Below are 57,671 nucleotides of genomic sequence, written 5' to 3'. Positions count from 1 at the left end.
CCCTTGTACAACGAATTACGCGTTAAATCTATCGTCTGAACTCAGTAAAGAAAGGATTGTTCAGCTTTTCATCCCGCACAGTGGTTTCGATACCGTGCCCGGGGTAGACTACAGTTTCATCCGGCAGTGTGAAAATGGCCTTATTCACAGAGGTTACCAGAATCTGATGGTCGCCGCCAGGGAAGTCGGTCCTTCCTACCGAGCGGTGGAACAGCAGGTCGCCGACAAAGACAGCTCCCCCTGCGGAAAAATAAAAGGAAAAGCTGCCGGGGGTGTGGCCGGGGGTTTCCAGTACGGTGCACTCCAGCCCGATGAAGGTGTGGGCTCCGGCATCAATGGGGTCAAAGGTGAACTCATCCACTTTCGGAAAGCCGAACATGCCTCCGCGGCCAAGTTCGGTCTGCATCAGGTATCCATCTTTGCCGTTTGCCATCACTTTTGCACCTGTGGCAGCAGCAAGGGCGGCAACACCGTACAGGTGGTCAAAGTGCAGGTGCGTCAGCAGAATATGCGTCAATGCAAGCTTGTTCTGTGATAAAAAATTCAGTAATTCCTTGGGGTCCCCGCCGGGATCAACAGCCAGCGCCTGCCCTTCATGCCATGCCAGATGGCAGTTTGTTTCAAGCGGGCCGATAGAAAACGTACGAATATTCATTATGTTCTCGTATTATTCGGGTTGCGGTGCAGGTTCTTCCAGCAGCAGTTCGGCAAGCGGCCTGCGTGAAGACGAGCCCTGCTGGTCGGGGTGACCGATGGCAATGGCTGCTTCAAATGATAATTTTGCAGTATCAAGATGTAGCTTGGGCAGCAGAGTTTCTGCGTGGTTGATTATTTCACCCAGCCATACCGCGCCAAGATTCTGTGCATGAGCTGCCAGCAGCATGTTCTGAATGGCGGCACCTGCACCCTGATGGTCTTTGACTTCGTTATACATGGTTTCGCGATCCAGAAAAACCATGATGACCACCTTTGCCGCGCGCACGATGTGCGCATACTTGGTATGAGCCGCCAGTATTTCGCAGCGCGGGTCGTCCGCGCGTACAACAAGAAAACGGCAAGGCTGGTTGTTCAAACCGCTAGGAGCCCAGCGACCTGCTTCCAGTATGGCCAGTACCTGATCGTCTGTGACTGTCTGGTCTGTGTAGCGGCGAATGCTGCGCCGTTGGCGTATGGCCTGCAAAACAGGGTTTTCGGTATGCATACGGTAACTATCTCCGTTAGTTGCGGGTATGGTACGGTTGTACACTATACCAAGCCTGCCGGTCTTTCAAGACGCGTCTCTCTTCCCAAATCTGCGCTGTCGATGTATAGACACTGCCCATGAAACCCCATAAGCCATTTCATGAAGAATCACGCATTCGTCTGACCCGTCGGGATCTTATCCGATACGAGAACCTGCTTCGCGACTCCCTATCACGGGTTATCCCATTCAAGTCTTACAGCCTTTTTTTTCCGCGTACACCGCTACGGCCCGAAGCCGTATGGGAATCGCAGGATAAAAAATTGCTGGTACCGCTCATTCTGCACGGCGAACTGCTGGGGGTATTTGTAGCCCGCGGCATCGGCGGCAGGCCCGCCAAGACGCTTCTGGCCTCTTACCCTGCTGTGGCAACGTTGTGCCTTGAAAATTTGTTGCTGTATAAAATGAGCATTACCGACCCTTCAACAGGACTTTCGTCGCTGCCGCATATGCTCAGCGTCGCGTCGCGCGAGGTCGGGCTTATTCGCGAATGCTTCCGTCTGGGGGCAGACAGCAGGTGCGATGTTTCCACTCTGGGGCATCGGGCCTGTATGGGGCTTGTCGTGCTGCGGTTTAGTTCCATGCCTGCTGTTGTGCGTGATTGCGGCTATCTGTTTGCGGAGCAGCTGTGTGCGCTTCTGGCTGACGAACTGCAGACAGTTGTGCCGGAGCAGGCCTTTGCCGCCCGTACCGGTGATAATGAAATGGCAGTATTTTTGCCTACGGCAACGCCTCGCGTATGCCGCAAGGTTGCAGGAGAAGCTGTGCGCAAGCTGCGGGCTGTAAGCCTGCAACACGAACTGCGCGACGAAGATATCAGCGTGACCGTTGCGGCGGGGTATGCCAACTATCCGCAGGATATGAACGGTGCCCAGTTTGAGCGCCCCGAAGCGGAGCAGGCCCGTCTGCTGTTGCGAAAGGCGCGTACGGCGGCCTCCATTGCGGTGGAAAAAGTCACCGGCTCTGTGCAGTATGTTATGGGGTTTGGCCGCATTCTTGCCGAAGGCGGCAAGGTGCAGGAAGTGCTGCCCATGAACCGTGCCGTGATTAGCCTTGGCGCAGCCATGGATGCCCGTGAAGGGCAGCGGTTTTCCATCTGGAGTCCGGTGCAGCATTCCGGTGCCGGTCAGAACCGTGCCGATGCTTCAGCCGCCAGAGGCAGCGGAGAAAAGCCTTCCGCACCGTCCGTCGACCCGTGCGTTCCGCCGTTGCCCACAGGCACAAACGCTGAACGTACGCTGATGTACAAGGGTGAACTGGTTTTGATGGAAGTGCGCGAGAATACCTCGCTTGCTGAGATCATGCATCTGGGTGATCCCGCATGGGGTATTGAAGCCGGCGATACATTGACACTGTTACCGGAAGACAAAGGCGTTTCCGCTTCTGATGCTGCTAAGGACTCACAGGGCGTCGGAGGCGCAGACCCGTTGACGGGCCTGTTGCGGCATAGAGATTTTCTGTCCCGCTGGACACGTGACCGTGACAACTGCAGCAACTACACGTTAGCCCTGATGCGTCTGACCGGAGAATCACGCCTGCATGAAGGTCGTTCGGCCCATGCGGAGCAGCTGATGGCTCAGGCTGCGGAAGCATGCCGCGACCATCTTTCTGAAGTGCTGCCCAAAGGAGAGAGCGTAGCCTCTTTCGGCGGGCGTTATGGTTTGAACAGCCTTATTCATTTTCATCCTGATGTGCCGGTGGAAGATGTGTACGAGTGCTATGTGGGCCTGTGCGAGCACCTGGAGCGTAAGCTGCATATTGAAGCTGCCGTAGGCATTGCCCGTCATCCGTTTTTGAATTTCAGAAAGCCGGACAGTCTGGAAAACTCATTAAAGGCGCTTGAATATGCCATGCTTATGGAAAAGCCCAGAGTCGGAGTTATTGATACCTGGGCGCTGAACATCAGCGCAGACAAGCTGTTCAGTCAGGGTGATACCTTTGCCGCCATTGACGAATACAAGCTGGCCTTGCTTGCGGATGAAACAAACACTATGGCGTGGAACTCGCTGGGCGTATGTATGGCCGGTCTGGGGAAACATTCCGAGGCGCGCAGGCTGTTCGGTGAAGCTCTCGGGCACGACAAACGCGATGTGATGACGCTGTATAACCTTGGTCACGTCTGCCAGAATATGGGCGATTTTGAAGACGCCAGACAATATTACCGCAAGTGCCTTAAGTACGAAAAAGAGCACGTATTTGCCTTGCTGCGACTCGGACAGCTGGCAGAGATGGAAAAGAAATTCGGTCCTGCACGCCAGTATTACAACAGAGCAGCAAAGTTGGACGGGGCTCAGGCGCTGACATGGCGTTATCTTGCACGGCTTTGTATGCGGCAGGGGCGTCCGGATGAGGCGCGGGAGCACTTGCATCAGGCACTTATCTATAACCCTCAGGACGCGATGTCGTTGCAGTTGCTTGCCAGATTATATCTGGACGGCGGGGACGATCCGGAAGTGGCGGCAGTGCTGGCGCGGCAGGCGGTGGCCCTGCGGCCGGAACTGAAAGTCGGCTGGCTTGATCTTGCCCGTGCGCTGGAAGCCACAGGGCGGCAGCGCGAAGCATCTGAAGCGTTGAGCAGAGCAGCGGAACTGTAGGACGGATTTATGGCATACGAGTTGAAAGACCGGCTGGTAGTGGGGCTTGCGTCCAGCGCTTTATTTGATCTGGATGAGTCTGACGCCGTGTTCCGGCAGCAGGGCGAAACAGCCTACCGTCAGTACCAGCGCGATAAGCAGAATATTCCTTTGAAGCAGGGGGTGGCCTTTCCGTTTATCAAGCGGCTTCTTTCTCTTAACGAACTGAGTCCCGAAGATCCGCCCGTGGAAGTGGTGCTGCTGTCGCGTAACGATCCGGACACGGGGATGCGCGTGATGGAATCCATTGCACATTACGGGCTGGGCATTACCCGTGCAGTCTTTCTGCAGGGCAAGCCGCCGCATATGTACATTCCGGCGCTGGAAATCAGCCTGTTCCTTTCCGCCAATGAAAGTGATGTGCGCGAAGCAATGGCTGCCGGACATCCTGCAGGGCAGGTTCTGGAATCGTCATTCAACGATGATGAAACAGATAGCGAACTGCGCATCGCATTCGACTTTGACGGGGTGCTTGCCGACGATGAAGCGGAGACGGTGTTCAAGCAGAATGACCTTGCCGGTTTTTTTGCTCATGAAACCAAACAGGCCAAAATCCCGCTGAAGCGTGGTCCGCTGGCGGACTTTCTGGGCAAGCTTTCTCTTATTCAGCAGCGTGAACGTGCGATGCAGCAGGAACAGGCAGACTACAAGCCGAAGTTGCGCATTGCGATTGCCACCGCCCGTAATGCACCGGCGCACGAGCGGGTTATCAACACCATGCGCAGCTGGGACATTATGGTGAATGAAGCCTTTTTTCTGGGCGGCATAGAAAAGCGCAGAGTGCTTGAAGTGCTGCGGCCGCACATATTTTTTGATGATCAGAAAGCGCACCTTGAACACGCCTCAAAGGTGTTGCCTGCCGTCCATATTCCCTTTGGCGTGGCAAACGGACACGCGGGGACCGGTGCAACCTCCAGCACGCCGGAGCAGAGCTTAGACGAAAAGAGCAAAAGGGCTGGGCAGACCTCAGATGATAATACGCCTTCTTTACCGGATGCCGCATCAGCATAATGCAGGAATATGTTGACGAGTCTGCCTGTTCCATATTTGTAACGTCTGCCTTTTCAGTCTATTGGGGATTGCCAGAAAAATGCGCAGACGCTATCAGGGGAGAATGAGTACACAATCTCCTTCTGATAAATCTGCACATGGCAAACGTATACCAAGTGAAGCCATAGGTACTCTGCCCGACGGTGACGCATCATCCGTTGGCGGGGCTGGCGCATCTGAAGGTACAACTGTGGTGTGCCCTGATGGCACCAGTGCGGCAAATCAGGCGGATTGCACCCCTGCCATGCGTGCTTCTGCAGCACAGCCTGCATCCGCGGGCGAGCCTGAGTCTCTGGATATAAAAGCGTTGTTGCGCGTTATGGCCGGAGCTGTGATGATCAGCTTTTCTGCTGTGTTTGTGAATGTTCTGGATACCTCACCTTCTGCTTCTGCATTTTACAGGGTTTTCTTCGGGGGCATTGCACTGTTGGCTGTTGCCCTGTGGCGAAAGGAAAAGCTCACCACGGCACCTGTGGTTCTGGCAACCATCTTCGGAGCCGGTGTGTTTTTTATGCTTGATCTTGAATGCTGGCACCGCAGTATTCTGTATATCGGCCCTGGTCTGGCGACTATTCTGGGTAATTTCCAAGTGTTCTTCATGGCCTTTGTAGGGGCGGTATTCTTCCGCGAGGCTCTTTCATTGCGGCTTGTGGTTGCTTTGCCACTGGCAATATTCGGGCTGTGGCTGCTTGTGGGGGTGGACATCAATGACCTTGATGAAACCATCGTCATGGGCGTGGTATTCGGTCTGCTGACGGCTGTGTGGTATACCGGCTACATCTTGCTGTTGCGGCGTTCGCAGCGCATGGCAAGCAAAATGCCCGTTATGATGAACATGGCGCTTGTTTCACTTTGTACGGCTGTTGCCTGCGGCGCAAGCTTGCTGCTGCAAGGGCTGCCTTTTGCTATACCGGATGCGACCAATGCCTCGTATCTCATCGGCTACGGTGTGCTTTGTCAGGGAGTGGGGTGGCTGCTGCTTTCCTCCGGCCTGCCTATGCTGCCTGCCGCGGTTGCCGGACTTGTCATGCTTACCCAGCCGACTCTTTCCTTTGTGTGGGATGTTCTTTTCTTCGGTCGTCCCACCGGCCCGCTGGGACTTCTGGGGGCCGCTATGGCCATTACCGCCATCTGGATGGGCCTTTCCGGCCAGAGTGCCGCCCAGCGTAAACGGGCACTGAAATTGGCTGGCAAGAGCTAGGAGAGTTGAGCTGACGCTCAACGGATGAGGATTCTTTCTATATTGTTTTAGTAAAGCCCTGCTTCATATATCGCGGTTTTTTTATCTTTAGTCAGGAAATGGTTGTGACGTTTATTATGGTGCCTGTCAGGCAATGAGCCATCTAACCTGCCGCAATCCATCCTTCACTTCTCATTGTTTCTGATACCAGTTCCGGCATTCCGAAATTCTTTTGCCTTGCTGCGCCAGCGGCTTGAATTGCGCAGAGCAGGGCGTCCAGCATGTCGCCTTTGGTGTCTTCCAGCACTACCTCTTTTTGTTGTGCTTCTATCTGCAGAGTGAACCCGTAACGGCTTTGGCAATAGTCAGGTAGCGTGTGAATAAGTGCGGCGCGGGCCTGCTTTCTTTCCTGCTGCTGTTCTTTGCTGCCGTCTTTATAGCGGGGTGGATTGCCCAGAATGTCACGGGCAATAAGGGCGGGGTAGACCTCCAGCGCAACGCGGCAGTCTCCATTTTCATGCAGCAGCGGTATGCGGACTGCACTTTCGGTGAGCAAGGGGACTACAGCGTGGAACATGCGTCCCACTGGTACGTAATTGAGCCGCAAAGGGCTTTGGGCGTCTGTCAGGTTATCGGTCAGGCGCAGGGGCAGCTTTTGACCTTTGGGCCTTGTGTTCATAAACGCATAGACAGTCTGCCGGAAGGCTTCTTTATCTAGTAAGGCAAGGCGGCTAACGTAATGGTGCCATGAAGGAAGAGGCCGGAAGGCTGTTGTACGCTCTGCATCTGGCTGGGCTGCCGATGCAGTATTCATGCAGAGTACTGCCTTGGCCTGTGTCGCTTTCGTGTTTTTTTGGTACGCGAAAGCAGAAGGCTGCTGTATGCCTGCATGTGCAGACATGCGTACATAGCCGGAAGCAGCCCCAACAGTGCTGCAACCGCAGCTCTGTCCGTAATTGTCTTGGGGGCCAGCGTGGGCGTTATCTTTGTGTGCCGGGCTTACTTCAGGCTGGTCGTTTTGCCTTGTTTCTGCAAGCTTGTTCTGCGGCTCCTCAGTTTCCTGCCACCAGCGCAGAAAGTCTGCAGGCAGGCCGAAAGGCATGTCAAAGCCTGCTACCCACGGGCCTTCATGCGCAAGGAGGTGTTCAAGGCTTACTGGCGTTGTTTCGGATAATTCTGCCGCCTGCGGGTGTGATGCGCTCTCCCTTGTGCAGTCCGGCAAGCCGCGCAACGCTGTAACAGCATAAAGCTGCTTAATGCGCAGCGTATCATTATTCAGCACCCCCACTGCACAAGCAAGCGGCTTTCGCTTGTCCGGTGCTGAAGTAACATCAATGCCCAGCACCGCAAGCGGGCCGTGGCTGGCTGCAAAAGAATCTGGATGCGTACAAGTGGGGCAAGAAGGGCTACAACGCATGGTGGTTCCGTATAAAAAAGCCGCACGCTGCATAAGCGTACGGCTTTTTGTTAATTATCTGGGGCAGTCTGCCGCGAGTGCACGGTGTGGTCGTAAAATACCAGTTCCGGCATGCGTTCCAGCTCTCCGGCTTCCACCAGTTTCTGGTAAAAAGTGCGCAATCCTTGCTGCGCTTCTTCTCCCAAGGTGAAAACCAGCCCGCGGAAGTATTCGACAAGGTCTTCGCGGTTCAGGTAGCCGCGCTCTTCGCCTATGTCGAGAATTGTCTCCATATGTGCTGCGCTCCAGTCCCGGGCGCGTTGCAGCATGGTGGCCGGATCGGTGCTGAAGCGACCTCTGGCTACGGAATCACGGCTTACTACCCATACGCCGAAGATGAACGGCAATCCCGTCCATTCGCGCCATGCTTCGCCCATATCCACTCTGTACGGGTACATGGGATGGTTGCGCAGGCGTAGGGCTTCATCGCCGATGGCAAGCAGCGCTTCCGGCGGGTTTTCCGAGGCAATCTGCTCCGAAGCGGAACCGGTGCGGTATTCCACGTTCAGGCCGTAGCGGTATCGCAGCAACAGGCGCAACAACGCCGCAGAGGTGTGCGACTGCGAGGTAGTCAGGATGGTCTGACCTTCCAGTTCTTCCACAGGACGTTGCGAAAGCAGCAGTACACTCATAACCGGTCCGCAACTGCCGATGGCAAGGTCGGGCGCCAGATAATACTGGTCGGCGTTTCGGGCGTACTCAATGGATGAAGTGGAAGCCACATCCAGATTACCCGCTGCCATCAGGCGATTCAGTTCGGCAGGGGGGCCATAAACCAGTTCGTACTCATGGCTGATCTGTCCGGCTTCAAGCGGATAATAAATGGGCAGAACGTTCAAGTACGATATGCGTCCGAGGCGTACCCGCTTTTCTGCTTCGGCGGCGCTCACGCTTTTTTCTCCATGTCTACATACGTGTAATCCATGGTGCGCTGGCGCGGCACAAAACCGGCGGCGCGGATGACGTTGTGGATTTCTTCGCGCGACATCCGGAAGCTTACTCCGGCTGCGGCAACCACGTTTTCTTCAATCATCAGCGAGCCGAAGTCGTTGGCCCCGTAATGCAGTGCAAGCTGTGCCACCTGCGGGCCCATGGTCACCCACGAAGCCTGAACATTGTCAAAGTTGTCCAGCACAATGCGCGACATGGCCAGCATGCGCAGATACGCGGGTGAAGGTTCGGTATCGCGCTGGATGTTGGTGTTGCCGGGCTGGAATGTCCACGGGATGAATGCGGTGAAGCCGCCGGTGCGGTCCTGTACTTCGCGCAGGGCAAAAAGATGCTCAAGGCGGTGACGGGGTTCTTCTTCGTGCCCGAACATCATGGTGGCTGTAGTGCGCAGGCCCTGATAATGAGCTTCTTCCATTACAGCCAGCCAGCGCGAGGCGCTGCATTTGTTGGGTGCAACCCTGGTGCGTACTTCGTCTACCAGAATTTCGGCTCCGCCACCGGGGATGGAGTGCAGTCCCGCAGCGCGAAGGCGTTCAATGGTTTCACCTATGGTGATACCTTCCAGCTCGGAGAAAAAGACTATCTCCGGCGGTGAGAACGCATGGATATGGATTGCGGGGTACGTTTCCGAAATCCAGCGGACCATATCTTCATAAAACGACAACGGCAGGTCGGGATGGTGCCCGCCCTGAAGCAGAATCTGCGTGCCGCCAAGCTCTATGGTTTCTTCAATTTTTCTGGCCAGTTCTTCACGGGTAAGCACGTAGCCGCCTTCCTGATCGGGCGCTACAAAAAATGCGCAGAACCGACATGCGCAGGAGCAGATGTTCGAATAGTTGATGTTGCGGTCGGCAACGTATGTAACCACGGCGGTGGGGTGCTTTTCCATGCGTACGGCATGTGCCAGTTGACCCAGCGTGAACAGGTTGGCTTTTTCGTACAGGGTTGCGGCTTCCGCCTCGTTGATGCGCTTGCCGTCCAGTACCTTGGCGCAGATGTCGAGCACCTCGCGCGGTTCTTCAAAAGGAGTCAGGGTTGCGCTCATCGGGTGGCCTCCACGGGGTTGAAATGCGTATCACGCTGCACCGGAGTAAAGCCGGAGGCTTCGATCATATGCCGCAGCTGTGCGATGGTCAGCCCCTGACCGGAAGATGCGCCCGCCTGCTGGCCGATGCGTTCTTCCACGATGGTGCCGTCCAGATCGTCTGCACCGAAGTACAGCGCAGCCTGAGCCATTTTGATGCCCATCATCACCCAGTAAGCTTTGATATGCGGAATATTGTCCAGCATCAGGCGGCTGATGGCCATTGTGCGTAGTCTGTCCATGCCCACATGTTCGCCTTTACGGTCTTCAGGCAGCTTCAGCAGGCTGTTTTCGGTAAGAAAAGGCAGCGGGATAAAACAGTTGAACCCGCCGGACGTATCCTGCTGGGTGCGCAGTCTGTCCAGATGGTCCAGTCTGTCGTCGATGGATTCGATGTGTCCGAAGAGCATGGTGCAGTTCGTGTTAATGCCAACACTGTGGGCTTCGCCCGCAACGCGCAGCCACTCTTCTGCGGAAGATTTGCGTGCACATATGCGTTCGCGCACAGGAGCGGCAAAAATTTCTGCGCCGCCGCCCGGCATGGATTCCAGCCCTGCTGCTTTCAGGCGGGTCAGCGTTTGCTGTGTGCTGATGCCTGCAAGTTTGGCAAAGTGGGCAATCTCCACAGCGGTAAAGGCTTTGACCACAATTTCCGGGCGCTGAGCCTTTATCCGGCGGATGACGTCTTCAAACCATTCCAGCGGCAGGTCGGGATGGCAGCCACCCACGATGTGGACTTCTGTAAAGGGGGTGCCTTTGTCGTCCAGAACGCGGCCGACGATATCTTCGGGCGTCATGACATAAGCGCCGTCCTGACCGCGTTCACGCTGGAACGCACAGAACAGGCATCCGTTGACGCATACGTTCGTGTAATTGACTTGCCTGTTAAGGACATAATAGGTTCTGTCTCCGTGCAGGCGCGTGCGGACGTGATGGGCAAGAGCGCCCACCGCATTTATATCGGGACAGGCGTACAGCAGTTCGCCGTCCTCAAGTGACAGGCGTTCGCCTGCCATAACTTTTTCAAATATGTCGCCAAGCCCGAGCATGGCGTATCTGTCGGCATTCAGCATGGTTTCCTCCGTCATTGCGGCCGGTGCACGGGATGACTTCATCCGCATGGCCGCAGGGCGGTGAGTATCGGTCTGCAAAGGCGCGGTGTCAACCATTGGCTGAGCTTTACGAAATATGCATAGGTAGTACATACTGCGACGGCTATTTTATCGGAGATATACATGCAACAATACAGCATGGGCATTTCGCCCTGTCCCAACGATACCTTTATTTTTGGCGCCCTCGTGCAGAAGCTTATCCCGCTGCCGCACGAATACTGTGTAAAACTGGCTGATGTGGAAGAACTGAACGCCCACGCCGCACAGGCAACGCTGGACATCACCAAGCTTTCCATCGCAGCCATGCCGCTGGTTCTGGAAAACTACATTCTGCTGCGGGCCGGCGGAGCGCTGGGGCGCGGTTGCGGCCCTGTGCTGGTGGCGCGCAAGGATGTGCCGCTGGAGTCTCTGGCAGAAAGTACCATTGCCATTCCCGGGCGCATGACTACAGCGAATCTGTTGCTGTCGTTGCACGGTATGCATAACGGTCCGAGACCGGAAATGGTTTTTGACGAAGTTATGCCGGCTGTTGCCGGCGGTAAGGTGGACGCAGGTGTTGTGATACACGAAGGGCGTTTTACGTATGAGGCGCACGGGCTGGTGAAGCTGCTGGACCTTGGCGCATGGTGGGAAAGCTCCACCGGAATGCCGTTGCCTTTGGGCGGAATTGCGGTAAAGCGCAGCCTCGGGCCGGAAGTGGCGTTGCAGGTGGAAAAAGCCATCCGGCAAAGCCTTGAGTTTGCGTGGAAGCACCCTGAAGTGCTTCGTGAGTATATCCGCAACCATGCGCAGGAAATGGATGATGCTGTCATCGACAGTCATATAGCCACCTTTGTAAACGATTATTCCATGTCGCTGGGTGCCGAAGGCATGGAAGCTATCCGTACGCTTATAACCAAAGGTGCTGAAGTTGCCGGTCTTACGCTGCCGGATGCTCCTATGTTTATAGAAGGCTAGCGGGATGTTATAAAAACAGAAAAGCCGCCGTTCCCCCCACGGGCACGGCGGCTTTTTATATGTAGCCTGAGTGAAGGCCGTGTCAGCTTACAATCTGTCCGTCATGCATGGTGACAGTGCGCGATGCAGCCGCCGCATATTCGGGGTTGTGAGTAACCATGACTACGGTCAGGCCGTCTTTATGCAGGTCGCTAATAAGGTTGATGATGGAATCGCCCGTGGCAGCGTCCAGACTTCCGGTGGGTTCATCTGCAAACAGCACGCTTGCTTTGCGTGCAAGTGCACGGGCAATGGCCACACGTTGTTGTTCGCCACCGGAAAGGGCGCCCGGCAGTTTATGTTCCTTACCTGCCAGCCCTACACGTTCAAGTGCGGCAAGGGCGTTTGCTCTGTCCTGCCCGTTGACCGGTGTAATGCCGTGCATGCTGGGCAGCAGCACGTTTTCCAGCGCAGTCATATAGGGCATAAGGTGGTGAAACTGGAATATGATGGCAAACTCGCTTTGCCGCAGGCGGTTGAGGTCGCGTTCTCTGGCATGGTCGATAATGTTGCCGTTAAAGCGCACAATGCCGGAGTCTGCACGGGTAAGCGAAGACAGCACGCTGAGCAGGGTTGTTTTGCCGGAACCGGAACGCCCCACCACTGATACGAATTCGCCTTCTTCCACCGTAAGAGAGACATTCCGCAGCACTTGCGCTGCCGCGCCGCCGGTATCGTAGGATTTTATGATGTTGATTGCTTCAAGCATAAGGTACCTCTGTCCATGCGGGCTACAGCGCCACCAGCACGCTGGCGGGTTCAATGCGTGATGCCTTCCACGCGGGGAAAAGAGCAGAAACAACGCTGACGCAGACAATCATCAGGCAGGTGATAAGCATGGCCACGGGGCTGAATGCAGGCAGTGCGCCATCTGCCATTTCCAGCAGGCGCACTATTTCCAGAGACAGTATATGCCCTGCCATATAACCGATAAGTCCCGCCACAAGCCCGATGCCTGTTGCTTCTGCACAGAAGATGGCAAACACTCGACCGCGCGAGAATCCTACAGACCGCAGAATTCCGATTTCTTTTTTACGCTCGTTAACAGCGGACAGCATGGATACCGCAACCATGGCACACGCTGTAAGCAGTATGACAACGCTTACGGTAAGGATGAGCCGCTGTACAAAGTGAACGGAAAACATGCGCTGCTCTACGATATTGCGCAGAGCTTTGACTTCTGTTTCCGGCAAGGCTGTAGCCAGCTGGTGGACAATATCCTCGATGGGGCAGCCTGCGCACAGGGCTGCGATTTCCATAAAGCTGGCCTTGCCTTGCAGGCCGAAGGCGTTTTGCAGCGTGGTTATGTCTGCCAGCAGCACATTGTCATCGTCTGTGCCTGTTTCGCGCAGTATGCCGGAAACAGTCACATGTTCGTTGCCCAACGGAATACGTGATCCCGGAACAAGATGGAGCTTTGCTGCCAGAGCGCTTCCGGCAAGCACTTTGCCGGACTGTGTGTTGTCGGACTGTACTTTTCCGGTCTGTACCGGAGCCTTAGGTTGTGCGGCCATTGCCTGACCGGAACCCATGGCATCAGGGGGGGCAGCAGGAAGCATTGCCCACTCACCGGTTGCCAGAACCCAGTAGCTTTTGAGTGCGGTCTCCTGTGCCCAGTTTACCCCTATCACCCCGATGTTGAGCATACCCGATACAGGCGGCGGGGTGGTGGTTTGCGGGATGCTGTGCATAGCAGGGACACTCTGCATTCCGGCGTGATTACCTTTATGCCCTTCATGCTCTTGCGCCTGCATCTGCGCTATTTGCTGTGCGGCCGTTGCCGCGCCCTCTGCCGATTCTTTTGATGAAGTATCCGCAGGGCGGGTTATGGCGGCTGCATCTACATGAGCCATGGCGACAAGCTTTGGGGCTGTCAGGCTGATGTTGGGGCGCAAGGCGATACCGTCGATTGAGGCAAGCGCAGAATCAAGATTGATGTATTCTTTTTCCATAAGCATATTGCCCATGGAAAAGCCCCCGTAGGTGATAGACAGCGTCTCCTGCTTCGGGGTGATAAGAATATTGGCACCAAAACTGGTCAGCTTGCGCTCCAGATTATCCCCCACCACGCGTGAAACCTGCTGCAAAGCTACAATGGACACAACTCCCAGCGTGAATACTGCAAGCAGCAGCAAGGTGCGAGGCCACTTTTTGCGGCTATACCGCCACGGAATGGTAAAAATATTCATAGGCTAGAAGAAGCGTGCGCCCTGAAGCACGTCATAAGCACGGATAACAAGTACGTCGCCCTGAACTTCGCGTTTGAGCGGGGCAGGGTTGCAGCCTCCGGAAACCACATTGATGCGCGAACTATGGAATTTCTGGCCGCAGTTAACGCACTTCATCCATTCGCCTTCCTGCTCATAGCCTTTGCGTTCTCTGAAGCAGACATCACAGGCGTCAAACGCGGCACGTAATGTGCCGTCATCGCTTTTCAGGATAAAAAAACGGATTTCACGGCCTTTGCTTTCCATACTGAAAAAATGGGCATCTCCGTCACTTACGTCAGAAACTGGAATGCTGATAATGTTATCTTTTGGTGTGACGTCAGTATATTTGCCAAAGCCGAAGAATGCCTTGGCGGTAAGAGGGACAATGGAAACCAGCACAAGAGCTGCGATGGTAGTAATAACTCTTCTCATGGGATTCCTCCGTCTTTCAATAATTCGGATTAATTTGGTACGAATTTATTTCATACTTTGCAAGCATGAAATAAAGAGCATGATGTCAGTGTGTTGTGAGGGTGAAAAGTCAGGCTGTAATCTCAGACTGTCAGCGCACCATTAAAATACGCTGTACCACGCCACTTGTTGCACGTAAAACGGCAGGCATGGTACATGTCAGACAATTTCTGGTATGCGCGCAGACGCTACCCGTGTCTGCGCCAGCAAATAAAGGAGGCTGCAACATGGAAGAATACAGTGGCGAAGTTACTCTTGGCGGTGAAGAGTATGCTTTTAATCCGGATACAGAACTGGCTCTGATTCCGTGTGAAAACTGCGGGCATGAGAATGAAGTTTCCGTGTTTGAAGAAGAAGGAACGTATTCTTCTGCCGGATTCGCCTGTGAAAACTGTGGTCATTGGAATGAAAGTAAATAGCTGCAACCTGCTCAGGCTGCCGTCCGTTTGCATTACACGGGCGGATTGAATTCTGTACTCAGCATTGTCAGGAAGTTCTGACAAAAATAAAACAAGCCGCACTGCTCGTTACCGGAGCGATGGGACTTATTCTGTTAAAGGCTTTTGCTGGAATGTTGCACTTTGGGTCCGGGCAGGTCCGTTGATTACGGCAGACGTTACCTTATGGATGTCTACAGTGAAAGTTCCTGCGATTATGTGCCTTGGCCGTTCTGTACATCGTTGGCAATAGGCGATGATGACCACCCTGTGATTTTTTGTACTATCGCAGGGGAATAGGCCGCAATCGGTGCTGCTCCGGCTAAAAGAATATGCCTGATTTTACTTATCGCTGCGTGTGTGCATGTTTGCTGCTCCGTCCGGTTGCGGAAAGAATTTCATCAATTTCCAGCGGCGTTCCTTTTTCAGGGCAGCGGACAAGATGTACGGCCTTGGAAGGGCATAGCTGCTCGCATATCCCGCATCCCATGCAACTGCTTTTACTGACAGCAGCGGAACCTTGCTGCACATGGATGGCGCGGAATTGACATTTCTTTTCGCATAGTCCGCAACCGGTGCATGCGTCTGTGTTTACCTGCGCCAGATAGCCAGACGGCGCAAGCATGGGGATTCCGTTGAAGTGGGCGCGCATGGCTCCGCAGCAACATGCACAGCAGTTGCAGATGGCGTAGTATCTGCCAAGCAGGGCTTCTTTAAAGAAAGCATGGGATACGTGACCGCGCCTGTTTTCCTGTCTGACTACTTCTATGGCTTGTTCGGGCGTGATGCGCCGTGCTTTGTCGGCATGATGTTCGAGTATAAAGCTGCTGAACGGTTCGCCCACTATCAGGCATACATCAACAGGAGTGCAGGGTGACTCTTCAGCCATGCGGCAGGGACATTGCAACAGGGCTATGTGCTCGGGGTGCTGCAGAATAATTGCCCGCGCCATGGAGTAAGGAATGACCGTTTCCAGATCCGGCACTTCAATACGTCTGCCTACGCTGAGGAGCTTTCGGGTCGATTCAGGGCGCATGGCTTTGCCGTGGTACGTATCAGCAAAGCCGCCGGAGCCGCGCTGAGGCGAATCTTCGCGCCACAGGCCCAGTTTGTTGGCAATATGCGAAAGAGGCTCTGTCAGCCATCTGGATAACGGGTGTGTACCTTTGCCCACTGAAATATAAAAATACGGCCAGCGCAGATAAATGTAGCCGTGCAGAAATTCTGCAAAAGACTGTCCGCTCCGGCGTGATTCACGCCAGAAAGCTCTGGTGGATGGCGAAATGAAGTATTCGAAAACGCGGCGCAGCATGGTGCTTTCTCACAGCTTTTGCTCGTTTCCGGCTATCTTGCGTGGTGTGGCAGAGGTGCACGGTACCCCTCCGCAATTCAGCCATAGGCTGTGTGAACACAGCGTCTTTCTTTTGTGTCGTTGATTCAGTTACGCTTCATGGTCTGAGAGAGCAGGCATGACCGGACAGAAATCAGGCAAAAGGGGGGACCATTCAAACCCGTTCAGGAAAGGCTCCGGCTGACAAAAAATATTCAGCACGTTCCGTTTTTCGCAGTGCGTTATGCTTTTGCTTTTCGCCACCCGTGCGTGAATGATGCGTCATACAGCTTTGATTGCGGCTGGTCGTGCGCAGCCTCTGATTCAGACTGTGTATTACTATGCATGGAATTGCCGGGCAGGACAAGAAAGACCGTCTGTCTTTGCAGTTTTTCATTCCGTACGGTGTCGGTAAGTGTGCCAAGCGTGCATTCAATGATGCGCTGCTGAGGCCAGCCCACGCGGTAGGCTGCAATGATGCGGGTATCATCGCCCAGACCGCCGGCACGAAGTTCTTCGGTGATGGTTTCGGGCAGAGAAGCGGAAAGGTAGATTGCCATGGCGGCACCGCGCTTTGCCATATTGCGCAGTTTTTCCGCCTCGGGCACAGGGGTGCGACCTTCAACGCGGGTAATGATGAACGACTGGGTGATTTCCGGCAGCGTCAGCGAAACATTGGCCGCAGCTGCGGCGGCAAAGGCAGAAGTAACACCGGGAACAACCGCGTAGCGCACGTTTTCAAGATCAAGCAACGCCATTTGCTCACGTATGGCACCATAAAGCGACGGGTCGCCGGTATGCACCCGTGCAACCATGCCGCCGGCCCGTACCGTTTGCATCATCAGATTGTGGGTTTCCTGCAGATTAAGCGGGGCGCTGTCGGCAACCTGTGCACCGTCACGGGCGCATGCGATGACCTCGGGCGGAACAAGAGAGCCTGCATAAAGGACAAGGTCAGCCTGAGAAATAAGTCGCTGTCCTTTGACTGTAATCAGTTCCGGATCGCCCGGACCTGCGCCGATAAACCATACCTTAGGCTCGTCAGAATGTGAGGCCGCGTTATTCGCCATAATATGTACCAATGAAAAGGCCCCGTATGCGCCTTGAGGTTCCGTCTTTCCAGACGGTGGTTAATCCGTTGCAGAATCGGGCGGCAAGCTCTGTCTGTTTTTTGCCTGGCCCGAAAAGTATCAGCGGAACAACTTGTTCAATCCACATCAGATTGACCAGTCTGCCGCTTGTGCCGTGGCGGCGCGCCAGCTCTTTTGCCATCAGCGTATCCATGGGCATGATGTCTATGCCGTCGGCCAGAAGCGCCATGTAACATTCTGTAAAGTCAGAAAATATAGTCAGGCTGTGTATAAGCCCCTGTTCCAGTGCTCTGTCCAGCATCGGACCGTAGCTGTGGCCGTTTACAATACCCATACGCACATGGGCAAGTGATTCTATGGTGCCGTCAAACTGCCACGGCGGCATGTCATGCGTGAATATGGCAACGGTTTCACTGGTGGTCACGGGGGTGTCACAAAATGTGCCTCGCGCCGCACGCAAAGGGGTGCGGTACAGGGGAAAGGCTGCATCAATTTCGCCGTTTTGCAGAAGCCGCAACACGTCGCTTTGGGGGACTTTGCGCAGAATAACGCGCATGTCTGCTTTGTAGGCGGCCATTTTCACTATATCCACGGCAAAGCCTTCCGGACTGCCGTCACGGGCTTCTGTGTACGGAGGATACGGCGGAACCGCCACTACAAAAGGCGTGCTGTCGTGGGAAGGCGCGGGCAGGATTTTAACGGGGTGCTCCGGCGCTTTGGGCACTGCCCCTGCTGCCAGCAAAGTTTCAGGCGCACCAAAACCCACCATAGTGCAGAGCATCAGAAAAAAGCAAAAGCAGATACAATAGCCGGACCGTACCCAACTGCCGGTCTTCGGCATTGCTGGCAGCAGGCTGTTGCGGGGGGGCTGGTCGGGCAAAAACAGCATGAGCACGTTACTCCGGCCGCTGTGCGGCGAGTATGAATACCGGATTATGGGCATCAAAACGTAAATCGCCCGCAAGGGGAACAGCCGCAGATGCCTGTACATGTGTAATTTCGCATGTCCAGCCCATTTCTGCAAAAAGTTCCCGCGCACGGTTGAGTGATCCCAGTAACACACAATGGGTTACAATGCGTCCGCCCGGTTTTAGTCTGGCACATGCTTCGCGCAGAACTTTATCACCGTTGCCCAGCCCGCCGCCGATGAAAACGCGGTCAGGGTCCGGCAGATCAGTAAGGCAGGCGGGCATGGTGCCGTGCATAACCTCAACCTGCAGCGCTCCGAATCGCCGTCTGTTGGTGCGGATATGTTCCACCCGCGATGCCTTGCGCTCTACGCACCAGACAACACCTTCTCCGGCAAGGCATGATGCTTCAATTCCCACAGCCCCGCTGCCTGCGCCCAGATCCCACACCGTCATTCCGTGCGAGATACGCAACGCCGCAAGACCGGCTGCACGCACAGGCCATTTGGTAATCAGTTTTCCTTCCGTCGCCAGTTCTTCATCCGGAATGCCGGGTGCCAGAATACGCTCAGGCCCGCCTCTACGCTCTATAAGCACAGTATTCAGGCTCGAGAAGCTGCGCTGGACAGCTTCTTTCAGGGTATACCGGTCAAAGTGTTCATTCGACTGGCCCATGTTTTCAAACACCCATACAAAGAACCAGTCTGCGCCCCTGTCCAGAAGCCACTGGGCAATGCTGGAGGGAATGCTTTTACCGTCTGTAAGCACGCATACCCACGGGCTTTGCAGCAAAGCCTGCATAAGCGGGCGCATATCGTCGCGACCATGCAGCGAGACTACCTTGACTCCCTGCCACGGTACTTTTGCGCGGGCAGCCGCTGCCTGCAACGATGTAATATTGGGCAGTATGTGTACGCCTTCCGGCCCGAATTCATCCACCAATGTAGCCCCGATGCCGTAAAAAAGCGGGTCGCCGTCTGCAAGAACAACAACAGACCGGCCTTTAGCTTCGTACTGGCCGATGCGCTCAAATATGTCGCCAAGCGGTGCGGTAATAAGAACTTTTTCTGCGGGGTGATCGTCAAAGAGAGCAAGCTGACGCTTGCCGCCAACCAGTACCTGTGCACTTTCAACAACGTCGTTATGATCTTCCGGCAACGAATCAGCATCTACGCCAAGGCCAACCACTTCAATGGTCATTGTCGCCTCCTGCTTTTATGGCAACGGGGTGTTCAAATTGACGATACACCAAGCCGGCAACCTGGGCTAGTCATCTGCAACGGCAAGATGACGTCCGTCAAAATCAAAAAGATGCACGGTCAGACGCGGCCTGTATCCTGTATGTTTTCGTGCAGCAACAAGAGCTTTGCGGGTCAGGTGATCCAGTACCGGTTGCAGATTTTTTTCCTGCTCCATCAATTCCAACGCATGGCGGGCAGTATTTGCTGTGGCAATTTTATCTGCTGTTCCGGCAGATAATCCTGCATGGCTGCATTCCTGTGCAAGCAAAGTGAAGTCAATTTCTGCAGAGTGAGCATGGGTGTAATGGTGTCCCTCTCCCAGCTTGACCAGTTTGCCGAAAAAACACCCCCACACAATATGCGAAAAGCTGCGCTGTGTTGCCGCCTGCAAGGAAAAGCGGGCGAAGTCTGCCACCTGAACAAAAGCTGTTTCAGATGCTTCGGGGTAGAACTCCATAAGCATGCGCTCGCTGCGGCGTCCGGTAGATAAGAAAATTGTTTCGGCCCCGCATGAGGCTGCAACGTCCATCCCTTGGGTGATGGTCGCCTTCCATGCTCCGTGGCTATATGGCTTCACAGTGCCTCTGGTTCCCAGAATGGAAATGCCGCCCAGAATGCCCAGTCGCGGATTGAACGTGCGTCGGGCGCGTTCTTTTCCTTCCGGCACTGTGATGATGACATCAACTGCACCGCTGAAGCCGTATCCGGCGCATACTTCAAGAATGGCTGCGGCAATCTGCTTTCGTGGCTCCGGGTTGATGGCGGGCTCGCCGACGGCAACAGGAAGGCCCGGCAAGGATACAACTCCTACGCCGTGACCGCCGTGCAGCGTTATCCGCAGGCGTGATGCATGGTGTGAAAAAATGTTTTGCGTATTCTGCCGCCCGTTTTCCTCCAATGTAACTGAATGCTCTGACTGCACTCGCGCCTGGTGCGTCTGGTCAGGGTTTCTTTGTAATGCGGAATTATCGGGCAGACAGGGTGTGCTTGTCTGTTTATCCAGCACTGCACCCAGTGACAGAAGCATTTCACGCGGAATGACGACAGGTTGGGCTTGGAAGGTGGGGCCATCAGTCGAATCTGATAAGGGTTGCTGATGCCGGGCATGATCTGCGGAAAAATTACGGGACGCTGTACTCTGTGCTGCTTCCAGATTGGCAGACATGCCATCGGCGGACTTTTTATCAGGTTCTGTTCTGGCAGGCTCTGCAAGACGCATAAAGGTGGCAAGATCGGCTTGAACCGGAGCGGAAGCCGAAGCCGAAGCGGAAGTGGAAGAGGAGGAGCCTTCTACCTCTGTCTGTCTTTGCTTGTCTGCCTTGCAGGTGCTGACGGAATCATCTGCCGTCTGCTTTGGGTCAGAGCTGAGGCATACATGAATCTCAATGATGCAGCCGTGCGTGGCATCTGGATCGTCGCCGCCGTCTTTTATCACCTGAACGATGCAGTAATCGGTAGATTGTAGTGTGCCGCAGGATATCGGCACGTTAAGCCTGCGAAGCTGGTAGGTGTTGTTACTGTCGAATGGTGGCAGCCCGATAGACACAGATGCGGGGCACGATGCTTTGCCAAGCAGCATGTGCAAGGCAGCAGCAGCCGCGGCGGCACAGGACGAGCCGGTTGTGAAGCCTTCGCGTAATTTTTTCGTTTTCGCCATGGGGTGGATATACCCTGAAACTTCTGGCTGTCCAACCTGTTGTGGTGAGATATGCACCCCCCGCAGGTATGTGGCTGGTGTTTTAGGTTTTGATATCAGAACTATCTATGCATATTGAAGTTATCTATTTTTACTATCAATTTTATTTTGCAAAAAGGTAAAGCTATAGTGTGCGGCATTAGTGGAAAAAGGATGTGATATCAATGATAGTGCGTGTGATTTCATCTATATGGACATACCGCGTCGTGCGTATAGCTTTGGCGGGACTGTTTGTTGTGGTGGGCAGCATGAAGCTGACGGATATGCAGGCTTTTGCGCGCGTTATCGAAGAGTATCGCATTCTGCCCCACGGGTTTGCCCCGTGGGTGGCATTGCTGTTGCCCATTGCCGAAATTATCGCAGGGGTGCTGCTGTTTTTTGATAAACGCGGCGGGCTGACCGCGGTTACCGGCATGATCATTATGTTTTTGATTGTGCTTGGGTATGCCATGGCGGCAGGACTGACCATAGGCGACTGCGGCTGCTTTGAACCCGGCGAGTTACCGGAAGGTACGGAAGATGGCTCAGCACTGCGGGATGCATTTATACGCGATCTGGTCATGCTGGCGGGAGCTGCCCATCTGTATTGGTGGCGTTTTCGTGTAGCGCAAAAGGTTTACCTGTAACACTGCTCTATGTCTGACAAATCATTACGCCTGATCTTGAGGAGGATTCGGAAAATGAAAAGAATTTTTGCTCTGCTTGTATCGCTGACTGCTGTACTGGCGCTGTCCGGCTGCAACCTGCCCTTTATGTCTTCGGGCGGTGAGGGAGATCTGGAAGCCAAATCTGTAAAGCTGGTGAACGAAGTTGTGCGCGGTGATTACAAAGTAGTTACCACTGCTGAACTGAAAAAGTGGATGGACGAAGGCAAGGACATGCTTATCGTTGATACCATGCCTTATGAGGCATCCTACAAAAAGAATCACATCCCCGGTGCCCAGCAGTTCCTGTTCCCCATTCCGGATATGAACGAATGGGACATGAAGGAAACCGGCGACAAGAGTCAGGCCGACTTTGAAGCAATGCTCGGCGCCGATAAAGATCGCCTGCTTGTTTTCTACTGCGGCTTTGTAAAGTGCACCCGTTCGCATAACGGCGCTGTATGGGCTCGCAAGCTGGGCTATACCAATGTTTACCGCCATCCCGGAGGCATCCGCGCGTGGATTGAAGCCGAATACCCCGTGGGTACGGTAAAATAGTATCCAAGCTCCTAGGGATATACCGCATACAGGCCGCCCCGCACGATAGGTTTCGTGCGGGGCGGCCCTGTTTTCGGGATGTGCGGAAGTGTCTGCTCCATCTTGCTGTTACGGTAGGGGACCCGAATGTGCCAGGCATTGCGGTTCAATCTGCACAGCATTGAGAGTGCATATGTGCTGGGGATAAAATTATATTGTTGTGTAATACAGGGTTGTTATGTGTGTGGAGTGATGGAGGAACGACACAGTTACTGATATTTGCCGCGTAAGTGGCGTTGTAACTATACGGAGTGTTGTCATTTGCTTATGCAGTGAGCAGGTACTGTATGAATTTTCTAAGCAGATTACAGGCAATGTTGTGATTGTGTGTTGAAGGAATGAACGTCTGCTTCAGTGATTTGCCAATGGAAGTGGTGCCATTAAAATTTTAGGGGCTGTACCAGGCAACTAGCCAATATGTTGTAAGATTTTTTTTGCGATCTGAAGGATAGGTGAAAGCCCAGCCATAACTCCGACTCCTTGTCTGTGAAGATGAAATGTACGATACTAGTGAGCTAAGTGTTTATTTTTATGCAAAACAATGACCACACTACACTCGGAATGGCAAGACTTGTACCTGCATTACTGGCTGTACATGTTAATGTTTTTGGGTTGATAACCTGATAGCGGGTAGGTGTTTGCGATTGATGAGCCGCAAATAGACAATAAACAAAGGCGCAGCCCCACATGCTGCGCCTTTCATATGGCGGAAGTAACGTTGTATCCGGCTTTGCCGGTCTGTGGCGTTAATTTACGGTTTTTTTGATACCATAATGTCCAGCACCACTCTGTCTGCTTCCTGCATACCATCACAGCCTAGACGGGCAAGGTTGGCGATGCATTGCTCTATGTCGTCTTCCACAATGCCTTCGCGACGGTCGATGCCGATGCCTTCCATGGCCAACATGGCGGACTGAACTCCGGCTCCTACGGCAGAAGCCACCTTCATGGCGCAACCGGTTTTTGCACCGTCGCAGATCATTCCTGCCACGTTGCCCACCATGTTGCGTATGGTGCGGTCTATCTGTTCCAGTCCGCCGCCCATCAGCAGTACAATGCCGCAACCGGCAGCGGCGGCGGCCACAGTAGCGCCGCACAAAGCAGAAAGTCTGCCAAGGCGATGCTTCATATGGATGGAAGTGAGGTGGCTCATGATCAGGGCACGGGCAAGTTCTTCTTCTGAAGATTCCAGGCGCTTTGCAAAAGCGACTACGGGCATGGTGCAGGTGATGCCCTGATTGCCGCTGCCTGAGTTACTCATGGCAGGCAACGCAACACCGGCCATGCGCGCGTCAGAAGCTGCAGCCGTCAGTTTAACGGCAAGCGTGGAAACATCGTCAGACATCAGGTGTTTGCGGATGTTTTCATCAATGGTACGGCCTACCTTCAGCCCGTATTCCTTTGCCAGTCCTTCCATGGCGATGGCTTCATTCAGCCTTGCCGATTCCAGAATAAAGGAGATGGAGTCAAAGCTGGCCTGTGTTGCGAACTCGTGAATAGCCGCCATTGTCAGGGGCCATTTTTCGTCCAAGCCGCCTTGCGGCATTTCGTCCACAGGGCGGGAGAACGCCACTTCGCCGTCTTTTTCCAGCAGCACGATGTTGGAGTGGTCATGTACCAGCACGCTGCGGGCCGTGTGTCCGCCTGCGGTCACAATGACTTCGGCGTATAACAGCGGCGAGTCTTTTGCTACCGAAACCTCAACGCTGCCATCTGCCACCATGCGGTGACCGGCTTCTGCCTGTTCGGGCGTCAGCTGTGAAAGCACTTCAAGGCCGAGTTCCGGCTTACCGCCGATGGCACCAACTGCAGCCGCAATGTTCATGCCGGTAGTGCCTGTTCCGGGTACGCCTACTCCCATGCCGTTTTTCAGCAGGTTTCCGCTTACCTTCACATCAATGTGCTCCGGCTGTTGTCCCAGCGCAGTCGCTGCGTGGGCAGCGGCCAGCGCCACGGCAATAGGTTCTGTGCAACCAAGTGCTGGAACCACTTCTTTATGCAGCAGATCAATGAACTGTGACCATTCCGGTTTAAGCATATATTCACCCGTTGTATGGTGTTTTCATGGTTTGCTTTACAGCAAAAAGTTATCTGTATGGTGACGCCTGCCGGGGGGCTTATCAGACGCTATGTGTGCCACAGCCGGGTGGAAGAGAGTGCGCTCTTCCACCCGGTATATCAGCAGCGTTGATTCGAATACCGGCAGCTTGGCGTCAGCGTTAAACCTTTTGGCCTGAAAGCTCGCCGTTTTTATTAAAGATGCCCTCAAGCATCAGGGCGATTGCGCCGTCTCCGGTAACGTTACATGCGGTGCCAAAGCTGTCCTGCAGGGCAAAAATAGCCAGCAGCAGCGCAACGCCTGCAGGGTCAAAGCCGAGCACACCGACAACGATACCCAGTGAGGCCATTACCGTACCGCCGGGCACGCCGGGCGCGCCGATGGCAAATACGCCGAACAGAACAATAAAGAGGAACATGGAGCCGAGTGCAGGCATATGACCATACAGCATCAGCGAAATGGTCATGGCAAAGAAAGTCTCTGTAAGCACTGAACCGCACAGGTGAATTGTTGCCCCCAGAGGTACCGCAAACTCCACGGTATCTTTGGAAAGAACCTTGGAGCGGGAGGCGCATTCAAGAGCCACAGGCAGTGTTGCCGCACTGGACATGGTTCCCACGGCGGTAAGGTACGCAGGGGGGTAATGACGCAGCACTTCGATGGGGTTACGGCGCGAAACAATGCCTGCGATGGTGTACAGCACGGCCAGCCAGATAAAGTGACCGGCAAGCACCAGCACGATAACCTTAAGGAACACAGGCAACTGGCGAGTCAGGCTGCCTTCGTATGCAAGTCCGGCAAAGGTGGTGGCAATAAAAAAGGGCAAAATGGGAATCACCACGCGGCTTACAACCTGCATCATGATTTTTTCCATTTCGCCCAGCAATTTGTTCATCACTTCGGCCCGTGTCCATAGCGTGGCGATGCCCAGCATGATGGCGGTAACCAGTGCTGTCATAACAGACATTACCGCAGGAATGTTCAACTGGAATAGAACTTCCGGCAGCTCCTTCAGTCCTTCCAGAGAAGTTGGAACGGACAGATGCGGGATAATGGCATATCCGGCAAGGCATGCCATAGTGGCTGCGCCCACCGATGACATGTAGGCAATGCCGACACCGGTCATCAGCATGCGGCTGGCGTTTTCTCCCAGTCGTGTGATGGCAGGAGCAATAAAAGCAATAATAACAAGCGGTACAGTGTAAAAAATCAGCTGGCCCAGCACATGCTTAATGGACATTACCACCTGCATGACATTTTCCGTTGCCATAAAGCCCACGGCCGCGCCGATGGCAATGCCAGCCAGCAGCTTGATGATCAGGCCGAATTCACTCTTCTTCTTGGTCATTGTAAACTCCTCCGATTGGTAAGGAGAGAATGCTGCCCCTTCAACAACATCCTCTCCGGACAGTCCGGCTTCCCCGTTATCGGCGCGCCACTACTTCGATTTCCACTCCTGCACCCAGCGGCAAGGCTGCAACCTGTACGCAGCTACGGGCGGGAAACGGTTCTGCAAAGTATGTGGCATACACTTCGTTCACTTTGGGGAAATCAGCCATATCAGCCAGAAATACGGTTGTTTTAACGACTTGCTGCATGGTGCAGCCTGCAGCAGCCAGTACGGCTTTGACATTTTCCAGAGCGAACTTTGCCTGTTCGGAAATGTCTTCAGGCATAACCTTGGTTACAGGGTCGATAGGCAGCTGGCCGGAAGTGAAAACAAGTTCTCCGGCTTCCATGCCCTGCGAATAAGGGCCGATTGCCCCCGGTGCTTTGTCTGTGGCGATAGGTTTGTTCACTTCCCGATCTCCTTGTGTTGATTTTTGCAGCGGCTGTTTCCGCTTCCGTCACAGAGCGAAACTGCTTTTGCAAAAAAATTATTATAAAACATGTTGTGATCCTGAAGTGATGGCACGTCATTAAGCACAACTTTGCGACTGTTGAGATTTTTTTATTGTGATAAAAAATTATTGTCAATGCGAAATCTGCTCGCATTTTAAAAAAATACTCCCGAAAAACGGGAGCACTTGGATGATGTTACCCTGCAACGCGCTGCAAGTATCTGTATATAGTGGCTTCGGATGCGGCCAGATGGCGTGCTACAACTGCAACAGCACCTTTCAGCAGGAAGACGCCTTTGTCATTCAGCGTGCGTACTATGGCCATTTTTTCTTCCGGCGTCATGCGCTCCGGCGGAATATCAGCGCCGTTGACCACCTGTAATATTATGTTGGCGGTCAGGTCTTCTAAAGACTCGGCAAACGTTTCCAGTGTATGCGAGTCGTCAGGCACAGGGCGGGGTTTTTCCATGTGCCCGCGCTGGATAAAGCGTTCAATAAGGTCGCGGGCTTCCAGCAGGCTGCTGTTATCCATGTTCAGGCAGAGCATGCCGGCCAGTGTGCCGTCGTCTTCAGTGATAAAGTAGGTTGCAGAATAAAGAGGGCGACCGTCTCGGGCCTGTGTTTTGTAACCTATGACAAACTTATCACGCCTCCATGTGCCGTCCTTGATAAGCTGCAATGTCATGTCTGTAATGGGGGAACCCACACGGCGACCGCTGATATGGTTGTTGGCAATGGCTACAACCGAACTGTCGGGGTGGGATGTATCGTGCAGAACAACTTCACAGTCCTGCCCCAGAAAGGTTCCCAGAAAGTCCACAAGCGGTAAAAATCGCTCAATGGCGGTCGGTCGTTTTTCGTCAGGCACTCTGAATCCTTTTTTTGTTACATGGTGATAAAAAATTATTACTGGGCGAAAAGTATTGCTCGCTGAGAATTCTGTCAAGGCAGGTCTTTCTAATCGTTTTTTCTGCTTATAAAAGCTGGCGATTGGGACAGAATCTGGTTGAGCTCGCGCCTGTTTGTGGAGTCAGGGGGGAAGAATAGAAATGAAAAAAGGGGCCGCAGCCCCTTGCAATACGCCATTGCAGACTAAGATCAGTCGCGCATGGCTTCTTCAATTTCGGTGACGGTTTTGGGGATGGGCTTTCCAAGCACGCGGGGGCCTTCTGCCGTAACAAGTACGTCGTCTTCAATGCGTATGCCACCGAATCCGATCCAGTCGCTGACAGCGCTGTAATTGATGAAATCTGCACAACGGGCTTCACTCTGCCAACTTTTGATAAGGTCAGGGATAAAATAGAGGCCGGGTTCTACGGTCAGGACAAAGCCTTCACGCAGAGTGCGCGCCAGACGCAGCCCGCGAAGCCCGAACTGGCCGGAGCGTTCAAGTTCATCAGCATAGCCGACATTATCTTCGCCCAGACTCTCCATGTCGTGTACATCCAGACCCATCATATGCCCGAGGCCGTGGGGGTAGAACAGAGCGTGCGCGCCAGCTGCCACGGCATCTTGTGTGTTGCCGCGCATCAGCCCCGCGTCTTTCAGCCCGTCCACAATCGTTGCTGCGGCAGCAAGATGTGCATCAACAAAACGCCTTCCGGCTGCGGCCTGAGCTATGCCGGTCAGCTGCGCAGCAAGAACAGTCTCGTACAGCGCTTTTTGTCTGCCGGAAAATGTACCGGATACAGGCAAGGTGCGGGTTATGTCTGATGCATAGCGTTTTGCTGATTCCGCTCCGGAGTCTATAAGGAGCAGATCGCCCGCCTGCATTATGTTGTCATGATTGTGATTGTGCAGGGTTTCGCCGTGTACGCTGAGTATGGTGGGAAACGAATGTGCTCCCGAACCGGCGGACGCGGCTATGCCACGCAACATGCCGTACAAGGTCCGCTCGGATATTCCCGGACGGGCAGTGCGAAGCGCTGCTGAGTACATGGCATGGCTGATATCAAGGGCCGATTCTATCTCTGTCACTTCTTCCGCTGTTTTTATGCTGCGTACTTCAACCACTGCCCGTATCAGCGTTTGCGAAACATGATGGTTACTGTCAGCAGAAGCGAAGCCGGTAACGCGCGCTAACATCTCACGGGTTTCTGCGCGATACGCAGGCAGGTGATGAATAGTTCTGCCACTGCTTACGGCTTTGTTTGCGTAGGTCTTGAGGGCTGCGATATCTCCGCCCCATGCTGCGCCTACGCGTTCTGCACGCTCGACCATGGAGGGCACAGGGCCGGACCAGATTATGTCATCCATGGAGGCATCGCGTCCCCACAGTTTAGCCTCGCCGGAGTCAATGTCGATGGTAGCGGCAATGTTGGGGGTGTCGTGCCCGAAAAAATAAAGAAAAGAGCTGTCCTGTCTGAAATCGTAGCAGTTGTGGGGATAATTGACGGGAGACTCTGTATGTCCGGGCAGCAGTATTATGCCCGAAGCAGCACGTCCCATTATGTCTGTTAGGGCAGCACGGCGCTGGGTGTAGGTCGGTATATCAAAAAGCGTGCGAAAAGGCATAACAACTCCTTGTACGGTGATCGGTACGCTGTTGTGGTGTCAGACGCTATCCGAAGCGGGAGAGCTTGAAAAGAGCTGACAATTGTAAATTGTTTTTTGGAATGGGAACGTCGAAAAAAATGGGATTGAGATAATATGTTAACAATTCAGACTAAAATGGTCTGAATTAGGAGTTTGAGATACGCTTTGTAGGTTTTGATATTGAGATAGTGATTGTTTATTAAGGTGTTATGTGCGTGTTTGGTTGCTGTTGTGCTACTATTGACAGCCGATAGCGTTACAGCTAAAGCGGCTGAAACAGATTATCAAATTCATTTTCAAAAAATGAGGAGCGACAATGAAAAAAGTACTGACTCTGGGGATAATGACTTTATTATTTGCAGCTTGGAACTCAGCTGCCTTTGCCTCTGAAGTAGTGGTTTACTCTGCGCATAAAGAGCATTTGATCAAGCCCTTGTTTGATGCGTATACGGCGGAAACAGGGGTAAAAGTGAAATATATCACGGCAAAAGCCGGTGCCTTGCTTGAGCGTATCAAGGCCGAAGGTGACCGGACTTCCGCGGATATGTTCATGACCGTGGACGCCGGTAATCTGTGGCATGCAGCCAATGAGGGCGTTTTGCAGCCTGTTTCTTCAGAAGTGCTGGAAAAAAAACATTCCCGCCCACTTGCATGATCCGCAGAATCTGTGGGTTGGCCTATCTGTGCGCGCCCGTACGATTGTTTACCATAAAGACCGCGTGAAACCGGAAGAGCTAAGTTCGTATGCGGATCTGGCAGAGCCGCAGTGGAAGGGACGTCTTGTGCTTCGCACCTCCAAAAAAGTGTACAACCAGTCTCTTGTGGCTTCTTTGATTGCAGAGCGCGGTGAAACAGAGGCCGAACGAATTGTAAAAGGCTGGGTAGACAACCTTGCTGTTGCTCCCTTCTCCAGCGACACCAAGACGCTGGAGGCTATGGTTGCCGGTGTGGGCGACGGTGCAGTGGTAAACACGTATTACTTTGGCAGGTTGCTGAAGGATAATCCCGAGTTGCCGCTTGCCATTTTCTGGCCTGACCAGAGCGGAGCCGGTGTTCATATAAACGTTTCCGGAGCCGGTGTGACAAAGTATGCCAAAAACAAAACCGAGGCAGTGAAGCTGCTTGAGTGGCTTTCTTCGGAAAAAGCACAAGGCCAGTTTGCAGCACTCAATATGGAATATCCGGCTAATCAGGCAATTGCGGCCGACTCTGTTGTTGCCGCCTGGGGCGATTTTAAAGGGAATTCTATGAACGTGGCAAAGTATGGTGAATATCAGGCTGATGCAATCAAGCTGATGGATCGTGCAGGCTACAAATAGTATGGCCCGGGCTTTGTTTATTCATCGGGCGAAAGAAGGGGCGGCCTTCTTTCGCCTTGTTGCACGATTCGGCGACTCTGGCTGGTATGGCGGGGCGTTGGTGCTGGCTGCCTTTGCAGCTACCCCGTTGCTGGTTTTACTGGCACGGCTGTTTATGCCGGAGCATGGTGTCTGGCAGCATCTGGCAGAAAATGTGCTGGGCGATCTTGTGCTCAATACGGTGTTGTTGTTGGGCTGTATTATTCCGCAGACACTTGTTCTGGGTGTGGGGTTAGGCTGGCTTACAGGTGCCTGTGAATTTCCCGGAAGGCGTTTTTTTGCGTGGGCTCTTGTGCTGCCTTTTGCTGTCCCCCCGTATGTTTTTGCGTTTGTCTATCTGGGAATGTTTGATTTTGGCGGGCCGGTGCAGACTGCTTTGCGTGCAGCGTTCCCTGCTGTTGGCTTCATTGATATCCGTAACGTTTCCGGGGTGTCTTTTATCCTTTCCCTTGCATTCTACCCGTATGTATACCTGATGAGCCGTAGTGCTTTTATGACGCAGGGGCGCACGGCGCTGGAAGTTGCCAGAACTCTGGGACAGTCTCCGGCAAGGGCGTTTTTTACAGTGGCGTTGCCGATGGCACGCCCTTTTATTGCAGCAGGCCTGTTGCTGGTATGTATGGAGACACTGGCAGATTTCGGCGCGGTGTCTATCTTTAACTACGATACATTTACCACTGCGATTTATAAGGCCTGGTTCGGCATGTTCTCTCTGTCGGGTGCTGCGCAGCTTTCCTCGGTGCTGGTGGTGTTTGTGCTTTGTCTGATTGTCTCAGAGCAGTTTTTGCGCCGCCGTATGCGTTTTTCCGAGGCAGGCAGAACAAACAGAAGTGAACGGCTGGTTTTACAGGGGGGCTGGAAGTGGGCGGCTTTTAGTGCGTCGTTGCTCGTATTTATTGTTTCGTTTGCACTGCCTTGCCTGCAGCTCGCTGTCTGGGGGGCGCAAGCCCTCGGGGACGGGGTGCTGCGCTATGTAGAGTACGCGTTCAATACGTTGCTGTTGGGAATAGGGGGAACGGTTATTGTTGTCGCAGCAGCTTTGCTGCTGGCTTTTGCACGCAAAAGCCACGGCGGGCTGTTTATAAATTTTTCTGCAAGAATTGCGACTCTCGGCTATGCGTTGCCGGGAACTGTTCTGGCTGTAGGTATTTTTATCCCCGCTGCATGGCTGGATAGTCAGTTGCTGAATGTAGCTGAACGCCTGACGGGGCTTTCATTTTCTCCTTTTGTACAAGGCTCCGTAGGGTTGCTGGTCGGCGCCTATTGTATCCGCTTTCTGGCAGCGGGTTATGGCTCTGTGGATAGTGCGATGCAGCGGATAACTCCATCCATCGGTGATGCGGCGCGCTCTCTTGGCGTAACCGGCTTTTCCATGTTGGGGCGGGTGTATCTGCCCATGCTCAAAAAAGGCATGATCACTGCGGCCATTTTGGTTCTGGTCGATATTATGAAGGAAATGCCGATTACTCTGATGATGCGGCCTTTCGGCTGGGATACGCTGGCGGTCAAACTGTATGAATATACAGCAGAGGCAGAATGGCAGCTTGCGGCCATTCCTGCTGTGGCGCTGATAGCCGCGGGAGTTGTACCGGTACTGTTACTTACAAAACAGATGGAGGAGGCTTGATGCCCTGTAATCCGCTATTACAACTTGAACATGTTAATAAATATTACGATTGCCTTCATGTGATAAAGGATGTGTCTTTTACTCTGGAACAGGGTGAAATCGGCTGCCTTCTTGGACCCAGCGGATGCGGAAAGACTACTCTTTTGCGGACGATTGCAGGTTTTGAGCGGATTGCATCAGGCAGAATAAGTATTGTCGGTGTCGAAGTCGCCGGAAGCGGCTTTTTACCGCCTGAAAGGCGGGGTATAGGGATGGTGTTTCAGGACTATGCACTGTTTCCGCACCTTACAGTGGCGCAAAATGTTGCCATTGGTCTGCGAGGTCTGTCCCGGCAGGAACAGCGGCAGAGAGTGAAGTCGCTATTGGAAACTGTGGGGCTGGGTTCCGAGCATGGCCGTTATCCGCATGAACTGTCCGGCGGTCAACAGCAGCGGGTTGCGCTCGCCCGGGCACTGGCGCCGGAACCTGCCTTGTTGCTTATGGACGAGCCTTTTTCAAACCTTGATGTAGCGTTGCGTGAAAAATTATCAGCAGAGATCAGAGATATCCTTAAGGAACGCTCTATGACCGCGTTGATGGTGACACACAACCAGAACGAAGCGTTTGCCATGGCGGACAAAGTCGGGGTGCTGGCGTGCGGAACCATGCGACAGTGGGGTTCGCCGCTCGCAGTGTATCAGCACCCTGCAGATGCCGTGGTTGCTTCTTTTATCGGTGAAGGAACGTTGTTATGCGGGGCTATGAGTGCTGATGGTACGGTGAGTTGCGCATTAGGAACTGTTGCTGCCGGAAATTGCTCTGTCAGTAGTTCCGGAGAGCAAGTGGTTGCGCTTATACGTCCAGAAAATATTACTTGCAGTGATACCTCTGGAACGCACGTGCGCGCGGTCAGTCGAACTTTTCGCGGACATAATAGCTTGTACACGTTGCAGGTTGAAAGCGGGGAGGAAATTCAGGCGCTTTTTTCCAGCACGATGAATTTGCAGACTGGGCAGAGAATTTCAATATGCCTGAATGAAAACAATCTTTCCGTTTTTCCTGTGTGTAATGACTGATTGCGAGCGGCTCGCGATAGCTATTTAAACTGCTTACGTGGTTTTTTGGCAACTACTGCCTATATATCATAAGGAAGGTCCGTTTTTACACGCGTAGGGACGGACCTTTTTTATAGCCGGAGGAAGGTTATGGGTAATGTGTAACCTGACACTCTGTAATGTGTGTGTGGGCTTATTTGATAAAAAGCAGTGTGTGGGTGGATAGCTGTACATTTTGTATATTTGAAATGATTATGAACTGTTATTGGAATGTACTGCTTGGGGAGTGTCGAATGTGATAATTGTAAGATGTGACTTAGTACATTCTGCGGCATCAGGTTTGCATGTCTTTTATAGTGTGCTCGCATATAGAGTCTGGCGTGTAGTTATAATTTGTGGCGCTGTGTATATGTGCAATATGATAGTGTTGCATAGCGTAAAACGCATGTGGTTTTACTGTATATGTGGTGCCAACCACGTTGCGGGAGGGGCTTTTTATGGTAAGTCTGCATCGGAAAAAACATAAGCACAGCAAGTTGCACGCGAGGAGCGCTTCAAAAATGCTGCTTAAGCTGTGTATGGCGTCCTGCTGGATCCTTTTGGGATGGTCAGTAGCCTATGCTTTTGCCGGCAGCCTTGCTGCGATTTTGCCTTACGGCTTGGCTGTGACTGCTTCCGGCGCCGCCTACGCCGGTTGGCTTGCGTATAAGTATTCCTCCGAGAAAAAAGAAATTGCCCAGCAGCTTACCGATGTGCTGTATGAAGAATCCAGATTGATGGAGCGCCTGAGAAAAGCCGAAGAAGATCGGGCACGCCAACAGGAAATAATGAAAGCGGCTGCAGCGGTAGATGCAGCTACCGGTCTTCCTAACGAGCAGTTATACAAGTTGTTGCTGGATAAAGCGTGGGCACACTGTCGTAGAGGCAATAAGCCCATAGCACTGGTAAGCGTACGCGTAGATATGTTTGAAGAGCTAGTGGAAACAAAAGGACATGAACGCGCTGCAGAGTGCTTGGCAAAGGTGGGGCAGGTTTTGAATTACAGCTGCCGCAGACCGATGGATGTGTGTGCACATCTGGGCGGGGCCAGTTTTTCCATTGTGTTGCCTGATACGGATATGAAAGGAGCGCAGGTAGTGGCCACCAATGTTCGCGGCGAGCTGGCAAAGAGCGGAATTCTGAACCCCCGATCAATTGTAGGGATTTATGTAACTCTTTCTATGGGGCTTGCCACTGCACATCCGCTTACCGATTCGTTAAGGCTGCATCTTGAAAATGTTGCAGCCGAGAATCTGGAGCAAGCTTTAAAGCAAGGCGGATCAGGCTGTTATCCACCGTTAGAAGACTGATATGTATCAAGGGCAGGTACGAAAAGCAGGAAGCTGAAGCTCCTGCTTTTTTTATTGTGCGACAGGACTTACAACGATTGTCTGGCAAGTCTGTTTTTCACTTTGTCTTTGTACATATTCCTGTCAGCCGTCTTCATCAGCTCGTTTACTGTTGTTCCGTCGTCAGGATAGTGTGCAACGCCGATACTGCAGAACACAATAAAGGTATCTTGCTGCAAGTTCATGGGGTGGGCCAGCTCTTCATGGATTTTAGTAACAATTTGCTGCGTTGTGATTCCGGGAGAAACGGCTGGCAGCAGTGCAAGAAATTCGTCACCGCCGAAGCGGGCGACTGTGTCTGATTTGCGCACTGTATTTTGAAGTCGTTGCGCAACTTCACGCAGCAGGTCGTCGCCGACTATATGCCCGAAGTTGTCATTAACTTGCTTGAAGTTATCAAGGTCTATAAAAAGCAGCGCAAACCTGCTCCCTTCCCGTCGGCAACGACGCATTTCCAGTGACACGCGTTCTGCAAACAGTTGTCTGTTAGGTAATTGCGTTAACGCATCATAAAAGGCCTGTTGTTCCAAGGCCGCTTCTGTTGGTTTGAGGTCTGTCTCACGCAATGTCAGTGCGTAACCGATTGCTTTGTTGCCTTCTGCAAGAGTCGTCAATGTGCAATTTATATGTGTTACGTCAGAATCAGGTAGCGGTAGAGTAAACGAACAGGGTACTTGAGGCGGGCAACGGCCCAGCGCATCCTGCACGGAACGGAAGAAGTCGATACTGAGCGCCAGAACGTGCAGCTCTTTACCTACAGGGTCGACAGGGGAGAACGCATGAAGGAGGTCACGGGCCGGACGACTGCAGAAAATAATGCCCCGCTCTGGTGATATACCAATGATTCCTGTGCGCAGATGTGTTGCAAGATAGCTTTCCATTTGAGCAAGGCGCTGTGCGTGAGTGCGGATTTCCTCAGTCAGCATAGCCCGCTGCGAGTCCATCAGGTGGCGCATTGAGCGTGCCTCACGAAGGCGTAACGCATGTTCAAGCTGCCTTTTATCAAAAAGCCCTGCCGGTCCTCCATTTTCATCTACAGTAAGAATAAACGCGCTGTTGCGGTGTTGTAGTGCTTCAAGAGCGCTGGCTACGCTTGTTTCCAAAGCGAGCACCTGCGCCCCCGGCAGGCTGAGCATGGAAAGGGGGGTAGTCCACGGATCATCCGTACTTTCAATTAAAGCTGCTACGTCTGTACGGTCAACTACAGCCGGTGCTGCATGCTCTCTCATGATCAGTAAGAGATTATTTTTACTTTTTGCCAATATTCTCATGGCATTAAGAAGTGGTCCCTCTTCAGAAAGCGTCTCATAAGACAAAGTGAGTATTGCTGAAATGTCAGCAAGTTGTAGGGGGGGCTGGTCAAGACAATGAGACAATTGCCGCCGGTGAAACGTTCCTTTTAATGTGCCATCTTGTGCTATGACAATGAGATAGGGGGCGCTACTGCCGTTAAGCGTCTGCCTTATGGTTTCTTCCGAGGCATCTTCGCTTACCTGCAGAAAGTCATCTGAACATACTTTGGAGGACGGAAGGGACAGAAAGTCTTTTTTTGATCCGGCACTGACAAGCAAATCAAGCGGGCGCAGGACGCAATGAGGTTTACCGTATTTTGTAATGACGATGACCTCTGCACCCTGACGAAAATATTCCAGTGCTTCTATGCATTGTGCATCATGGGCCAGACTGGGAACAGGCTCGAATGATTTCGCTTCCTGACTGACAAGGCATGAAGTGCTAATCATTTCCATCCCCCCATCTGGCATGAAAATGGCAGTATTATCTATTAGAAGTCCTTTGCAGACACTGTTATCGGGCCACATTAGAGAAAGTGCAAAACTTAAACCAATCGTGGGGGTGAGTCATGAGGAGAATTTGTCTTGATTTACCTGACGAACTGGTGGGGGCGGTGCAAAAAGCGGCCGGCAGGCAAGGGCTAAGCCCGCCTGCCTGGATGGCGCGGACCATACAACATGCTGTTGATGCCGAAAGTAATCAGACAATGGAAGACCGCAGAAGATTTCCGCGAATTGCTGTCGGCGTAAGGGGCCGCATGCGGTTGTATGACGGCGAAACCACTGCCCATGCTGCAGTGGAAGATGTATCGCTGGGTGGTGTGCTATTAAGTGTGAAACCCGACCTTGGCAGGAATGACGGAGGGGGCGCATCATTGAAAGAAGGTGATGTGTTTGATCTGGTGTTCTCTTTGCCGGGTAATAATAGGCCGGTATTGTTGCACTGCAGGGTCCTAAGGCATACTGCGGGCGTGCATCAGCATATCGGCGCACAATTGGTGGCCGCGGAATGGGACAGTATGGCTGGCCTGCATACTTTTGTGGAGAATACAATAGCCGCAACTGCTGGAACGGTGTAACATTGATGTAAGCTTTTTCGACGCGATATTGTTTTATTTTTGGCAAGGAGCGGCCTGTGTACACCAATCTTGTATTCAAGGGCGGCGGCGTGAAAGGAGTGGCCTACGCCGGTGCGCTGAAAGTTTTGGAGCGCCACGGACTGCTCTTGCCTGTCAGGCGGGTTGCCGGTGCTTCATCAGGTGCTATGGCAGCTGCTTTTCTTGCCTTGGGTGCTTCGCCTGCTGATATGGCGGAAATTGTGCTGCGAACGCCTTTTAAGCGCTTTATGGATACTTCCGGATGGATTGGTGGAGATATAAGGCGACTACTGACAGAGTACGGCTGGTTTAAAGGAGATGTGCTGGGCCGCTGGGTCCGGTCAAATGTACAGGTACTTACCGGCAATGCGCAACTGACCTTTGGCGAACTGCGTGAACGTGCTATCGCACAGCCGGAAAAATATCGCGACCTGACTGTAGTTGGTGCCAACCTGACTTTGCAATCGCCGGAACTGTTCGATGCAGATTCCACTCCTGAACTGCCTGTGTGGGAAGCTGTACGCATCTCAATGGGCATTCCTCTTTTTTTCAAAGCCATGCGCGGAAGCCGCGGCGACCTTCTGGTCGACGGAAGCGTGACATGGAACTACCCCATAAGTCTGTTTGATCAGAGAAAATTTATGAATGGCTCAAAGCCGCCTGAAGGGGCAGAGTCTCCCGGCTTTATGATGGGGGGAGGCGTTCCGGGCGAAGTATTTAATCCTTCGACGCTTGGTTTTATGGTGGAAACCCGCGACAATGAAGAAGCGAGGATGCAACATCCTGCTGGCAATATTGAAGGATTCGGGGCCTACCTGCGTTCTATCATCGGGTTTATGACGGATGTTTCATGCAGTTCGTTCCTTTCTGAAGCAGATTGGAAGCGGACCGTATTTATTGAAGCATTAGGGGTCCGGACTACAGATTTTTCAATCAGTAAAGATATGGTAGCCCGCCTGATAGATAGCGGTGAGAAAGGGGCGGAGCTCTATTTTGAAAAAATACTACGGCAGAAGTAGATTGTGCATTTTTTCCTGTCATTGTTATAATAGTAAGTAAACAAGCTCTGTTAGAGTGTTCATGAGTCCCTATTGCTTGTGTCAGGCTCCCTTCCCACAACGCGCAGCTTGCCTAATCCCGCCAGAGTCTGGTAATATCAGACTGTCTGTAAATGCGGGATTGCCCTCATTGACTTACTGGGGATGCGCTGTATTTTCAGCACCATATTATTTGTAGTTTATTGTATGCGGGACTGCTTTCCCGCAAGCCGAGATACAGGCCAACCTGCCATAAGCAGGGCGGAAAGCCACGGGTCTACTCACAGATAGCCGGGCTGCCTCGGTTCATGCCGATGCCGTTTTCTGAGGGGGATGTGATGGCGAACGTCATGATTGTCGACAGGCAGCCGGAATTTATAAAAGTTCTGGAAACAGAACTTGCACCGGACGGGCACCAGCTTGCTGTTGCAGGGTCTGTTGCTGAATGTCTGGATAAGTGCCGCCTGAGCCCCATTGATCTGGTAATACTGGAAGATAGCTTTGCTTCCGAGGTACACCACAGCGTGGCCTCTTTCAAGCGGCTGGCTTCTTCTCCGGAAGTGGTGGTTGTCACCGATAAAGGGGACCCTCTGCTGGGTGAACTTGCATTGCTGGAAGGCGCCCTCAACTACATGGAAAAACATTCCGCGCCTCGTGCCATCCGTACTCTTCTGGGGCGTATGGGATATGTGCGCGAAGCTTCCGGTGCAGGTCGCGCGGCTCCTTACCGTTTCGGTATTGTGGGCAATTCTTCCAAAATCCTCTCTTGTTTTAATCTGATAATGCGCTCCCGCGCTTCCGATGTCAGTGTGTTGCTGGAAGGTGAAACAGGCACCGGAAAAGAACTTTTTGCCAAAGCTATCCATAAACTCAGCCCGCGTGTGGACGGGCAGCTTGTTACCGTTGATTGTGCTTCTTTGCCGGAAACGCTGGTAGAGAGTCTTTTGTTCGGTTACTCGCGCGGAGCGTTTACCGGTGCAGACGGTAACAGGGTCGGTCTGGTAAAACATGCCGATGGCGGAACGTTGTTTCTGGATGAAGTAGGCGAGCTGCCTCTTTCTGTGCAAAAAAAGTTTCTGAGAGTGTTACAGGAGCGCAGGTTCCGCCCCGTAGGTGGCGGAAAAGAAATTTCCAGTGATTTCAGATTAGTTGCAGCGACAAACCGCAACTTGCAGCAAATGGTTGAACAAGGATTGTTCCGTAGCGATTTGTTGTACAGGTTACGTACGCTTAAAATTACCTTGCCCCCTTTGCGGGACCGCGGTGAAGACGTTTTACATATTGCGAAGCATGTTGTGAAAGAGCAATGCCGTAAGTCGGGATTGCCTGATAAACGCCTGTCCACAGAGTTTCTGGATAAGCTCAAAGCGTATGACTGGCCGGGAAATGTACGCGAGCTGGTAAACATGGTTGAGAGCGCTTTTGCCATGTCGTCAGAGGAAGAGGTTATCTATACAGAACATCTGCCTCCTCAGCTTCATGCACGTCTCGTGCGGTCGTATTACAGCAACAACGACAGACCTCACTGTCCCGCATCGTCGCATGGTGCTATTCCGGTGATGAGAGAAAATACAGTTTTTGCTTCTCGACAGCAGCTTGTTGTTTCTGTTGCGGAGGCTAACGAGCCGTTTTCAGAGGGGGAAGTTGCAGCTTCTGTTGCTGCGCATTGCTCGGAATGTTTCGCAGCAGATGATGAGAAGGGTATGGCGCATCTTAGGTCGTTAGGATCTTTCCGTGAGGCTAAACGCGAGGTTACCGATTCGTTTGAAAAGGACTATCTGATCGTTTTGCGGAAAGTGACAGGGCAAGATGTGAAAACGGCCTGTCGTGTATCAAACCTTTCCCGCGCACGCCTTTATGAATTATATCGTAAACATAATATTCTTGACTAGTCCTCTGTCAGGTTACACTCATTGCAGGCATGTAACCGGAAAGCTGTTTTGGGATGTATTTTGTTCTACCTGCCGGAAGAACGGCTATAGTGAAAAAAGCACCCTCGGGTGCTTTTTTACGTAGTTGTTCCAGCAGGGAAAATCCGGCATGAAAAATGATTATCTAGTGAAAAATGTGTTTGATAATTCCCATATTAGGCATGAACCTTGAAGGTCTATTTGGTTACCATATGCCTTGCTTTTGCCCTGTGTACGATGATTTTGGCCTCAGGCAATGCTTATAGCATAATCATGCGCATGACGGGTTGAGATATATGCAGAAAAAGCGACTTATGAATCTGTTTGATAAACCGACAGGTGTTGCCTTTGTCGACACTGTGTAGAGTCGTGATCGTTGGCGGTGCAGGGCGAGGCAAGAAGTTCAAGGAGTTTGTTCAATGAAGACCCTGAGGGGGCGATGAATGCTCCTCCGAAACGGCATGTGCCGTTAATGCGGCTGTGGGACAGGTGGCATTCAAAGCTGAGTAAGTCTTGTGTCCCAGGAAGGGCGAACAGAATATCGAATGTTTTTGCAGCACCCAGTGCTTTTCCAAGTGCCTCGTATTCAACTGTAACTTCGCCGCCAAGACCGCCAAGGGATACATCTGTGATGATGACTTTGCGGTAGCTGAGAACGTTATCTTCACAGGGAACACTGATAGCAGCGGTGATATTTACAGATTTTCTGGGTGACAGACGTTTGCTTCTGTCAGACCGCTCAGCAGGGTGTTGATATGAGCTCAGGTGTGACCGGATGATATCTGCCGCAAGCTTTTCGGGAGTGCACCCGATAGTTTCGGAGATTCCCTCAAGAATTTTTACTGAAGCAGAATCAAGCTGTACCGAGAATTGTGAAGTTGTTTTGCTCATGATGCCCCGTGCGTCAGGATAAGCGAAAAGGTTAGCTGGCTTAATAGTAAATCTTTGCGACAATTGTGCCAATGAAGTATGCTGCTGTGATATGTTGCGTTATATTTGTTTGACGTATTGTTGTCCTGCCTGCTTGTACTGATATGGTTTATTCAATTTATTCTGTATGGCCCGACGCATTGCCGCGTTTCTAACCGCCAGACCGGAGAGTGCTTATGCTGGAAGGAAAAGACAGACGTAGAACTATTCGAATCAAGCGATCTTCTTTGCTGGATTGCAAGCTTGGCGATCTGGATAAACCGGCCATTAAGGTTGCAGAAACGCTTGAAGAGTACTCCGGCGCCTTCGGTCTTGTATATGATGAGTACCGCCGTGCAGGGTACACGCAGGAACACCCTTCCGGGCTGTTTTTCAATGCATGGAGTCTGCTGCCCAAGACCGCAGTTTTTATATTTAAAAGCTATCTTGAGGTGCTCAGTACCGTAACCTATATTCCTGACACACCTGAGTTTGGCCTGCCTATTGACGCGGTATTTAAAGATAAAATTGACGAGCTGCGTCAGGCCGACCGTAACGTTGTGGAGGTGGGCGCACTGGTAACACAGCGGCGGCGCAGATGGTCAAACATGATGGTTTTTCTTGCTAAAGCCATCATGCGCTATGCCGAACTGTCAGGTGCGGACGATCTGGTTGTAATGGTCAACCCGAAGCATGTGCGTTTTTACACCAACCTCATGCTGTTCAAGCCTTATGGCGAAGAGCGGTTTTATGAAAAGGTAGGTGCTCCTGCTGTCGCGCTCAGAATTGACGTTCGCGCCATCAAAGATTCACTGAAAGAAGAATACGGCGTGCCACACGGTGAGGAAGATTTTGAGACTAACCTGCACCACTTTTTTGTAGTCACTAATACTATTCTTCCCGGAGCAAAGCCTTCGTTTGGTCCTGATTCTGTTACTAAAAACAGTCCGCTCAGCCCGTATGCCGCAAACCATCTGTTGCGGGCCCGTCCTGAGGTGCTGGATTCTTTGGAAGACGAACAGCGTGATTACCTTGAGAGGGTTTACCATCAAGCTTTATTCAATGAGCATGGAGGAATCCGCAAGGATAAGACAGGGCAGGTCAGAACGCCTGCTATTATGCTGCAGAATATGAAACTGGAAGACCGTGACGTTTACACGGATACGGCTTTTTGCAGGAATCTCGGGCTGCTTGAATATGCCGAACAGCGCAAGCTGCTGAATTCGCGTGTTGCAATTGCGGGGCTTGGCGGTGTGGGCGGAGAACATCTGGTCACATTGGCGCGGACAGGTTTTGGCAAGTTTAATCTGGCGGAGTTTGACTCCTTTTCACCGGTTAACGTGAACAGGCAATACGGGGCCACTGTTTCAGCTTTCGGCAGAGAAAAGCTGGACGTGATGGTGGAATATGCGCTGGGTATCAACCCGTATCTTGAGTTGAAAACCTTTCCGAAGGGGATCAACGACGAAAATCTGGAAGAATTTCTTGAAGATGTTGACGTGGTTGTGGACGGCATCGACTTTTTTGCACTGGATATACGCAGAAAGCTTTTTAACATGGCTCTTGAAAAGGGCATTCCCGTTATTACCGCCGGCCCTATGGGATACTCCAGTGCGTTGCTGGTGTTTATGCCGGGTGGTAAAAACTTTGATGATTACTTTGACATTCATGACGGCATGAAAATGGAAGATATGCTCTTCCACTTCGCTTTGGGGCTGGCCCCCCGTCCAACTCACGTTAAATATCTTGACCGCCGTTTTGTTGATATGCGTGGCAAGCGCGGCCCGTCGATGGATATCGCATGCCGCATCTGCACCGGCATGGCAGCCACAGAGGCTGTGAAAGTGGTGCTTGGCAAAAAGCCGACCCGGGCAGTGCCTCAGTTTACACAGTTTGATCCGAGCACAGGTAAGCTGGTGAAGAGCAGGCTTTTTTACGGCTTGAAGTCGCCTCTTCAGAAGATGAAGCTTGCCATCGCAAAAGCCTTTTTCTACCCACCGGAGCCAACGGGCGCTGCCGAACCTGACCAGCCGGATATGTGTAAAGCCGGAGAACTGATTTCGCAGGAAGCCTTTGAATTCATCATTCGTGCAGGCATGCAGGCACCCTCGGGGGACAACGTCCAGCCGTGGAAGTTCCGTATCGGCGAAAATTCTATTGAAGTTTTTGCAGACAGAGAAGCTGATAACTCATTTTTCAATGTAGCTCAGGTGGCAACTCTGATGTCTTGCGGTGCAGTTGTGGAGAATATGGAATACGCCGCAGGAGCGATAGGGCTGCATTGCAATATTACCCTTGAACCGGAAGACAAAGAACCGGACTGCGTGGCTGAAATCAAGCTGGAGCCGCGCGGTGTGCCTATGTTTGAAATTGCCGAATCGTCATTGTGGCGCAGGTGCACCAACCGGCAGCCTTTATCGGTCGAGCCTGTTCCTGATGAGGTATGGAGCAGGCTGGAATCTATGGTTTCTTTGCCGACGATGTTTGCGTGGGCATCACAGGATTATTATTTTGTAGATGAGGAAAAGCTTCCTGAAGATTCCCCTGACAACAAAAATGCTTCTGCTCGAACCGGAGACGCCACGGCAGGCAACTCAGACGTTGTATTAACTGTGGCGGAAGTTGTGGCTATAAAGAAAAAGATTGAGAAAGAAAAACGTCTTGCCAAACGGCGTAAGAGAAGGATGATACTCGATAACGTGCTGAAAGGTGAACCGCTTTCAGGGTTGGAAGACTATCCTGTTCTGGCTGAAGCAGTGTTCAAGGCGGACAGGGTGCGTGTTGAGCGTAAGGACCTGCATGAATACCTTATGAAGTATATTCGGTTTGAGCCTCAGCAGGGACCATACGGTGATGGCCTTCCGTTGAAGAACCTTCAGGTAGGGGTGGCAGGCGAGCTGTTTATGCGTTTTATTAAGCCATGGAGCCGGATGGAGAAGCTGCTGAAGTACAAGAAACTTGCCGCAATCATCCCCACTTTCGGCAGGCTTTCCGTGATGCATTCCGGCGGCATAGGTTTGCTGAGCATTCCTGATACTGAAGAAAAGACGTTTGTCGAAGCAGGACGCGTTTTTAACAGACTGTGGTGCGCGCTGGAATATATGGGCTATTCTGTCCAGCCGCTGGCAGCGCTGACACTGTTGCATCTGCGTATTCGGCTGGAAGGGCCGGACGCGTTTGACCCTGAACATGTGCAGTTACTTGAAGAGGCAGATGCCGCCATTCGTAAGGTATTCAAGTTGCCTGATGCGGCCATCCCGTTGATGATGTTCCGTACCGGCAAGATGAAAAGAGTAACGCACCGTACGTTCCGCAAATCTTTGCATGAGTTGCTGAAGAAATAAACGGACATCCTGAAATAAAATGTAAAGCCGCCTTGTGTTATGCAGGGCGGCTTTTTTGCGTGAGAATGGTTTGCCTCGCAGCCAGCCTTTTAAAGGGGCTGGCAAGGGGATAGTCCGGTAGGGTAACTGTTCGGGGCTGCGTACAGTATAAAGGGCTTAAGTAAAGACGAACCGGCAGGAAATGCAGGCTGGTCCGCTTACCAGAATCCCCATGATTCTGTGGCAATGACCCATACACCAAGAACTCCGTTAGTTACGACATGAGCCAACGTGCACTGCGCGATGCTTCTGGTACGTATGAGCACAATGTTATATGAGATGCCCGCCAGAATACCGGCTACGACAAGGTGGTGCTCAAGACCGAAGAGTACTGCGGTGGCTGCAAACGCAGGCCAATGAAATACGCCGATGGCGACCTTGGTGAAGGCCGGATTGGTAACATACCGGTAAATGAACGAACGCCAGAACAGCTCCTCCATAACCGGAACCATCAAAGCGGCTCCTAGCAGGCGTATCAGAAGCAGGCTGTCACGCTGCCAGCCTGCGGGGGCGATATCCGGAGAAAAACCGGGAGGTGTTCCGATACGGGCCCACGGCTGGTCCAGTTGAATCCAGAAAGCAAAGACAACCAGACCGGTGGCTATTGCAAAAAAAGTATTGAGTCCTTTTTGGCCCCGCAGCCCCAAATCACGCAATGAGAATTCCGGACACCGCGGCAGGGCATAGCATAGGGCCGCTGTCACAATAAGAGCTTGCAGCGGGTACATGTATGATGCCAGTTGTGCCAGCTGATGCTGCATAGCCGGAATAAGGGAAAGAAGCTCACGCAGACCGATAAAGCCCATATAACACGCAAAGGGAAGCACCCGCGGAAGCATCAGGGCCATTGCGGGCTGCGGACGCTCTTTAACGGGTGCGGTTTGCAGTTCCGTTTCCGGCTCGTTCATTATTGTATGGTTCCCCTTGCAGCGCCTGCTGCCTCTTCTCTGGTTTTACCGGTGTCGATGTAGGCGTCAACACGCAGCCCGCTGATCAAGGGAGGAGTGCCGTCAAGAGTGATCAGCACTTCACGCACCCGTCTGTCCATGTGTTCCGATGGATCCCCTGTGCGGGTGTGCTTCTTGCCCATGAGCAGCTCTATGCGTGTAACTTTTCCTGTGAAGTGCGTTTGGCCGTAGGCGTCTGCCACGATATAGGCGGATTGCCCCGGTTTGACACGGGCAACGTCTTTTTCATCCACCTCAACACGTACATTAAGCGTGGCGATATCGCCGATAGTGATTACAGGACTGTCGTAAAAAAGCGAGAAAACTTCGCCGGCTTTACGGTCGATACGCAGTACCGTTCCTGAGACAGGTGCACGCAGGCGTGTTTTGGCCAGTGCTGCTTCGGCTTCGCGTACACGGGCATTGGCGCTTTGCAACTGGTACGAGGCTTTCGCAATGTCTTCTTTGCGGAACATGTCTTCAACCAGCACGAAACGCTGACGGGCTTCTTCGTACTGTTCTGCGGCAACGCGGTAGTCTTTCCACGCACGGTCCGCCTCTTCCGGCGCTATGTGCTTTTGCTCTGCCAGTTGTTCACGGCGCTTTGCTTCTTTATATGCCTGATCGCGGATGGCCCGTGCGCTGCGAACAGCTGCCCATGCTTCGCTTTTTTCTGCGGGACGCGCACCGCGGACAAGTTTGTCATACTCTGCCTGTGCTGCGGCGGATTCCGCTTCTGCGGCCTCCAGAGCAGCCTGCTGCTCTTCGTCCCGCAGCTTGGCGAGCAGAGTACCGGCTTCGATATGTTGTCCTTCTGAAACCATAACGGAATCGACGACTCCGTTGACCTCAAACCCCAGCTTACGTTCCTCGGATACAGGCTCTACCACTCCCGGCGCCACCGCCCTGCTTGCAGGGCGGGCTTCTACCTGTTCAGCAGCAGGGGTGACCTGCAACGAGGCAGCCTTGTTCTGATCAAGGCGGTCTTTTAGAAAGAAATACGCCCCGCCGGCCAGCGCAAGCAGCAATACGATGATACTTAACTGCTTCATGATGCCTCCTCGGGCGTCCGGGCAGTGTGCAGTCTGCCGTCTTCTATTCTGACAACTCTGTCTGCAAAACGGGTGATGCGGTTATCGTGCGTAACTATTACTACAGCCCTGCCGTGTTCGCGGGCCAGTGCCTGTAACAGTGCCATAATCCGAAGTCCGTTTTCAGAGTCCAGAGCTGCGGTGGGTTCGTCAGCCAATAGCACTCGCGGATCTCCTGCCAGTGCCCGCGCTATGGCCAGACGTTGCTTTTGTCCGCCGCTCAGCTTGGCCGGATACTCCGCGGCCTTATCGCTCATGCCTACATCTTCAAGGCGTTGCATGGCTATGGCTTTCGCCTTGGTTCCGCGTATGCCCCGCAGATCCAGAGCCACCAGCAAATTGCCGATGCAGTCCAGCGTGGGGAACAGGTTATATTCCTGAAAAATAAAACCGATGCTGCTGAGGCGTACCTGTGCGAGCTGCCGCTGGCTCAGCTTGCTCATGGAAACACCGTCAACTGCAATGTCACCAGACGTGGGAGTCAGGATGCCGCCCATAATGGAAAGCAGTGTGGTTTTGCCGCTTCCTGAAGGGCCCATAAGCATGAGAATTTCGCGATGACGGATGTCAAGGTCAATATTCCGCAGTGCATAGTGAACATTATCACCCGCACCAAAGGCTTTGGAAACGCCTCGTATGGAGATTGCCACATCCGTCATTATCGTTCCTTTTTATTGTTAACGGCCTTTAAATACTACAGCGGGGTCAATACGCATGACTTTGCGGATAGATATGACCGAAGCTGAAGTACACATAAGCAACGTCATGCAGAACATGCCTGTGGCAAGCTGCCACGGCAGCAGGATGGATACATCGCTTGTCGCTGTAACCGTGACAATGAGCAGACACAGGCTCATGCCGAGCGCATACCCAAGCACGGCGCTTATAAGGGCCTGCACAAGTAATATGCGTAAAATATACCCGTCAGGTGCCCCCATGGCTTTCAGCGTGGCAAATTCGGGCAGGTGGTCCATTGTTGTTGCGTATAACGTCTGCGCAACAACAACCATACCGACAATAAGCCCCAGAAACGCAGCTACTACCAGTGCCGCGCCCGCGCCCGTGCTGAGCATCCAGTATTCCCGCGTGGTGAGGCTGAATTCGGCAGTAGTAAATACATCCACGTTGCTGACATGCTTCGCTATTTCTTGACGCAGATTCTGCGGAGATACACCTTTTTCAGCGCTGGCCAGCACGTATGTAATCTGGCCCGGTCCAAAGCGCGAGTAGCGATGGCCGTTCTGGTATGCCGTGAATATATATGGTGAAGTGGTGAACGAACGGATACCTTGTGTAAATCCCATTACACGGGCTCTGCTGTCTGCAATTTCCACTTCCTGTCCCATGCTGCCAACGCCTAGCTTCTGCATGTACAAAGAGTCCATGATGACGGCATCATCAGCATCCAGCCTGCTGGCTGTGCCGCGGACAAGATTCCACGGGCCCCCCAGTCCGGTGTCCACGTCATATGCCACAATTTCTATGGATTCCTGCCCGCCGCCGGGTTTTTTCCAAAACGAGAAGTCAACAACCATGCGTCCGGCTTTTTCAACCCCCGAAACAGTCATCACTTCCTGCAACTTTGATTCCGGCATAGGCATGGCAATATCAAATGTCTTCACTCCCTTGGACGTTACCCATATATCCGCACCGCTGTTGTCAACTACACCGGAAATGGTGGTGACAAACCCCAGGAATAATCCAGCCTGTATGGTTACCAGCACCACCGCAAAGACAATACCAGTCAGGGTGACGATCAGACGCACCCTGTCATGGAATAAATTGCGGAAAGCTATTAATGTAATCATTACAGGTTATTCTCCGTAAAATTGTACACGTTGCGACAAAATCCATACTCAGATGCTGACATAAAGGCACAATTATAGTATTGAGGCCATTCTAAACGCCAATGTAACGTACAGGCAATAATTATTGTATGCACTTTCGGCGTGTTTGTGGAGGGGTCTCCTTTTTCAAGACTAGTCTTGTTTTTCCGTACTGAACTTGAGAGTATGGCAAATTCATACTGCCGTACCAAAGCCTTTAACGGCTGTGAAATCAGGCTTCTGCTGTGACTCATAGTGGGTGGCACGATTCTGGCTTTATATAGCCAGAACGTTATTTATTGAAGTTTTACTGCTGCGTCAGTCTATACTCACCTAGGGGGGGAGTGAATGAGTTTCCCTTATTATTTTCGTACTCTTGCTGTTGTGCTGGTGGTCATTACATTAGGCCTGTCCGGGTGTTCTGGAGAGACCAGTGAGGACTTTCTTGCAGAAGGGAAGAAGCTTATGGAGGAAGGCAATCCTTCGGGGGCAGTTGTCTTCTTTAAAAGCGCTCTGGAAAAAGAACCCCAGTTTTACGAAGCCAGACTGGCACTTGGCAAAGCGTATGTTGCTGCCGGAAAGCCTGAACAGGCGGAAACTGCTTTTCAGAAGTGTCTGCGGCAGAATGCCGGCGACCCCGAGCTGCGCCTTGAGCTTGCCCGTCTGTATGTTGATCAGCGCAAAAGCAGAGAAGTCCTTGAGCATGTGAATGCGTATGAAGGACTTGCTGAAAAAACTTCGGAAACTGAAGAGTTGAAAGGTGTTGCCCTTGCAATGGGTGGCAACAATCCCGGAGCAGAGGAAGCTCTGGTCTCTTCAATCACGCTTGATCCCGAGCGTATTCCCGCCCATATTGCTCTTGCCCGTCTGTACGCCAGTATGGGGAGACTTGCTGATGCACGCAAGTATGTAGGCGACGCACTGAAGATTGATCCTGTTGATTATAACGCCCTGCTGCTTTCTGCAGAGCTCAGCCGTATAGACGGAACGCCAGAACAGATTATTGCCGCGTTTCGCGAACTGGCAAAGCATTATAATAAAGATGCGTATGCACGCTACGTTATAGGTGTGCAGAAGATGAAGCTGCGTGACCTTGAAGGAGCCCGCCAGACCGCTTCCGCCATGCGCACTGAGTTTGGAGACGATGCGTATGTCCTGATGCTGGAAGGTATGATTGCTTACGCCGCTAATGATTACGAAACTGCGGCACAGGCTTTTCAGCGCAGCGTGACACAGCGGCCTACGCTGGACGGTTTTTATCGCCTCGGGCTTGCCCAGATGAATATGGGCGATCTGGAAACCGCCCTCAGCCAGTTCAGAGTTGTTCTGGACAGGCAGCCCCGTCATACCGAAGCACGCCGTATGGTGGCAGCTACGTTGTTGCGCCAGAACAGGCTTGAGGATGCAGCAGCGGAAGCGCGGCGTCTTATAGAAAATAATCCGGATCTTGTATGGGGACACTTCCTGCTGGCGTCCGTTGCTCTGGCTCAAGGCAACATGGAGCTTGCAGCAACTGAGCTTGACGAGGTTACCCGCCTTGATCCCGGTATGACAGAAGCGCATCTGCAGAAAAGCTACATTAATATTAATTCCGGCAAGCTTGATCTTGCTCAGGGCGATCTGGAAAGTGCTGTCAGCGCCTCTCCCGACAACCTGCAAGCCCGCGTGGCGCTCTTTCAGTTCAATATGGGGCGCGGCCGGTTTGATGAGGCCGAAAAAGTCCTTATGGGCGGCTTGAACAACACACCGCGTGATGCTGTTGTCTGGAGCTATATGGCCCGCATGCATCTGCTGCGCAGGCAGGAAGATAAGGCGCTTGCTGCTTTGGAAAAAGGGCAGCAGGCAGACCCTGACATGGCCGACAACTATATGGCCGCAAGCCGCGTGCATGCGGCAATGGGGCGCAACGAAGAAGCTCTTGCCCAGCTTGAACGCTACCTTGAACGTAAGCCGGACTCAGCTCGTTTCGTGCTTGTATCTGCAGTGCTCCATGAACTTCTGGGCAACAGCGAAGAAGTCGAAAAGCGGCTTGCACGTGCCAAAGAACTTGGTGACCCCGATGCCGTTCCTGTCTGGTACACGCGTCTGATGTCCAAAGGCGAAACAGATAACGCACGTACCTTGCTTGAAGATGCATATGCAGCCTCAAAGTCGTTACGTGACCTTTCGCTGCTGAGTGGTTTTTATCTGCAGCAGAAACAGGTGGAAAAGGCGGTAGCTCTTTATAACGAATATGCTGCTACTGACCCTGTTGCCGCGGCTCGGGGGCTCTTCACCATTTATACTGTGAATAAACAGTTCGATCTTGCGCTTGAACAGGCAAAGGTTCTGGAAGAGTTGCTTCCGCTGACTCCCGAAGGGGCTCTGCAGGAAGCCGCCACTCTGGAAAGAATGGGCCAGCCCGAAAATGCGCTTGCCCGTCTTGATAGTGCCTACAAGCAGTACCAGACGCCTGATCTGCTGATTGCGCAGGCTTCTGTTGCCATGCGTATGAATAATATCGCTAAAGCGGAAGCGTTTATCCGCACCTGTCTGAAGGCTTCGCCTGATTACGCCCCTGCCCGCATTGCCGCCAGTGAACTGGCACACCAGCAGGGCCGGCTTAAAGAAGCGGCAGAAGGGTATGAAAATGTACTTCAGCGTGATCCGAACAATGCGATCGCGATGAATAACCTGTCCATGATCTACGTGCAGGATAAGGCTACGGTTAACCGTGCGTTGCAGTTGGCACTGACTGCATATGTGCGTCAGCCTGACAGGCCCGAAGTTATGGACACTCTCGGCTTGTGCCTTACGGCAGCAGGGCGACCCGCAGAGGCCGTGCGGGTTCTTGAGCGCGCCAGCACCCTGATGCCGGACGATCCGGCCATTCGCTATCATTTTGCAAAAGCGTTAGCGGCTTCCGGCAACACGGAAAAAGCGTTGCAGGAAGTAAAAATAGCTCTTGGCAAAGATGAATTTTCCGAGGCAGGGGAAGCCCGGAAACTTCTGAAAAGGCTGGGAGGGTAACCTGACGAGGAGGGGGGACTTATGACTTCCAACACGTTTACTACCTTTGTTCAGGACCTTGTGTGGCTCGTTCTTGCGATTTCAGTTGTCGCATTGCCCGCACTGGGTAGCTCCGGTATCGCGGCGTTGCCGCAGGTGTCAGATGCTCTTCTGTTTGCTGTAGTTATTCTGTCTTGCACTTTTATTGTTGAGAAGATGGATTCTGGTCAGGGACAACGCGGTGTCGCCGTTCTGCGGATCACCGCTGCTGCCCTGTTGCTTGCATCGCTTGTTCTGCTTGGCCTGCGATTGAGTGGCGGGGTTTTTGTACAGCAGGAGGCCATGGCCGTTGCGGTTCTTGGCTGGTTTGCTTTGTTTCGTTGCGGAGGTGTGATGGTGCGCCGGTATTGGGACTTTTTTCCTGGTCTGGCACCGGGCGTTTTGATTGTGGGTAACGGTGACCTTGCAGACAGCATGCGTACGCTGGTTCTGGAAAGTCGTGGCCGCTATCGCCTGAAAGGGTTTATTGAATGTTCTGCCAATGGGGGCGACATTTCTGAAGCACTGAAAGGTATGAGCCTGCTTGATTATGCTCGTAAAAACAAGGTGCGCAAGATGGTCGTTTCGCTATCAGAGCGCCGGGGAGCATTCCCGCTGGATGAAATTCTTCGCTGCCGCATGAATGGTATTGAAGTGGTCGACGCCGCCAGTTTCTACGAAGAAGCCAACAAGAGGCTGTATATCGAAAATATTACTCCCAGTTGGTTTATTTTTTCTCAGGGATTCAGGATTTCGCAGTGGCGCCGTGTGGGTAAAAGGTTCATTGATATCCTTTTCTCTACTATCGGGCTGTTGTTGTTTGCTCCTTTTTTCCCTGTTCTTGCTCTGCTTATTAAAATGGATTCTTCCGGACCGGTTTTTTTTCGTCAGGTTCGCGTGGGAGCCGGTGAAAGCGAGTTTGTGATTTTCAAATTCCGCTCCATGCGCTCTGATGCAGAAAAAAATACCGGAGCTGTCTGGGCATCTGTAAATGATCCCCGTGTGACAAAGCTTGGCAACTTTTTGCGCCGCAGCCGGCTGGACGAGATCCCACAGTTGATCAACGTCATCCGCGGCGAAATGAGCCTTGTAGGCCCCCGTCCTGAAAGGCCGGAGTTTGTAAAAACTCTGCGCAGGCAGATCCCGTTTTATTCCGAGCGTCATTACATGAAGCCGGGGGTTACAGGGTGGGCACAGGTTCGCTATCCCTATGGTGCCAGTGAGGACGACGCTATCGAAAAACTGCGATACGACCTTTATTATATAAAAAACTATTCTATCATATTCGATTTGCGTATCATGATAGATACCATCGCAGTAGTTCTTTTCCGAAAGGGAGGTCGATAGTGAAACGAAATTTACTTTCCGTATTGTTGGCAGTGGTTGTTTTAACCTGTGCTGTTCCCGCAGTTTCCGCCATGGATGAGTATGTCATCGGCAGCGGCGACGGTTTGCTGGTTAACGTGTGGGGTGAGTCTGATCTGAACGTAGCCATCGCAGTGCGTCCTGATGGCCGGATTACCGTACCCGGTATCGGAGATGTGATGGCCCAGGGCAAGACGCCGACCCAGCTTACTGCAGAAATGACAAAGAAGCTGTCCGAGCTTGTCCGCAATCCTATTGTCACCGTCAGCGTGACTGCCGTGCGCAATAATGCCGTGACTATTCACGGTGCCGGTGTTCAGGCCAATGTTGTTCCTCTGGAACGCAGCACCACATTGCTTGAACTGCTTGCGCAGCTTGCGCCCGGTGATACTGCTGATTTTGATCAGGCCTACCTTTCCCGCGGTGGTAAGCAGGTTGTTTCCGGTTTTACTGAACTGTTCGTGAAAGGCGATACCAGTCAGGATGTGGAACTGCTTCCCGGCGACAGAATTTATATTCCTTACCGCGCAGACAGGAATGTCTTTGTCATGGGCGCTGTGAACAGCCCGATGGCAATACCGCACCATGAAGGGCTCAGCGTGCTTGAAGCTCTGCTTGCGGCCGGCAGCTTTAATAAGTTTGCAGACCGTAACAACACTGTCATTGTCCGGCAGGAAGGTAAGGTAAAAAAATCCATACCCGTCAAAGGCGGTGATCTGGTGAACGAAGGCGATCTCAGCCAGAACCTTGCGTTGCAACCGGGCGACTATGTAATTGTGAAGAAAAGCTTCTTTTAGTTTTCGGGGTTTTCATGGATAAAGTGCTGGATGATGTCGAGGCCGGTGGCGGCCTCGACATAATGCGTTATGTGAATCTGGTATGGGAGCACGCACTCAGCTTTTGGATTATTGCCTCACTGGTGATGCTGCTGGCGATTGCCTATGCGTATTCACTGCCTAAGGTTTATGAAGCCAAAAGCACCATTGCCATTGAGCAAAGTGTCATTAACGACCTTGTGCGCGGCATTGCCATTACCCCCTCAATGGATGCCAAAATCCGTATTCTTCAGGTTTCGTTGCTGAGCCGTTCATCACTGCTCGGAGTCATGAACGCTCTTGATATGGATCTGGGGCTGCAGGGGGCCGCTCTGGAAGAGCGCATTGCTGCTGTACGAAGTAACGTTAACGTCGGGCTGAATGAAAAGCGCGGGTTGTTTACCATTGCGTACCAGAGCACAAGCCCTGAGAGGGCCCGGGATTTTGTTAACACACTGACCCGCCAGTACATAGAAGCCAGTACTTCGGATAAGCGCGAGGAGTCTTTTGAGGCTACCCGCTTTCTAGCTGACCAGATTGAAGTCTTCCGTAAACGGATTGAGGCTGCTCAGTCAGAGATTGACGCATTTAAAGCTGACCGCGGCATGATCCTTAACATGAGTGAACCGGCTTTGCGGCAGGAAATTTTACGTGCGCAGGAAGAGTTGCAGATTCTGCGCATCCGCAAAACTGACCTGCTCGCCCAGCGCGGCGTCATGCTGCGTAATACGCCGCTCCGCAACAGGCTGGAGGCGCTTGAGCGTGAACTGTCCGCCATGTTTGTCAGTTATACGGCAAAGCACCCCCGTGTTGTGCGTCTCAAACAGGAAATTGAAGGGCTTAAGCGTGAAGTTTCGCGCAAAAGTGAAGAAGAGCGCCGCGCAATTTATGGCACGTCGGAATATCAGCGTATCAAAGTTGAACTTTCAGCTGTAGAGCAGCAGGAAGCTCAACTTCTTGGAAAGATTGAAGAGAACGAAAAACTGCTGCGCGAAATTCCTTCTGTTGCAAGCGAACTGGCAGAGCTTGAAAACAGAAGGCGGAAAGAGTCTCTCATTTATGAGCAGCTTGTGGGCAGATACGGTCAATCTGAAGTTTCCAAGCAGATGGAGTTGCAGGACAAGGCTGTCAATTTCAGAATAATTGACCCTGCTGTGTTGCCGTCAGTTCCTGTCAGCCCCAAGCGGTGGCTGATTATTCTTGCTGGCATGGCCGGAGGGTTGGGCATCGGGTTTGGCGTACTTTTTATCTTTGATTTCTTAAACCCGCGCATCCGGTCGGCAGATGAACTGCGCAAGATGGGCTTTCATGTCATGGCTGTTGTGCCCAGCATTTCGGATGTCGCTGAAAGCAGGCGTTTGTGGCGCAGGCGTATCAGTGTGACACTGTGTGGCATGGCGTGGTGCTGTGTTGTCATAAGCATTGCCTTAACTGAGCTTATGCAGATGCCATATGTGGAACTCGCGCTGTCCCGTGTCGGGACTACTATTTCATCATGGCTTTAAGGGATTAACTATCGGGCGTTGCGGACGATAGCGCGTTGTTATGTCGCTTTTTTCAACGAACTTTCGCATAAGGCGACTACTTTCGGGGAACTAATCTGATGAGCAGAATCGAACAGGCGCTTGCTAGAGCGCGTAGAGATAAGCAGCAGGAAGGCGCGGGCAAAGAAACCTCTACCGTCCAAGACGATCAGAGGGCTGGCGTGACACCTGCAGATCTGGACGAGAAGGCCTTGCTCCGTCAGCCTGAAGGGAACTCCCTGCAGAACGCTATCCCTCCTGCGAGTGGGCAGGCAGCATCTTCTGTTGTTCCCGCAAAAGCCAGAGTCAGGCTCAGCCCGAAGCTGGTCACGGCAACGGCTATGCAATCCGGTCTTAGCGAGGAATACCGCAAGCTTAAAGAGCGGCTGGTTAAGCTGACAAAGCGGAACGGTTTTCAGAATATGCTGATGGTCAGCAGCTCGCTGGCGGGAGAAGGGAAAAGCCTGACCGCCACAAACCTTGCCATCAGCCTTGCACAGGAATTTGACCACACCGTGCTGCTTATTGATGCAGACTTGCGGCGACCCACCTGCCACGAGCTGCTTGGGGTGCCCCGTGCTCCCGGTCTGGCGGGATGTCTGCTGGACGGCTTGGACCTTGCGGATGCACTTGTTCCTACGGGGCTTGGCAGACTGTCTTTTCTGCCGGCGGGCAGAGCCGTTTCAAACCCCGGTGAGCTGTTTGCTTCTACCATGATGCAGGACCTGCTTCTGCAAATGAAGAACCGTTACACCGACAGGTACATCATAATCGATACGCCGCCTGTGCTGCCTTTTTCGGAAACACGCGTTCTCAGCCGTGTTGTGGACGGTGTTGTTATGGTTGTCCGCGAAAATGTAGCCACCATGGAAGACTTGCGCGAAGCGCTTGAGGCGCTGGAAGGAGCAACCATGCTTGGCGTTGTCTACAATAACGCGAGTCAGAAGTCCGGTAGACGCAAAGGGTATGGATACGGATACGACGGGTACGGTGCCAGCTCTTAGTTTCAGGGGCGACAGATAACTTTTGCGGAGTCTGAGTGTATACAGAGTTTTTTCAATTACGCGCAAAGCCGTTTGAGCTGTTGCCTAACCCTGACTTTCTGTACCCCAGTAAAGCACATAGAAAAGCTTTGGCGTACTTTGAATATGGTTTGAAGGAGCGTTCAGGTTTTATTCTGCTGACGGGCGAAGTCGGGTCCGGCAAAACCACGCTTATCCGTGAAATGCTGAAACGCGATCTCAGCCGGATGGTTTTGTCGAAAGTATTCAATACCCGCGTTGATTCTACTCAGCTGGTGGCAATGATCAATGATGACTTCGGGCTTGAGACCGAAGGGCTGGATAAGACTGCCATGCTGCGCGATCTGAATGACTTTCTGATTGACCAGTATGCCGCGGGCAGACGGGCTGTTCTTATTATCGACGAAGCGCAGAATCTGACTCCTGAACTTTTGGAAGAAGTGCGTATGCTGTCTAACCTTGAGACAGACAACGCCAAACTGCTACAGATTATTCTGGTCGGTCAGCCCGAATTGCGTGAAATTTTGCGTTCGCCTGCTCTTGTGCAGCTTCGGCAGCGTATTCAGGTGCATTGCCATATTTCGCCCCTCAGCATTGAAGAAACAGAAGAATATGTTCTCTACCGGCTGGAAAGGGCGGGCAATCGCGATGCCATGAGTTGGGATGACGGGGTGTTTGAAATTATGCATCAGGCAACACATGGCGTTCCAAGGTTGCTGAATATTTTGTGTGATTACGCTTTTCTGGATGCGTATGCGGAAGAGCGCCGCTACATGAGTAAAGAGCAGCTGCGCGATATGCTGGATGAAATGGACTTTGAACGTCAATTCTGGCCTGAAAGCGACCCTGCCAGAGATGTGCAGACCGGAGATCGGGTGCATAAAAATATGCAACCGTTGCGTACGGTCAGCAAAGCTGGCGGCACGTCTGCCGCAAAGCGGATGATGACCCTGCTGCAGGATATCGGCCAGCGTGTTGATATTCTGGAACGCGCACATGAAAAGGGCGGACCTGAGACTATTGCAGACATAGCAGAACGCCTGACTATGCTTGAAAAAAGGATGACGATGCTGTCTGCCCGTTTTGACTCGGTACAAGTTGGAAGCATGCACGGCGTAAGAGCCCCTGAGTTACCTATGTTGCAGGAGTCAAAGCCACCCAGAAAAAGCTGGTTGCGAAAGCTCTTTTACGGTGACTAGCAGCTGAATTTTCAGGAGTTTTTGTTAACAAATATTTGACGTCAAAAGTCCCGTAGGGTACTACCTTAAATGGTAGGATTGAATCCGCATAATCGTGCTGTTCTCACGCTGCTGCTTTAGCGTGCAACCAAGACCCCTTACGGTAGGAAATATGAAGCGCCTCTTATTCCTCTTGCTGGCTGTAGCCTTTTGCCTGTCGCCCTCTGCGGCGGCTGCAGATCTTGATCTGAATGCAGGTGTCAGTGTGGGGGGAGAATATAACGATAACGTTGATGAGACATCGGGCGGTCGTAGCGACTATATAACGCATGTCAAACCTACGTTAGGCGCAACATATGAGGGGGGGCGGATAACAGGATCGCTCTCTTATGCGGGGGACTACCAGTACTACAAAGACGGAACGTATGAAGATGATTACAATCACAGGCTGGAAGCGGAAGTTCTTGCCAATGTGATTGAAGATTTTTTCTTTGTCAGCGTGACCGATAATTACAGCTCTGTGTATTCCGACGCACGCCGGGGCGAAGTGCTCGAAGGGGATGACACCGAAGCTTCCGGCACAGTGGACAGAAACGTTGCTACTTTTTCGCCATACTTTGTGTTGCATCCTGATGAACGTACGCAGATCAACACCGGTTATAAATTTACTGACCTGCGCTATATGCAACAGGACGACGGCACAGATAAGATGTCGCACCAGTTGTTTGTTGATGTCGACAGACTGCTTTCTGAAAAACTGAGTGCCCTTGCAGGGTATTCGGTAACACAGGAAGACGCCGAGGAAGAGGAAGGACCTTCTGACGACCTCATCCGGCACAGGGTATATGTAGGTGGTACTTACACGTACGCTGAAGAATCTTCGATCACCTTGCGTGTCGGACCTTCATACACAGAGTATGACCGCGGCGGTTCGGCAACGGACTTGTTTTATGAAGCCTCTCTGGTGCACTCGTTTGGCTCTGTAATTGCGACTCTTGGTTTTAATCAGGATTATACTGATGATCCTGATACAGGCGATATCCTGCTGACTGCTTCGTATAATGCAGGGCTGACCAAGGT

The 57,671-nt window shown here is 52.6% G+C and carries 48 protein-coding genes and 1 riboswitch (1 of these 49 only partly in view); of the genes, 23 read left to right on the top strand and 25 right to left on the bottom strand.

Annotation, left to right across the window (positions count from 1 at the left end):
* Nucleotides 1–28: 28 nt before the first annotated feature.
* Nucleotides 29–655: an MBL fold metallo-hydrolase gene (locus tag ACK5LI_RS09305; protein WP_416948537.1), complete on the bottom strand. Its 627-nt coding sequence runs from the start codon at nucleotides 653–655 to the stop codon at nucleotides 29–31.
* A gap of 12 nt (nucleotides 656–667) precedes the next feature.
* A complete protein-coding gene (locus tag ACK5LI_RS09300; RefSeq protein WP_416948535.1) occupies nucleotides 668–1,201 on the bottom strand; it encodes a nitroreductase family protein in 534 nt (177 codons plus the stop codon).
* A gap of 119 nt (nucleotides 1,202–1,320) precedes the next feature.
* Between ACK5LI_RS09300 and ACK5LI_RS09295 the strand changes: the two genes are divergently transcribed.
* From ACK5LI_RS09295 to ACK5LI_RS09285, 3 genes are all read left to right on the top strand, one after another.
* Nucleotides 1,321–3,834: a tetratricopeptide repeat protein gene (locus ACK5LI_RS09295; RefSeq protein ID WP_416948533.1), complete on the top strand. Its 2,514-nt coding sequence runs from the start codon at nucleotides 1,321–1,323 to the stop codon at nucleotides 3,832–3,834.
* A 9-nt stretch (nucleotides 3,835–3,843) separates the two neighbouring features.
* Nucleotides 3,844–4,884 carry a 5'-nucleotidase gene (locus ACK5LI_RS09290; protein ID WP_416948531.1) on the top strand — a complete coding sequence of 347 codons (1,041 nt, stop codon included), beginning with the start codon at nucleotides 3,844–3,846 and terminating at the stop codon, nucleotides 4,882–4,884.
* Between the two features lie 103 nt (nucleotides 4,885–4,987).
* Nucleotides 4,988–6,124, top strand: coding sequence for a DMT family transporter (locus ACK5LI_RS09285; protein WP_416948528.1), 1,137 nt, complete (start codon nucleotides 4,988–4,990; stop codon nucleotides 6,122–6,124).
* Nucleotides 6,125–6,266: 142 nt separating this feature from the next.
* Here the strand turns inward: ACK5LI_RS09285 and ACK5LI_RS09280 are convergent, their stop codons facing one another.
* Genes ACK5LI_RS09280 through mqnE form a run of 4 tightly spaced genes read right to left on the bottom strand, consistent with a single transcriptional unit; the run spans nucleotide 6,267 to nucleotide 10,667 of the window.
* Complete coding sequence (locus ACK5LI_RS09280; protein WP_416948526.1) at nucleotides 6,267–7,520, bottom strand: DUF429 domain-containing protein; 1,254 nt, start codon at nucleotides 7,518–7,520, stop codon at nucleotides 6,267–6,269.
* A 50-nt stretch (nucleotides 7,521–7,570) separates the two neighbouring features.
* Nucleotides 7,571–8,449, bottom strand: a complete 879-nt coding sequence (locus tag ACK5LI_RS09275; RefSeq protein WP_416948524.1) for a menaquinone biosynthetic enzyme MqnA/MqnD family protein — start codon at nucleotides 8,447–8,449, stop codon at nucleotides 7,571–7,573.
* Entirely contained in the window at nucleotides 8,446–9,555 is a 1,110-nt protein-coding gene (gene mqnC, locus ACK5LI_RS09270; RefSeq protein WP_416948522.1) for a cyclic dehypoxanthinyl futalosine synthase, read from the bottom strand. Before mqnC ends, ACK5LI_RS09275 begins: the two co-directional genes overlap by 4 nt.
* Complete coding sequence (gene mqnE / locus ACK5LI_RS09265) at nucleotides 9,552–10,667, bottom strand: aminofutalosine synthase MqnE (protein ID WP_416948520.1); 1,116 nt, start codon at nucleotides 10,665–10,667, stop codon at nucleotides 9,552–9,554. Before mqnE ends, mqnC begins: the two co-directional genes overlap by 4 nt.
* Before the next feature lie 162 nt (nucleotides 10,668–10,829).
* Between mqnE and ACK5LI_RS09260 the strand changes: the two genes are divergently transcribed.
* Nucleotides 10,830–11,663 carry a 1,4-dihydroxy-6-naphthoate synthase gene (locus ACK5LI_RS09260; protein WP_416948517.1) on the top strand — a complete coding sequence of 278 codons (834 nt, stop codon included), beginning with the start codon at nucleotides 10,830–10,832 and terminating at the stop codon, nucleotides 11,661–11,663.
* A gap of 82 nt (nucleotides 11,664–11,745) precedes the next feature.
* On the opposite strand, the gene ACK5LI_RS09255 is transcribed toward ACK5LI_RS09260, so the two are convergent.
* Genes ACK5LI_RS09255 through ACK5LI_RS09245 form a run of 3 tightly spaced genes read right to left on the bottom strand, consistent with a single transcriptional unit; the run spans nucleotide 11,746 to nucleotide 14,344 of the window.
* Nucleotides 11,746–12,411, bottom strand: a complete 666-nt coding sequence (locus tag ACK5LI_RS09255) for an ABC transporter ATP-binding protein (protein ID WP_416948515.1) — start codon at nucleotides 12,409–12,411, stop codon at nucleotides 11,746–11,748.
* Nucleotides 12,412–12,433: 22 nt separating this feature from the next.
* Nucleotides 12,434–13,891: an ABC transporter permease gene (locus ACK5LI_RS09250; RefSeq protein WP_416948513.1), complete on the bottom strand. Its 1,458-nt coding sequence runs from the start codon at nucleotides 13,889–13,891 to the stop codon at nucleotides 12,434–12,436.
* Between the two features lie 3 nt (nucleotides 13,892–13,894).
* Nucleotides 13,895–14,344 (bottom strand): Fe-S-containing protein, encoded by a 450-nt coding sequence (locus ACK5LI_RS09245; RefSeq protein WP_416948511.1) that lies wholly within the window; start codon nucleotides 14,342–14,344, stop codon nucleotides 13,895–13,897.
* 266 nt (nucleotides 14,345–14,610) lie between these two features.
* Between ACK5LI_RS09245 and ACK5LI_RS09240 the strand changes: the two genes are divergently transcribed.
* On the top strand, nucleotides 14,611–14,802 hold the full coding sequence (locus ACK5LI_RS09240; RefSeq protein ID WP_416948509.1) for a hypothetical protein: 192 nt from the start codon (nucleotides 14,611–14,613) through the stop codon (nucleotides 14,800–14,802).
* 364 nt (nucleotides 14,803–15,166) lie between these two features.
* On the opposite strand, the gene ACK5LI_RS09235 is transcribed toward ACK5LI_RS09240, so the two are convergent.
* The 5 genes from ACK5LI_RS09235 to cbiD form a co-directional block, all read right to left on the bottom strand.
* Complete coding sequence (locus ACK5LI_RS09235; protein ID WP_416948508.1) at nucleotides 15,167–16,132, bottom strand: ATP-binding protein; 966 nt, start codon at nucleotides 16,130–16,132, stop codon at nucleotides 15,167–15,169.
* Nucleotides 16,133–16,392: 260 nt separating this feature from the next.
* Entirely contained in the window at nucleotides 16,393–17,220 is an 828-nt protein-coding gene (gene cobM / locus ACK5LI_RS09230) for a precorrin-4 C(11)-methyltransferase (protein ID WP_416948506.1), read from the bottom strand.
* Nucleotides 17,210–18,130: a substrate-binding periplasmic protein gene (locus tag ACK5LI_RS09225; protein ID WP_416948504.1), complete on the bottom strand. Its 921-nt coding sequence runs from the start codon at nucleotides 18,128–18,130 to the stop codon at nucleotides 17,210–17,212. The genes cobM and ACK5LI_RS09225 overlap by 11 nt, the downstream gene beginning before the upstream one ends.
* 7 nt (nucleotides 18,131–18,137) lie before the next feature.
* Complete coding sequence (gene cbiE / locus ACK5LI_RS09220) at nucleotides 18,138–19,349, bottom strand: precorrin-6y C5,15-methyltransferase (decarboxylating) subunit CbiE (protein WP_416948502.1); 1,212 nt, start codon at nucleotides 19,347–19,349, stop codon at nucleotides 18,138–18,140.
* A 66-nt stretch (nucleotides 19,350–19,415) separates the two neighbouring features.
* On the bottom strand, nucleotides 19,416–21,047 hold the full coding sequence (gene cbiD / locus ACK5LI_RS09215; RefSeq protein WP_416948500.1) for a cobalt-precorrin-5B (C(1))-methyltransferase CbiD: 1,632 nt from the start codon (nucleotides 21,045–21,047) through the stop codon (nucleotides 19,416–19,418).
* Nucleotides 21,048–21,250: 203 nt separating this feature from the next.
* Between cbiD and ACK5LI_RS09210 the strand changes: the two genes are divergently transcribed.
* Both ACK5LI_RS09210 and ACK5LI_RS09205 read left to right on the top strand, forming a co-directional pair.
* Nucleotides 21,251–21,712 carry a MauE/DoxX family redox-associated membrane protein gene (locus tag ACK5LI_RS09210; RefSeq protein ID WP_416948498.1) on the top strand — a complete coding sequence of 154 codons (462 nt, stop codon included), beginning with the start codon at nucleotides 21,251–21,253 and terminating at the stop codon, nucleotides 21,710–21,712.
* Nucleotides 21,713–21,766: 54 nt separating this feature from the next.
* Nucleotides 21,767–22,288 carry a rhodanese-like domain-containing protein gene (locus ACK5LI_RS09205; protein WP_416948496.1) on the top strand — a complete coding sequence of 174 codons (522 nt, stop codon included), beginning with the start codon at nucleotides 21,767–21,769 and terminating at the stop codon, nucleotides 22,286–22,288.
* Nucleotides 22,289–23,078: 790 nt separating this feature from the next.
* Here the strand turns inward: ACK5LI_RS09205 and ACK5LI_RS09200 are convergent.
* The 5 genes from ACK5LI_RS09200 to ACK5LI_RS09180 form a co-directional block, all read right to left on the bottom strand.
* Nucleotides 23,079–24,365, bottom strand: coding sequence for a serine dehydratase subunit alpha family protein (locus tag ACK5LI_RS09200; RefSeq protein WP_416948493.1), 1,287 nt, complete (start codon nucleotides 24,363–24,365; stop codon nucleotides 23,079–23,081).
* Between the two features lie 181 nt (nucleotides 24,366–24,546).
* Nucleotides 24,547–25,734, bottom strand: a complete 1,188-nt coding sequence (locus tag ACK5LI_RS09195) for a dicarboxylate/amino acid:cation symporter (protein WP_416948491.1) — start codon at nucleotides 25,732–25,734, stop codon at nucleotides 24,547–24,549.
* Nucleotides 25,735–25,810: 76 nt separating this feature from the next.
* Nucleotides 25,811–26,185: a RidA family protein gene (locus tag ACK5LI_RS09190; RefSeq protein WP_416948489.1), complete on the bottom strand. Its 375-nt coding sequence runs from the start codon at nucleotides 26,183–26,185 to the stop codon at nucleotides 25,811–25,813.
* Between the two features lie 238 nt (nucleotides 26,186–26,423).
* Nucleotides 26,424–27,095, bottom strand: a complete 672-nt coding sequence (locus tag ACK5LI_RS09185; protein WP_416948487.1) for a helix-turn-helix transcriptional regulator — start codon at nucleotides 27,093–27,095, stop codon at nucleotides 26,424–26,426.
* Between the two features lie 230 nt (nucleotides 27,096–27,325).
* Nucleotides 27,326–28,741 carry an aminopeptidase P family protein gene (locus ACK5LI_RS09180; protein ID WP_416948485.1) on the bottom strand — a complete coding sequence of 472 codons (1,416 nt, stop codon included), beginning with the start codon at nucleotides 28,739–28,741 and terminating at the stop codon, nucleotides 27,326–27,328.
* A 337-nt stretch (nucleotides 28,742–29,078) separates the two neighbouring features.
* Between ACK5LI_RS09180 and ACK5LI_RS09175 the strand changes: the two genes are divergently transcribed.
* From ACK5LI_RS09175 to ACK5LI_RS09155, 5 genes are all read left to right on the top strand, one after another.
* Entirely contained in the window at nucleotides 29,079–29,417 is a 339-nt protein-coding gene (locus ACK5LI_RS09175; protein ID WP_416948483.1) for an extracellular solute-binding protein, read from the top strand.
* Entirely contained in the window at nucleotides 29,341–30,081 is a 741-nt protein-coding gene (locus ACK5LI_RS09170) for an extracellular solute-binding protein (RefSeq protein WP_416948480.1), read from the top strand. Before ACK5LI_RS09175 ends, ACK5LI_RS09170 begins: the two co-directional genes overlap by 77 nt.
* Nucleotides 30,065–31,747, top strand: a complete 1,683-nt coding sequence (locus tag ACK5LI_RS09165) for an ABC transporter permease (protein WP_416948477.1) — start codon at nucleotides 30,065–30,067, stop codon at nucleotides 31,745–31,747. Before ACK5LI_RS09170 ends, ACK5LI_RS09165 begins: the two co-directional genes overlap by 17 nt.
* The gene (locus tag ACK5LI_RS09160) at nucleotides 31,747–32,802 is read left to right on the top strand and encodes an ABC transporter ATP-binding protein (RefSeq protein ID WP_416948475.1); all 1,056 of its coding nucleotides are present in this window, start codon (nucleotides 31,747–31,749) and stop codon (nucleotides 32,800–32,802) included. Before ACK5LI_RS09165 ends, ACK5LI_RS09160 begins: the two co-directional genes overlap by 1 nt.
* Nucleotides 32,803–33,341: 539 nt before the next feature.
* Nucleotides 33,342–34,130 (top strand): diguanylate cyclase domain-containing protein, encoded by a 789-nt coding sequence (locus tag ACK5LI_RS09155; protein WP_416948473.1) that lies wholly within the window; start codon nucleotides 33,342–33,344, stop codon nucleotides 34,128–34,130.
* 68 nt (nucleotides 34,131–34,198) lie between these two features.
* Here ACK5LI_RS09155 and ACK5LI_RS09150 read toward each other — a convergent pair whose 3' ends face one another.
* The gene (locus tag ACK5LI_RS09150; protein WP_416948470.1) at nucleotides 34,199–35,911 is read right to left on the bottom strand and encodes a diguanylate cyclase domain-containing protein; all 1,713 of its coding nucleotides are present in this window, start codon (nucleotides 35,909–35,911) and stop codon (nucleotides 34,199–34,201) included.
* A 119-nt stretch (nucleotides 35,912–36,030) separates the two neighbouring features.
* Here ACK5LI_RS09150 and ACK5LI_RS09145 point away from each other — a divergent pair, with 119 nt between their 5' ends.
* The 3 genes from ACK5LI_RS09145 (at nucleotide 36,031) to ACK5LI_RS09135 (ending at nucleotide 39,487) form a co-directional block, all read left to right on the top strand.
* On the top strand, nucleotides 36,031–36,540 hold the full coding sequence (locus tag ACK5LI_RS09145; protein WP_416948468.1) for a PilZ domain-containing protein: 510 nt from the start codon (nucleotides 36,031–36,033) through the stop codon (nucleotides 36,538–36,540).
* 56 nt (nucleotides 36,541–36,596) lie between these two features.
* A complete protein-coding gene (locus tag ACK5LI_RS09140) occupies nucleotides 36,597–37,577 on the top strand; it encodes a patatin-like phospholipase family protein (protein ID WP_416948466.1) in 981 nt (326 codons plus the stop codon).
* Between the two features lie 249 nt (nucleotides 37,578–37,826).
* Nucleotides 37,827–37,899, top strand: a riboswitch (cyclic di-GMP riboswitch).
* A 34-nt stretch (nucleotides 37,900–37,933) separates the two neighbouring features.
* Nucleotides 37,934–39,487, top strand: coding sequence for a sigma 54-interacting transcriptional regulator (locus tag ACK5LI_RS09135; protein WP_416948464.1), 1,554 nt, complete (start codon nucleotides 37,934–37,936; stop codon nucleotides 39,485–39,487).
* A 330-nt stretch (nucleotides 39,488–39,817) separates the two neighbouring features.
* Here the strand turns inward: ACK5LI_RS09135 and ACK5LI_RS09130 are convergent, their stop codons facing one another.
* The gene (locus tag ACK5LI_RS09130) at nucleotides 39,818–40,396 is read right to left on the bottom strand and encodes a PilZ domain-containing protein (protein ID WP_416948462.1); all 579 of its coding nucleotides are present in this window, start codon (nucleotides 40,394–40,396) and stop codon (nucleotides 39,818–39,820) included.
* 215 nt (nucleotides 40,397–40,611) lie between these two features.
* Between ACK5LI_RS09130 and ACK5LI_RS09125 the strand changes: the two genes are divergently transcribed.
* Nucleotides 40,612–43,758 (top strand): ThiF family adenylyltransferase, encoded by a 3,147-nt coding sequence (locus ACK5LI_RS09125; RefSeq protein ID WP_416948459.1) that lies wholly within the window; start codon nucleotides 40,612–40,614, stop codon nucleotides 43,756–43,758.
* A gap of 197 nt (nucleotides 43,759–43,955) precedes the next feature.
* Here the strand turns inward: ACK5LI_RS09125 and ACK5LI_RS09120 are convergent, their stop codons facing one another.
* The 4 genes from ACK5LI_RS09120 to ACK5LI_RS09105 are packed head-to-tail and all read right to left on the bottom strand — an operon-like array spanning nucleotide 43,956 to nucleotide 47,643.
* Complete coding sequence (locus tag ACK5LI_RS09120) at nucleotides 43,956–44,705, bottom strand: CAAX prenyl protease-related protein (RefSeq protein ID WP_416948457.1); 750 nt, start codon at nucleotides 44,703–44,705, stop codon at nucleotides 43,956–43,958.
* On the bottom strand, nucleotides 44,705–45,796 hold the full coding sequence (locus ACK5LI_RS09115; protein WP_416948455.1) for an HlyD family secretion protein: 1,092 nt from the start codon (nucleotides 45,794–45,796) through the stop codon (nucleotides 44,705–44,707). Before ACK5LI_RS09115 ends, ACK5LI_RS09120 begins: the two co-directional genes overlap by 1 nt.
* Entirely contained in the window at nucleotides 45,793–46,494 is a 702-nt protein-coding gene (locus ACK5LI_RS09110) for an ABC transporter ATP-binding protein (protein ID WP_416948453.1), read from the bottom strand. Before ACK5LI_RS09110 ends, ACK5LI_RS09115 begins: the two co-directional genes overlap by 4 nt.
* A gap of 18 nt (nucleotides 46,495–46,512) precedes the next feature.
* The gene (locus ACK5LI_RS09105) at nucleotides 46,513–47,643 is read right to left on the bottom strand and encodes an FtsX-like permease family protein (RefSeq protein ID WP_416948451.1); all 1,131 of its coding nucleotides are present in this window, start codon (nucleotides 47,641–47,643) and stop codon (nucleotides 46,513–46,515) included.
* A gap of 366 nt (nucleotides 47,644–48,009) precedes the next feature.
* Here ACK5LI_RS09105 and prsT point away from each other — a divergent pair, with 366 nt between their 5' ends.
* From prsT to ACK5LI_RS09070, 7 genes are all read left to right on the top strand, one after another.
* A complete protein-coding gene (prsT, locus tag ACK5LI_RS09100; protein ID WP_416948449.1) occupies nucleotides 48,010–50,670 on the top strand; it encodes an XrtA/PEP-CTERM system TPR-repeat protein PrsT in 2,661 nt (886 codons plus the stop codon).
* Between the two features lie 21 nt (nucleotides 50,671–50,691).
* Nucleotides 50,692–52,035 carry a TIGR03013 family XrtA/PEP-CTERM system glycosyltransferase gene (locus ACK5LI_RS09095; protein WP_416948446.1) on the top strand — a complete coding sequence of 448 codons (1,344 nt, stop codon included), beginning with the start codon at nucleotides 50,692–50,694 and terminating at the stop codon, nucleotides 52,033–52,035.
* Nucleotides 52,035–52,850: a polysaccharide biosynthesis/export family protein gene (locus ACK5LI_RS09090; RefSeq protein ID WP_416948444.1), complete on the top strand. Its 816-nt coding sequence runs from the start codon at nucleotides 52,035–52,037 to the stop codon at nucleotides 52,848–52,850. The genes ACK5LI_RS09095 and ACK5LI_RS09090 overlap by 1 nt, the downstream gene beginning before the upstream one ends.
* 14 nt (nucleotides 52,851–52,864) lie before the next feature.
* Nucleotides 52,865–54,373 carry an XrtA system polysaccharide chain length determinant gene (locus tag ACK5LI_RS09085; protein WP_416948441.1) on the top strand — a complete coding sequence of 503 codons (1,509 nt, stop codon included), beginning with the start codon at nucleotides 52,865–52,867 and terminating at the stop codon, nucleotides 54,371–54,373.
* A 98-nt stretch (nucleotides 54,374–54,471) separates the two neighbouring features.
* Entirely contained in the window at nucleotides 54,472–55,395 is a 924-nt protein-coding gene (locus ACK5LI_RS09080) for an XrtA-associated tyrosine autokinase (protein WP_416948439.1), read from the top strand.
* Between the two features lie 35 nt (nucleotides 55,396–55,430).
* Entirely contained in the window at nucleotides 55,431–56,612 is a 1,182-nt protein-coding gene (locus tag ACK5LI_RS09075) for an XrtA/PEP-CTERM system-associated ATPase (protein ID WP_416948436.1), read from the top strand.
* A 151-nt stretch (nucleotides 56,613–56,763) separates the two neighbouring features.
* A protein-coding gene (locus tag ACK5LI_RS09070; protein WP_416948433.1) for a TIGR03016 family PEP-CTERM system-associated outer membrane protein crosses the window boundary here: on the top strand, nucleotides 56,764–57,671 show its 5' portion. The gene runs 349 nt beyond the window's last position; 908 of the gene's 1,257 nt are visible here — the first part of the coding sequence; its start codon is at nucleotides 56,764–56,766; its stop codon lies beyond the right edge, outside the window.

Origin of the sequence: Oleidesulfovibrio sp. (assembly GCF_047973035.1) — a bacterium.
Lineage (GTDB): Bacteria > Desulfobacterota > Desulfovibrionia > Desulfovibrionales > Desulfovibrionaceae > Oleidesulfovibrio.
This window is presented reverse-complemented; position numbering and strand designations above follow the sequence as displayed.

What these genes read in the sequence shown, in the direction of transcription:
- ACK5LI_RS09120 (WP_416948457.1), bottom strand. Translation starts at nt 44,705, where the DNA reads ATGAACGAGCCGGAAACGGAACTGCAAACCGCACCCGTTAAAGAGCGT.
- ACK5LI_RS09130 (WP_416948462.1), bottom strand. Translation starts at nt 40,396, where the DNA reads ATGAGCAAAACAACTTCACAATTCTCGGTACAGCTTGATTCTGCTTCA.
- ACK5LI_RS09285 (WP_416948528.1), top strand. Translation starts at nt 4,988, where the DNA reads ATGAGTACACAATCTCCTTCTGATAAATCTGCACATGGCAAACGTATA.
- ACK5LI_RS09305 (WP_416948537.1), bottom strand. Translation starts at nt 655, where the DNA reads ATGAATATTCGTACGTTTTCTATCGGCCCGCTTGAAACAAACTGCCAT.
- ACK5LI_RS09105 (WP_416948451.1), bottom strand. Translation starts at nt 47,643, where the DNA reads ATGATTACATTAATAGCTTTCCGCAATTTATTCCATGACAGGGTGCGT.
- ACK5LI_RS09260 (WP_416948517.1), top strand. Translation starts at nt 10,830, where the DNA reads ATGCAACAATACAGCATGGGCATTTCGCCCTGTCCCAACGATACCTTT.
- mqnC (WP_416948522.1), bottom strand. Translation starts at nt 9,555, where the DNA reads ATGAGCGCAACCCTGACTCCTTTTGAAGAACCGCGCGAGGTGCTCGAC.
- ACK5LI_RS09155 (WP_416948473.1), top strand. Translation starts at nt 33,342, where the DNA reads ATGCTGCTTAAGCTGTGTATGGCGTCCTGCTGGATCCTTTTGGGATGG.
- prsT (WP_416948449.1), top strand. Translation starts at nt 48,010, where the DNA reads ATGAGTTTCCCTTATTATTTTCGTACTCTTGCTGTTGTGCTGGTGGTC.
- ACK5LI_RS09180 (WP_416948485.1), bottom strand. Translation starts at nt 28,741, where the DNA reads ATGCCTTTTCGCACGCTTTTTGATATACCGACCTACACCCAGCGCCGT.
- ACK5LI_RS09160 (WP_416948475.1), top strand. Translation starts at nt 31,747, where the DNA reads ATGCCCTGTAATCCGCTATTACAACTTGAACATGTTAATAAATATTAC.
- ACK5LI_RS09200 (WP_416948493.1), bottom strand. Translation starts at nt 24,365, where the DNA reads ATGCTTAAACCGGAATGGTCACAGTTCATTGATCTGCTGCATAAAGAA.
- ACK5LI_RS09295 (WP_416948533.1), top strand. Translation starts at nt 1,321, where the DNA reads ATGAAACCCCATAAGCCATTTCATGAAGAATCACGCATTCGTCTGACC.
- ACK5LI_RS09125 (WP_416948459.1), top strand. Translation starts at nt 40,612, where the DNA reads ATGCTGGAAGGAAAAGACAGACGTAGAACTATTCGAATCAAGCGATCT.
- ACK5LI_RS09210 (WP_416948498.1), top strand. Translation starts at nt 21,251, where the DNA reads ATGATAGTGCGTGTGATTTCATCTATATGGACATACCGCGTCGTGCGT.
- ACK5LI_RS09235 (WP_416948508.1), bottom strand. Translation starts at nt 16,132, where the DNA reads ATGCTGCGCCGCGTTTTCGAATACTTCATTTCGCCATCCACCAGAGCT.
- ACK5LI_RS09170 (WP_416948480.1), top strand. Translation starts at nt 29,341, where the DNA reads ATGCAGCCAATGAGGGCGTTTTGCAGCCTGTTTCTTCAGAAGTGCTGG.
- ACK5LI_RS09080 (WP_416948439.1), top strand. Translation starts at nt 54,472, where the DNA reads ATGAGCAGAATCGAACAGGCGCTTGCTAGAGCGCGTAGAGATAAGCAG.
- ACK5LI_RS09115 (WP_416948455.1), bottom strand. Translation starts at nt 45,796, where the DNA reads ATGAAGCAGTTAAGTATCATCGTATTGCTGCTTGCGCTGGCCGGCGGG.
- ACK5LI_RS09245 (WP_416948511.1), bottom strand. Translation starts at nt 14,344, where the DNA reads ATGAGAAGAGTTATTACTACCATCGCAGCTCTTGTGCTGGTTTCCATT.
- ACK5LI_RS09225 (WP_416948504.1), bottom strand. Translation starts at nt 18,130, where the DNA reads ATGCTGTTTTTGCCCGACCAGCCCCCCCGCAACAGCCTGCTGCCAGCA.
- ACK5LI_RS09290 (WP_416948531.1), top strand. Translation starts at nt 3,844, where the DNA reads ATGGCATACGAGTTGAAAGACCGGCTGGTAGTGGGGCTTGCGTCCAGC.
- cbiD (WP_416948500.1), bottom strand. Translation starts at nt 21,047, where the DNA reads ATGGCGAAAACGAAAAAATTACGCGAAGGCTTCACAACCGGCTCGTCC.
- cobM (WP_416948506.1), bottom strand. Translation starts at nt 17,220, where the DNA reads ATGGCGAATAACGCGGCCTCACATTCTGACGAGCCTAAGGTATGGTTT.
- ACK5LI_RS09145 (WP_416948468.1), top strand. Translation starts at nt 36,031, where the DNA reads ATGAGGAGAATTTGTCTTGATTTACCTGACGAACTGGTGGGGGCGGTG.
- ACK5LI_RS09135 (WP_416948464.1), top strand. Translation starts at nt 37,934, where the DNA reads ATGGCGAACGTCATGATTGTCGACAGGCAGCCGGAATTTATAAAAGTT.
- ACK5LI_RS09240 (WP_416948509.1), top strand. Translation starts at nt 14,611, where the DNA reads ATGGAAGAATACAGTGGCGAAGTTACTCTTGGCGGTGAAGAGTATGCT.
- ACK5LI_RS09095 (WP_416948446.1), top strand. Translation starts at nt 50,692, where the DNA reads ATGACTTCCAACACGTTTACTACCTTTGTTCAGGACCTTGTGTGGCTC.
- mqnE (WP_416948520.1), bottom strand. Translation starts at nt 10,667, where the DNA reads ATGCTGAATGCCGACAGATACGCCATGCTCGGGCTTGGCGACATATTT.
- ACK5LI_RS09280 (WP_416948526.1), bottom strand. Translation starts at nt 7,520, where the DNA reads ATGCGTTGTAGCCCTTCTTGCCCCACTTGTACGCATCCAGATTCTTTT.
- ACK5LI_RS09255 (WP_416948515.1), bottom strand. Translation starts at nt 12,411, where the DNA reads ATGCTTGAAGCAATCAACATCATAAAATCCTACGATACCGGCGGCGCG.
- ACK5LI_RS09300 (WP_416948535.1), bottom strand. Translation starts at nt 1,201, where the DNA reads ATGCATACCGAAAACCCTGTTTTGCAGGCCATACGCCAACGGCGCAGC.
- ACK5LI_RS09195 (WP_416948491.1), bottom strand. Translation starts at nt 25,734, where the DNA reads ATGACCAAGAAGAAGAGTGAATTCGGCCTGATCATCAAGCTGCTGGCT.
- ACK5LI_RS09085 (WP_416948441.1), top strand. Translation starts at nt 52,865, where the DNA reads ATGGATAAAGTGCTGGATGATGTCGAGGCCGGTGGCGGCCTCGACATA.
- ACK5LI_RS09110 (WP_416948453.1), bottom strand. Translation starts at nt 46,494, where the DNA reads ATGACGGATGTGGCAATCTCCATACGAGGCGTTTCCAAAGCCTTTGGT.
- ACK5LI_RS09150 (WP_416948470.1), bottom strand. Translation starts at nt 35,911, where the DNA reads ATGATTAGCACTTCATGCCTTGTCAGTCAGGAAGCGAAATCATTCGAG.
- ACK5LI_RS09250 (WP_416948513.1), bottom strand. Translation starts at nt 13,891, where the DNA reads ATGAATATTTTTACCATTCCGTGGCGGTATAGCCGCAAAAAGTGGCCT.
- cbiE (WP_416948502.1), bottom strand. Translation starts at nt 19,349, where the DNA reads ATGACCATTGAAGTGGTTGGCCTTGGCGTAGATGCTGATTCGTTGCCG.
- ACK5LI_RS09175 (WP_416948483.1), top strand. Translation starts at nt 29,079, where the DNA reads ATGAAAAAAGTACTGACTCTGGGGATAATGACTTTATTATTTGCAGCT.
- ACK5LI_RS09205 (WP_416948496.1), top strand. Translation starts at nt 21,767, where the DNA reads ATGAAAAGAATTTTTGCTCTGCTTGTATCGCTGACTGCTGTACTGGCG.